The 55,903-nt window shown below is 72.3% G+C and carries 53 protein-coding genes (2 of these 53 running past the window's edge); 20 read left to right on the forward strand and 33 right to left on the reverse strand.

Translation table 11 applies throughout. The features are described from left to right. The 3 genes from ACWCO8_RS23310 to ACWCO8_RS23320 all read right to left on the reverse strand — a co-directional run. Window positions 1-977 carry the 5' portion of an acyltransferase family protein gene (locus tag ACWCO8_RS23310; RefSeq protein WP_451033852.1) on the reverse strand. It extends 196 nt beyond the left edge of the window, so 977 of the gene's 1,173 nt are visible here — the first part of the coding sequence; it begins with the start codon at window positions 975-977; its stop codon lies off the left edge, out of view. Further along, a complete protein-coding gene (locus ACWCO8_RS23315; RefSeq protein WP_451033853.1) occupies window positions 970-1,923 on the reverse strand; it encodes an alpha/beta hydrolase in 954 nt (317 codons plus the stop codon). Before ACWCO8_RS23315 ends, ACWCO8_RS23310 begins: the two co-directional genes overlap by 8 nt. A gap of 126 nt (window positions 1,924-2,049) precedes the next feature. Continuing rightward, window positions 2,050-3,360 (reverse strand): MFS transporter, encoded by a 1,311-nt coding sequence (locus tag ACWCO8_RS23320; RefSeq protein WP_451033854.1) that lies wholly within the window; start codon window positions 3,358-3,360, stop codon window positions 2,050-2,052. 65 nt (window positions 3,361-3,425) lie between these two features. On the opposite strand from ACWCO8_RS23320, the gene ACWCO8_RS23325 reads away from it, so the two are divergent. Next, window positions 3,426-3,812, forward strand: coding sequence for a MerR family transcriptional regulator (locus tag ACWCO8_RS23325; protein ID WP_362014281.1), 387 nt, complete (start codon window positions 3,426-3,428; stop codon window positions 3,810-3,812). Window positions 3,813-3,836: 24 nt separating this feature from the next. Here the strand turns inward: ACWCO8_RS23325 and ACWCO8_RS23330 are convergent, their stop codons facing one another. The 5 genes from ACWCO8_RS23330 to ACWCO8_RS23350 form a co-directional block, all read right to left on the reverse strand. Then, entirely contained in the window at window positions 3,837-5,123 is a 1,287-nt protein-coding gene (locus tag ACWCO8_RS23330) for a YncE family protein (RefSeq protein WP_451033855.1), read from the reverse strand. A 115-nt stretch (window positions 5,124-5,238) separates the two neighbouring features. Next, window positions 5,239-6,057, reverse strand: a complete 819-nt coding sequence (locus ACWCO8_RS23335) for a hypothetical protein (protein ID WP_451033856.1) — start codon at window positions 6,055-6,057, stop codon at window positions 5,239-5,241. Window positions 6,058-6,205: 148 nt separating this feature from the next. Further along, window positions 6,206-6,898: an alpha/beta hydrolase gene (locus ACWCO8_RS23340; RefSeq protein ID WP_451033857.1), complete on the reverse strand. Its 693-nt coding sequence runs from the start codon at window positions 6,896-6,898 to the stop codon at window positions 6,206-6,208. Between the two features lie 116 nt (window positions 6,899-7,014). Then, entirely contained in the window at window positions 7,015-7,494 is a 480-nt protein-coding gene (locus tag ACWCO8_RS23345; RefSeq protein ID WP_451033858.1) for a (2Fe-2S)-binding protein, read from the reverse strand. Window positions 7,495-7,509: 15 nt separating this feature from the next. Next, window positions 7,510-9,879 (reverse strand): molybdopterin cofactor-binding domain-containing protein, encoded by a 2,370-nt coding sequence (locus ACWCO8_RS23350; RefSeq protein ID WP_451033859.1) that lies wholly within the window; start codon window positions 9,877-9,879, stop codon window positions 7,510-7,512. A 244-nt stretch (window positions 9,880-10,123) separates the two neighbouring features. On the opposite strand from ACWCO8_RS23350, the gene ACWCO8_RS23355 reads away from it, so the two are divergent. Continuing rightward, window positions 10,124-10,810 (forward strand): NADPH-dependent F420 reductase, encoded by a 687-nt coding sequence (locus ACWCO8_RS23355; RefSeq protein WP_451033976.1) that lies wholly within the window; start codon window positions 10,124-10,126, stop codon window positions 10,808-10,810. 58 nt (window positions 10,811-10,868) lie between these two features. On the opposite strand, the gene ACWCO8_RS23360 is transcribed toward ACWCO8_RS23355, so the two are convergent. Together ACWCO8_RS23360 and ACWCO8_RS23365 are read right to left on the reverse strand one after the other, a co-directional pair. Next, window positions 10,869-11,861 (reverse strand): glutamate ABC transporter substrate-binding protein, encoded by a 993-nt coding sequence (locus tag ACWCO8_RS23360; RefSeq protein ID WP_451033860.1) that lies wholly within the window; start codon window positions 11,859-11,861, stop codon window positions 10,869-10,871. A 102-nt stretch (window positions 11,862-11,963) separates the two neighbouring features. Further along, a complete protein-coding gene (locus ACWCO8_RS23365; RefSeq protein WP_451033861.1) occupies window positions 11,964-12,254 on the reverse strand; it encodes a hypothetical protein in 291 nt (96 codons plus the stop codon). A gap of 233 nt (window positions 12,255-12,487) precedes the next feature. Here ACWCO8_RS23365 and ACWCO8_RS23370 point away from each other — a divergent pair, with 233 nt between their 5' ends. Beyond that, complete coding sequence (locus ACWCO8_RS23370; protein WP_362014268.1) at window positions 12,488-12,928, forward strand: OsmC family protein; 441 nt, start codon at window positions 12,488-12,490, stop codon at window positions 12,926-12,928. A gap of 75 nt (window positions 12,929-13,003) precedes the next feature. Next, window positions 13,004-13,603 (forward strand): DJ-1/PfpI/YhbO family deglycase/protease, encoded by a 600-nt coding sequence (locus ACWCO8_RS23375; protein WP_451033862.1) that lies wholly within the window; start codon window positions 13,004-13,006, stop codon window positions 13,601-13,603. Window positions 13,604-13,639: 36 nt separating this feature from the next. Here ACWCO8_RS23375 and ACWCO8_RS23380 read toward each other — a convergent pair whose 3' ends face one another. After that, complete coding sequence (locus tag ACWCO8_RS23380; protein ID WP_451033863.1) at window positions 13,640-15,085, reverse strand: carboxylesterase/lipase family protein; 1,446 nt, start codon at window positions 15,083-15,085, stop codon at window positions 13,640-13,642. Between the two features lie 152 nt (window positions 15,086-15,237). Here ACWCO8_RS23380 and ACWCO8_RS23385 point away from each other — a divergent pair, with 152 nt between their 5' ends. Further along, complete coding sequence (locus ACWCO8_RS23385; RefSeq protein WP_451033864.1) at window positions 15,238-15,606, forward strand: hypothetical protein; 369 nt, start codon at window positions 15,238-15,240, stop codon at window positions 15,604-15,606. Between the two features lie 326 nt (window positions 15,607-15,932). Then, the gene (locus tag ACWCO8_RS23390) at window positions 15,933-16,406 is read left to right on the forward strand and encodes a PH domain-containing protein (RefSeq protein ID WP_451033865.1); all 474 of its coding nucleotides are present in this window, start codon (window positions 15,933-15,935) and stop codon (window positions 16,404-16,406) included. Between the two features lie 220 nt (window positions 16,407-16,626). On the opposite strand, the gene ACWCO8_RS23395 is transcribed toward ACWCO8_RS23390, so the two are convergent. Beyond that, entirely contained in the window at window positions 16,627-17,175 is a 549-nt protein-coding gene (locus tag ACWCO8_RS23395) for a DUF4262 domain-containing protein (RefSeq protein WP_451033866.1), read from the reverse strand. Between the two features lie 102 nt (window positions 17,176-17,277). Here ACWCO8_RS23395 and ACWCO8_RS23400 point away from each other — a divergent pair, with 102 nt between their 5' ends. After that, window positions 17,278-17,853 carry a hypothetical protein gene (locus ACWCO8_RS23400; protein WP_451033867.1) on the forward strand — a complete coding sequence of 192 codons (576 nt, stop codon included), beginning with the start codon at window positions 17,278-17,280 and terminating at the stop codon, window positions 17,851-17,853. Window positions 17,854-17,879: 26 nt separating this feature from the next. Here ACWCO8_RS23400 and ACWCO8_RS23405 read toward each other — a convergent pair whose 3' ends face one another. From ACWCO8_RS23405 to ACWCO8_RS23420, 4 genes are all read right to left on the reverse strand, one after another. Then, window positions 17,880-18,329 carry a nuclear transport factor 2 family protein gene (locus ACWCO8_RS23405; RefSeq protein WP_451033868.1) on the reverse strand — a complete coding sequence of 150 codons (450 nt, stop codon included), beginning with the start codon at window positions 18,327-18,329 and terminating at the stop codon, window positions 17,880-17,882. Then, window positions 18,326-18,856 (reverse strand): GNAT family N-acetyltransferase, encoded by a 531-nt coding sequence (locus tag ACWCO8_RS23410; RefSeq protein ID WP_451033869.1) that lies wholly within the window; start codon window positions 18,854-18,856, stop codon window positions 18,326-18,328. Before ACWCO8_RS23410 ends, ACWCO8_RS23405 begins: the two co-directional genes overlap by 4 nt. A gap of 90 nt (window positions 18,857-18,946) precedes the next feature. Then, window positions 18,947-19,462 (reverse strand): DinB family protein, encoded by a 516-nt coding sequence (locus ACWCO8_RS23415; RefSeq protein ID WP_451033870.1) that lies wholly within the window; start codon window positions 19,460-19,462, stop codon window positions 18,947-18,949. A 95-nt stretch (window positions 19,463-19,557) separates the two neighbouring features. Continuing rightward, window positions 19,558-19,929, reverse strand: a complete 372-nt coding sequence (locus ACWCO8_RS23420) for a cupin domain-containing protein (RefSeq protein ID WP_362014256.1) — start codon at window positions 19,927-19,929, stop codon at window positions 19,558-19,560. 330 nt (window positions 19,930-20,259) lie between these two features. Here ACWCO8_RS23420 and ACWCO8_RS23425 point away from each other — a divergent pair, with 330 nt between their 5' ends. From ACWCO8_RS23425 to ACWCO8_RS23445, 5 genes are all read left to right on the forward strand, one after another. Further along, window positions 20,260-20,640, forward strand: a complete 381-nt coding sequence (locus tag ACWCO8_RS23425) for a VOC family protein (protein ID WP_451033871.1) — start codon at window positions 20,260-20,262, stop codon at window positions 20,638-20,640. A gap of 244 nt (window positions 20,641-20,884) precedes the next feature. Then, window positions 20,885-21,271, forward strand: a complete 387-nt coding sequence (locus ACWCO8_RS23430; protein ID WP_362014252.1) for an SPW repeat protein — start codon at window positions 20,885-20,887, stop codon at window positions 21,269-21,271. A gap of 237 nt (window positions 21,272-21,508) precedes the next feature. Beyond that, a complete protein-coding gene (locus tag ACWCO8_RS23435; protein WP_451033872.1) occupies window positions 21,509-21,865 on the forward strand; it encodes a DUF805 domain-containing protein in 357 nt (118 codons plus the stop codon). A 224-nt stretch (window positions 21,866-22,089) separates the two neighbouring features. Further along, window positions 22,090-23,382 carry an ATP-binding protein gene (locus ACWCO8_RS23440; RefSeq protein WP_362014249.1) on the forward strand — a complete coding sequence of 431 codons (1,293 nt, stop codon included), beginning with the start codon at window positions 22,090-22,092 and terminating at the stop codon, window positions 23,380-23,382. Window positions 23,383-23,475: 93 nt separating this feature from the next. Further along, on the forward strand, window positions 23,476-24,054 hold the full coding sequence (locus ACWCO8_RS23445; RefSeq protein WP_451033873.1) for a YdeI/OmpD-associated family protein: 579 nt from the start codon (window positions 23,476-23,478) through the stop codon (window positions 24,052-24,054). On the opposite strand, the gene ACWCO8_RS23450 is transcribed toward ACWCO8_RS23445, so the two are convergent. The 3 genes from ACWCO8_RS23450 to ACWCO8_RS23460 all read right to left on the reverse strand — a co-directional run bounded on the left by ACWCO8_RS23450 (window position 24,047) and on the right by ACWCO8_RS23460 (window position 26,941). Further along, entirely contained in the window at window positions 24,047-24,586 is a 540-nt protein-coding gene (locus ACWCO8_RS23450; RefSeq protein WP_451033874.1) for a GNAT family N-acetyltransferase, read from the reverse strand. The two genes, ACWCO8_RS23445 and ACWCO8_RS23450, sit on opposite strands and share 8 nt — an antisense overlap. Window positions 24,587-24,722: 136 nt before the next feature. Then, window positions 24,723-26,342, reverse strand: coding sequence for a sodium/solute symporter (locus ACWCO8_RS23455; RefSeq protein ID WP_451033875.1), 1,620 nt, complete (start codon window positions 26,340-26,342; stop codon window positions 24,723-24,725). Next, window positions 26,339-26,941: a DUF485 domain-containing protein gene (locus ACWCO8_RS23460; RefSeq protein ID WP_451033876.1), complete on the reverse strand. Its 603-nt coding sequence runs from the start codon at window positions 26,939-26,941 to the stop codon at window positions 26,339-26,341. Before ACWCO8_RS23460 ends, ACWCO8_RS23455 begins: the two co-directional genes overlap by 4 nt. Window positions 26,942-27,262: 321 nt before the next feature. Here ACWCO8_RS23460 and ACWCO8_RS23465 point away from each other — a divergent pair, with 321 nt between their 5' ends. Together ACWCO8_RS23465 and ACWCO8_RS23470 are read left to right on the forward strand one after the other, a co-directional pair. After that, on the forward strand, window positions 27,263-28,090 hold the full coding sequence (locus tag ACWCO8_RS23465; protein ID WP_451033877.1) for a helix-turn-helix transcriptional regulator: 828 nt from the start codon (window positions 27,263-27,265) through the stop codon (window positions 28,088-28,090). Window positions 28,091-28,179: 89 nt separating this feature from the next. After that, the gene (locus ACWCO8_RS23470) at window positions 28,180-29,244 is read left to right on the forward strand and encodes a methyltransferase (RefSeq protein ID WP_451033878.1); all 1,065 of its coding nucleotides are present in this window, start codon (window positions 28,180-28,182) and stop codon (window positions 29,242-29,244) included. A 55-nt stretch (window positions 29,245-29,299) separates the two neighbouring features. Here the strand turns inward: ACWCO8_RS23470 and ACWCO8_RS23475 are convergent, their stop codons facing one another. Together ACWCO8_RS23475 and ACWCO8_RS23480 are read right to left on the reverse strand one after the other, a co-directional pair. Next, a complete protein-coding gene (locus tag ACWCO8_RS23475; RefSeq protein WP_451033879.1) occupies window positions 29,300-31,273 on the reverse strand; it encodes a bifunctional serine/threonine protein kinase/MFS transporter in 1,974 nt (657 codons plus the stop codon). Window positions 31,274-31,395: 122 nt separating this feature from the next. Next, window positions 31,396-31,938 carry a phosphoribosyltransferase family protein gene (locus ACWCO8_RS23480; protein WP_451033880.1) on the reverse strand — a complete coding sequence of 181 codons (543 nt, stop codon included), beginning with the start codon at window positions 31,936-31,938 and terminating at the stop codon, window positions 31,396-31,398. 175 nt (window positions 31,939-32,113) lie between these two features. On the opposite strand from ACWCO8_RS23480, the gene ACWCO8_RS23485 reads away from it, so the two are divergent. Next, complete coding sequence (locus ACWCO8_RS23485) at window positions 32,114-32,764, forward strand: NADPH-dependent F420 reductase (protein ID WP_451033881.1); 651 nt, start codon at window positions 32,114-32,116, stop codon at window positions 32,762-32,764. A gap of 4 nt (window positions 32,765-32,768) precedes the next feature. On the opposite strand, the gene ACWCO8_RS23490 is transcribed toward ACWCO8_RS23485, so the two are convergent. Continuing rightward, the gene (locus ACWCO8_RS23490; RefSeq protein WP_451033977.1) at window positions 32,769-33,980 is read right to left on the reverse strand and encodes a hypothetical protein; all 1,212 of its coding nucleotides are present in this window, start codon (window positions 33,978-33,980) and stop codon (window positions 32,769-32,771) included. Window positions 33,981-34,253: 273 nt separating this feature from the next. Here ACWCO8_RS23490 and ACWCO8_RS23495 point away from each other — a divergent pair, with 273 nt between their 5' ends. Beyond that, window positions 34,254-35,735 carry a PP2C family protein-serine/threonine phosphatase gene (locus tag ACWCO8_RS23495; protein ID WP_451033882.1) on the forward strand — a complete coding sequence of 494 codons (1,482 nt, stop codon included), beginning with the start codon at window positions 34,254-34,256 and terminating at the stop codon, window positions 35,733-35,735. A 112-nt stretch (window positions 35,736-35,847) separates the two neighbouring features. Here ACWCO8_RS23495 and ACWCO8_RS23500 read toward each other — a convergent pair whose 3' ends face one another. Next, window positions 35,848-37,341: a DNA-binding protein NsdB gene (locus ACWCO8_RS23500; RefSeq protein ID WP_451033883.1), complete on the reverse strand. Its 1,494-nt coding sequence runs from the start codon at window positions 37,339-37,341 to the stop codon at window positions 35,848-35,850. Window positions 37,342-37,574: 233 nt separating this feature from the next. On the opposite strand from ACWCO8_RS23500, the gene ACWCO8_RS23505 reads away from it, so the two are divergent. The 3 genes from ACWCO8_RS23505 to ACWCO8_RS23515 all read left to right on the forward strand — a co-directional run bounded on the left by ACWCO8_RS23505 (window position 37,575) and on the right by ACWCO8_RS23515 (window position 43,327). Then, complete coding sequence (locus ACWCO8_RS23505) at window positions 37,575-38,699, forward strand: aminoglycoside phosphotransferase family protein (protein ID WP_362014229.1); 1,125 nt, start codon at window positions 37,575-37,577, stop codon at window positions 38,697-38,699. 360 nt (window positions 38,700-39,059) lie between these two features. After that, window positions 39,060-40,982: an N-acetylmuramoyl-L-alanine amidase gene (locus ACWCO8_RS23510; RefSeq protein ID WP_451033978.1), complete on the forward strand. Its 1,923-nt coding sequence runs from the start codon at window positions 39,060-39,062 to the stop codon at window positions 40,980-40,982. 158 nt (window positions 40,983-41,140) lie between these two features. Further along, window positions 41,141-43,327 (forward strand): terpene synthase family protein, encoded by a 2,187-nt coding sequence (locus ACWCO8_RS23515; RefSeq protein ID WP_451033884.1) that lies wholly within the window; start codon window positions 41,141-41,143, stop codon window positions 43,325-43,327. A 30-nt stretch (window positions 43,328-43,357) separates the two neighbouring features. Here the strand turns inward: ACWCO8_RS23515 and ACWCO8_RS23520 are convergent, their stop codons facing one another. The 9 genes from ACWCO8_RS23520 to ACWCO8_RS23560 all read right to left on the reverse strand — a co-directional run bounded on the left by ACWCO8_RS23520 (window position 43,358) and on the right by ACWCO8_RS23560 (window position 52,607). Next, a complete protein-coding gene (locus tag ACWCO8_RS23520; protein WP_362014225.1) occupies window positions 43,358-43,723 on the reverse strand; it encodes an RNA-binding S4 domain-containing protein in 366 nt (121 codons plus the stop codon). A gap of 22 nt (window positions 43,724-43,745) precedes the next feature. Next, window positions 43,746-44,246, reverse strand: coding sequence for a hypothetical protein (locus ACWCO8_RS23525; RefSeq protein ID WP_362014223.1), 501 nt, complete (start codon window positions 44,244-44,246; stop codon window positions 43,746-43,748). Between the two features lie 150 nt (window positions 44,247-44,396). Then, window positions 44,397-47,507, reverse strand: coding sequence for an ATP-binding protein (locus ACWCO8_RS23530; RefSeq protein ID WP_451033979.1), 3,111 nt, complete (start codon window positions 47,505-47,507; stop codon window positions 44,397-44,399). A gap of 110 nt (window positions 47,508-47,617) precedes the next feature. Then, window positions 47,618-48,028: an ACT domain-containing protein gene (locus ACWCO8_RS23535; RefSeq protein ID WP_451033885.1), complete on the reverse strand. Its 411-nt coding sequence runs from the start codon at window positions 48,026-48,028 to the stop codon at window positions 47,618-47,620. 95 nt (window positions 48,029-48,123) lie between these two features. After that, window positions 48,124-48,366, reverse strand: coding sequence for a DUF397 domain-containing protein (locus ACWCO8_RS23540; protein WP_362014219.1), 243 nt, complete (start codon window positions 48,364-48,366; stop codon window positions 48,124-48,126). Window positions 48,367-48,465: 99 nt separating this feature from the next. Further along, window positions 48,466-49,632 carry a thiolase domain-containing protein gene (locus ACWCO8_RS23545; RefSeq protein WP_451033886.1) on the reverse strand — a complete coding sequence of 389 codons (1,167 nt, stop codon included), beginning with the start codon at window positions 49,630-49,632 and terminating at the stop codon, window positions 48,466-48,468. Beyond that, on the reverse strand, window positions 49,625-50,692 hold the full coding sequence (locus tag ACWCO8_RS23550; RefSeq protein ID WP_362014216.1) for a thiolase domain-containing protein: 1,068 nt from the start codon (window positions 50,690-50,692) through the stop codon (window positions 49,625-49,627). The genes ACWCO8_RS23545 and ACWCO8_RS23550 overlap by 8 nt, the downstream gene beginning before the upstream one ends. After that, window positions 50,689-51,642: a Zn-ribbon domain-containing OB-fold protein gene (locus ACWCO8_RS23555; protein ID WP_451033887.1), complete on the reverse strand. Its 954-nt coding sequence runs from the start codon at window positions 51,640-51,642 to the stop codon at window positions 50,689-50,691. The genes ACWCO8_RS23550 and ACWCO8_RS23555 overlap by 4 nt, the downstream gene beginning before the upstream one ends. 164 nt (window positions 51,643-51,806) lie before the next feature. Then, a complete protein-coding gene (locus tag ACWCO8_RS23560; RefSeq protein WP_451033888.1) occupies window positions 51,807-52,607 on the reverse strand; it encodes a crotonase/enoyl-CoA hydratase family protein in 801 nt (266 codons plus the stop codon). A 177-nt stretch (window positions 52,608-52,784) separates the two neighbouring features. Between ACWCO8_RS23560 and ACWCO8_RS23565 the strand changes: the two genes are divergently transcribed. Next, a complete protein-coding gene (locus ACWCO8_RS23565; RefSeq protein ID WP_451033889.1) occupies window positions 52,785-54,422 on the forward strand; it encodes an acyl-CoA synthetase in 1,638 nt (545 codons plus the stop codon). Here the strand turns inward: ACWCO8_RS23565 and ACWCO8_RS23570 are convergent. Continuing rightward, window positions 54,419-55,903: the 3' portion of an alpha/beta fold hydrolase gene (locus ACWCO8_RS23570; RefSeq protein WP_451033890.1), read on the reverse strand. The gene runs 36 nt beyond the window's last position; the window shows 1,485 of its 1,521 coding nt (coding positions 37-1,521); its start codon lies off the right edge, out of view — the gene reads right to left on this strand; it ends in the stop codon at window positions 54,419-54,421. The genes ACWCO8_RS23565 and ACWCO8_RS23570 overlap by 4 nt on opposite strands.

Below are 55,903 nucleotides of genomic sequence, written 5' to 3' on the forward strand. Positions count from 1 at the left end.
TGGCCCAGGAGTTCGCCCGCGAGCAGTCCGGTGGCGGTGACGGCGATCATCGCGGTCTGGTGCCAGAGGAAGACGGTCATCGCGCTGAGGTTGAGCAGCGCCACCGCCGCCCAGGCGACGGGCCTGCGCAGGGCCCGCCGCAGCGGATCGAGCAGCAGCAGGGCGGCCCCGCACTGGGCGACGCCGAAGGTGACGACGGCGAGCGTGGGCGGGTTGAGGTTGGAGACCGGGGCGCCGGGGACGCCGACCATGGCGGCGGGGTAGCCGGCGAACAGGACGAGGAGGGCGGTGGTGGCGGCCCCGCCGAGCAGCAGGACCCAGCCGGTGCGGCGGTCCTTCAGCCCGTCGCGGGACCAGGCCGCGCCGAGGCAGTACGGGACGAGCCAGCCGGCGGCCACGTTGATCCAGCCGAGCCGGTCGGGCCCGTCGAGACCGAAGCGGATCAGGTCGACGTGGAGGACGACGGCGAGCGGCCAGAGCGGGTGGACGCGGGCGACGAACGGGGTCGCGGCGGTGAGCGCGGCGAAAACAAGCAGGAACCAGAGCGGGGAGAGCACGAGCTTGCCGAGGGCGTGCACGGTCTGCCAGGGCACCCCGCCGACGAGCATCGCGAGCGCGACCGCCGTCCACACCGCGAGCACGGCGGCGACGGGCCGGAAGAGGCGGCCGAGGCGGGCGCCGAGCCAGTGGCGGTAGCTCTCGTGCCGGGCACGGGAGGCGGCGTGGCCCCGGGCTGCCACGACCCCGCCGACCAGAAAGAAGACGGCCAGGGTCTGGAACACCCAGGAGACCGGGGTGAATTCGGGCAGGTGGGTGAGGGGGCTGGCGCCGCGCACCGTACCGCTGTCGGCTATCAGGGCGGTCACGAGCCAGTGGCCGAGGACGACGCCGAGGATGGCGAGGGCGCGCAGCGCGTCGAGGGCACGGTCCCGGCCGGGTGGCGTGGCGGACTCGATACGGCGGACAAGGTCACGCACGGGTGGGCTCCCTTCCCTCCACGATGCGGGCGAAGTTGGCGAGCGGTACGGAGCCGGGCACGAGGTAGTCGCTGTGCCCGCCGGCCCCGGCGTCGAAGACCCGGGCGCCGAACTCCGGGTCGACGGGGTCGGTGCCGAAGCCGAGTTCGCCGGAGGGCAGCGGAAGCCGCAGGTGCGGTACGTGAGCGATCCAGTCGGCGGCGCCCCGGCCCGCCCAGACGGTGGCCCCAGTGCGCAGATCGGCGGCGCTGTCGGCGCCGGTGCCCGGGCTGCCGTAGAGGACGAGCGCGTCGGCGGAGAGGCCGTGGGCGGCCCTGGCGCAGACGACGGAGCCGTACGAGTGGCAGAGGAGCGTGATCCGGGCGGCGGGCTTGGCCACCCGTAACTCGGCGGTGAACGCGCGCAGTTCGGGGGCGGACTCGTCGGCGCGCCCGGGGGTGACGGCGGCGGCGCTCGCGGTGGCGGGGGTGCTGTACCCGAGCCAGGCGAGGACGGTGGACCGCTCCCCCAGCTCCCGCTGGAGGGCGACGGCGCCGGACCGGAACCGCTCGCTGCCGAGCGCGGTGTCGGAGCCGGGGACCAGGACGGCGACGCGTTCGGCGCGGGCGAGGTCGCCGACGACCTCGACGCTGCGGCCGCCGTCGCGGCCGTCGAAGGAGAGGAAGTGCCGGTCCCGGCCCGCCATCGCGCGCAGGACCGCGGCCCGCTTCCGGTCGCCGTAATCGGCGGCGGTCCGCGCAGCGGCGAGCACGGCGTCCCGGTTGGCGGCGTACCGGGCGCCGAGGGTTGCCGCCGTGGCCGGGGCCAGCGGTCCCAGCGCGGGCGGCACGGGCGCGGGGACGGCGGCGGGGCGGGCGGCGCCCGCGGTCGGCACCGCCACGGAGGCGATGACGAGCGCGGTGAGCAGCGTGCGGCGCAGCCGACGGCTGCGCGGGCGGGACGCCATGGCGTGTCCTTCCGTACCGGAGTGGTTCGTCGTTCCGGTACGGAAGGTATGGATCACGCGGTGTGGTCGGCGTCCCGCCAGAGGGGACAGTCGGCGCGTAGCTCCGAAGTATGACGAGTAGGGGCTTCACCCGTCGGCGCGGCCTCGCCGGGCGGGGAATCCGTGGGTGCGGGCCGCCGCGACGACGGCGAGGACCAGGATCAGGAGCGCCAGGACGCTCCAGGCCAGGGCACCCGCGCCGAGGCGGTCGAGCAGCAGGCCGCCGACGATGCCGCCGCCCGCCATGGCCGCGTTCCAGAGGCTGACGAGCATGGTCTGGGCGGTGTCGGCGGCCTCGCCGCCGGCGTCCCCGACGGCCGTCTGCAGCAGGGTCGGCGCGCCACCCCAGCCGAGCCCCCACAGGGTCGCGGCCGCGTAGACGAGGGCCGGGCTGTCCGCCGCCACGGCGAGCACGCCCGCAGCGACGGCGAACAGGGCGGTGCCCGCGAGGGTGAGGGCCCGTACGCCCCGGTCGATGCGCAGGCCGGTGAACCAGATGCTTAGGAGCGAGGCCGCGCCGAAGACGAGGAGGACGGTGCCGGTGAAGCCGCCCATGCCCAGGTGGTCGAGGAAGGCCGCGACGTAGGTGTACAGGAGGGTGTGGGCGAGCACGAGGACGAGGGTGACCAGGAGGACCGGGGCGACGCCCGGGACGGCCAGCGTCCGCCGGATCGGCGCCCGGCCGCCCCGCGGCTGCCCGGGGAAGTCCGGGACGGTGAGGCCGATCCAGCCGGTCAGGACGGCGGCGAGCGCGGTCATGAGAAGGAACGTCACCTGCCAGCCGAGGGCGGCGCCCAGGAAGGTCCCGGCGGGCACGCCCAGGGAGAGCGCGACCGGAATGCCGGTCATGACCACGGCGATCGCCCGCCCCTGGAGGTGGACGGCCACCATCCGCCGGGCGTAGCCGGCGAGCAGGGCCCAGGCGAGCCCGGCGGCGACGCCCGCGAGAAACCGGGCGGCCATGGTGAGCGGGTAGTGGGTGGAGAGCGCGGTGACGGTGTTGGCGACGGCGAAGCCGACGACCGCCGCGAGCAGCAGCCGCTTGCGGCGCCAGGACGCCGTGGCGGCGGTCAGCGGGATGGCGGTGAGCGCCGTCCCGATGGCGTAGATGGTGACCGACTGGCCCATGGCGGGTTCGCCGACGCCGAGGTCGGCGCTCATCGCGGGGAGGACGCCGGCGGGCAGCGTCTCGGTGAGGCTGGTGACGAAGACGGCCGTGGCCAGGGCGAGGAGCGCGGGCCAGGGCAGCCGGTCGGAGGGGAGCCGGTCCTCGCGGCGGACTCCTCCCCGGTCCCGGCGACGGTTCTCTCGCCGGCCCTCGCGGCGGTCCCGACGCCGGTTCTCGCGCCGGTCCTCACTCGTGGGCGAACCGGCCTTCTGTGCGGTGTGGTTGCTCATGCCACGTATGCTGAAACCCTCACATTGATGTGAAGGTCAAAGCGAGTTGCTGTGAGGTGGGCCACATGCGCATCGGAGAACTGGCGGACCGCACCGACACCCCGCGCCGAATGCTGCGGTACTACGAGGAGCAGGGCCTCATCGTCGCCGATCGCCTGCCGAACGGCTACCGCGTCTACGACGCGTCGAACGTGGACCGGGTCCTGCAGATCCGCGGCCTGCTGGACGCGGGGCTGCCGACGCGGATCATCAAGCAGATCCTGCCCTGCCTCGACAAGCCCCGCGTCATCCACTTCCCCGACGCCACACCGGAGATGCTCGCCACGCTGGAGGGCGAGCGGGACCGGATGACCGAGCGCATCCGGTTCCTGACCCGCAACCGGGACGCGGTGGCCGAGTATCTCGACGCCGTACGGGAGAAGTTGGCGACGGGGTCGGCCGCCACGACCTGAGCCCCGTCGCTCGCCGAGACGCCGTCAGCGGGCGGCCGGGCCCGTCCAGTCGGCGGGGATGCGGGCCAGCCGGACGCGCTGGGGGTGGTCGCCGACGGCGACCGAGGCGACGGCCCGCCCGGTGGCGAAGTCGATCGCGGTCACCCGGTCCGCGCCGCTCTCCGAGACGACACAGGAGCGGCCGTCGCCGCTGACGGTGGCCCAGTACGGCTTCGCGGCCGGCACGAGCGGGCCCTCCCGGAGGCTCGTACGGTCCACGACGGTGGCGTAGTCGTCCATGGTGGCGGCGACGCAGAGCTTGGAGCCGTCGGGGCTCATGGACATGCCGTGGTGGCGCGAGTCGTTGACCCAGGTGGTGCGGTCCGGGTTGGTCGCCGGGTTCTCGGGGAGGGTCTTCAGCCGGGTGATGCGGTCGCCGGCGACGTCGTACTCCAGGAAGCCGTTGAGGAACGAGACCTGGAAGTAGAGCGTGGACTCGTCCGGCGTGAAGGCCACGGGACGGACCGCGTCGGAGAGGTCCTTGCGGCCGAAGGCGTCGAGCCGGGCGCGCATGTCGATCACCCGGACCTGCTCGAAGGTGCGGGTGTCGACCACGGTGATGCGCCGGTCGCCCTTGGTCCAGTCCCAGCCGGGGGCGTCGAGGGCGGTGGTGACCTCGCCGATGGCCATGTTCCACAGGTACCGGCCGTCGGCGGTGAAGACGTTCTCGTGGGGCTTGTCGCCGGTGGCGAAGGAGCCGACCTCCCGGCCCGTGGTGATGTCGAGGACGTGCACCCGGTTGGAGGTGGAGGCCGAGACGGCGACGCGGGTGCCGTCGGGCGAGACGGCCATGTGGTCGGAGCGGAAACCGGACACGGGGAAGCGCCAGTTGATCCCGCCGGTGCGCAGGTCGATGGAGACGACGTCGGCGAAGCTCGGCCGGGAGACCACCATCGCCGAGCCGTCGGGCGTGGCGTACATGTCGTCGACGAACTGGTCGTGGCCCTCGCCGGGACCCATCCTGACACCGAGGAAGAAGGCGAGCTTCACGGGGTTGAGCCCGATCTCCCACATCCGGGCCTCGCGGTCCGGGATGACGTTGATCCGGCCGATGCGGGAGAAGTCCCCGGTGGCCTCGATGACGTCGGCGGTGCCGTCCCAGTTGTTCCCCACGAACATCACCTGCCGGAGGCCCGCGGGCGCCTCCGACGCGGCGGGCGCGGCCGACGGGGCGGCGACGGTGACGCCGCCGCCCCCGACGGTCAGCGCGAGGGCGGCGGCGAGCGAACCGAGCAGGAGGCGGTGGGCGCCCCGCGTCCGGACAGCAGACATCGATGTTCCTTCCGGGAGACCGTGCGGCATCAACTGCCCTGTCCGTCAGGGCGACTTACCCGACAGTAAGGAGTTGCCGCGAGGCCCACAAGGGGTCGGAACGCGTCGGCCCGGATCAGCCGTTGGGGTAGGCGCGCGCGATCAGCTTCTGGCGCAGGACCGTCCACTGGGCCGTCATGTCGTGCACCAGGTAGAGATCGCGGCGGCGCGTCCAGGCCTGGCCTGACTCGGAGTCGTACGTCCCCGGAAGCTCGATCCCGCGCGGCGCGAACGCCCGCATGCCCCGGTCGCGGGTGGTCTGCACGCACCGCTTCACGTGGTCGCGGAAGCCGATGACGCCCGCCGTGCCGATGCCGCCGGGGAGGCCCTTCCTGGCCTCGGCGACCTGGGCGGCGACGCCGTCGGTGGAGAGGTAGGTGATGGTCCCGTCCGGGGCGATGACCGGCTCGATCGAGGTCACGTCCGTCATGTGGTGCTTCGACTCGAGGAAGCGGGCGATCTCCCACTGCGCGTAGACGGGCACGTTCCGGCGCTTGCGGAGCGCGGCGACGGTGTCGGCCAGCGCCTCGTTGACCGGGCCGGGCTCGTAGCGCACCTTCGACGGGTCGCCGCCGCCGGCCGGGGGCCGGTTGCCGAAGCCGTACGCGACGACGAAGTCGATCTCGCCGAGTGCGGTCGTCTCGGGGCGCCAGTCGAAGCCGACGTCGTACAGGTGCGGGACGAGGGCGCGGGCGGCGACCTTGTCGTCCAGTTCGGCGGCGAGCACCGCGAGCATGTGGTGCGGCAGCCCCTCGCCGCCCCGGCCCTCGCTCCCGCGGCGCTCGTCGGCACGGCGGTCGTCCGCACGGTCCGAGGCCTGCGCCGGAGGCGCGGCCAGGACGGCCGGGGCGGCGATGGCGGCGGTGACGGCTGCTGCGAACTCACGTCGTTGCACGGGAGGGGCCTCTCTCTGTGTCGTACCCAGGAGGATCCTGGGCACGACACGGGAAGCCATGACGAACACAACCGGAAGGGATGGCGCCGCTCTCGTGACAACTGGGCGGCAGGCGGAACGGCGGACAGGCAGAGAGACCCGATGGTCCTCAGGCGCCCGCGCCGGCCGCCTCCTCGATGAGGTCGGTCACCGGGCCGGGCTGAGAGGCCAGGGAGGCGTGGCCGGCGTCCAGTTCGACGGTCTTGCGCGGGTTCATCCGCGCGGCCATGCGGCGCTCGTTGTCCGGATGGATCATGCGGTCCTCGGTGGAGACCTGGTACCAGGTCGGCTTCGCGCGCCAGGCCGGGGCCGTGACGTTGTCGCCGAAGGTCGATCCGAGCGGCGCCTTCTGCGTCACGGCCATGACCAGCGCCTCGTCCGGCGACACGTCCTGGGCGAAGCTCTCGTGGAACTTGTCCTGCTTGATCCAGAGGTAGCCGTCGGAGTCGGGCGCGATGTTCTCGAACGCGGCGGGAGGCTTCTCCTGGGTGATCCCGCCCGGGCTCTCCCCCGCGTCCGGCGCGAACGCGGCGATGTAGACCAGTCCGGTGACGTTGGGCAGATCGCCCGCCTCGGTGATCACCGCACCGCCGTACGAGTGGCCGACGAGCACCACCGGGCCGTCGATCTGCCGCACCATCTTGCGGGTGCGTTCGGCGTCGTCGGCGAGCGAGGTCAGCGGGTTCTCCACCGCGTGCAGCGACCCGAAGCCGCGCCGGCGGAGCTCGACGATGACCTTGGCCCAGTGCGCGGCACCGCCCCAGAAGCCGTGGACCAGGACGATTGCGGGCTTGTCAGCCATGGGATCTGCCTTTCGGGGAATGCCGGGGACAGGCGGCGCCCGGCGGGGGTGGCCGAGGGCCGTCCCGTCCAGCACAGCGCAACCCCGCCGCCCCCGCACACCGAGCACCGCCCTGGTCAGGGCATCCGGCGGGCTCCCGCCACGATCGCCTCGCGGATCCGGTTGTAGGTTCCGCAGCGGCAGATGTTGCGGATCTCGTCGAGGTCGGCCTCGTCGATCTCCCGCCCGGCCTCGCGCGCCGCGCGGACCTTGGCGACGGCCGTCATGATCTGCCCGGGCTGGCAGTAGCCGCACTGGACCACGTCGAGATCCAGCCACGCCTCCTGCATGGGGTGCAGCTCCTTGCCGACGGTCGCCGGGAGGCCCTCGATCGTGGTGATCTCGTCGGTCGGGGCGATCTCCTTGACCGGAACGGAGCAGGGGTTGAACGCCTTGCCGTTGATGTGGCTGGTGCACGCCTGGCAGACGCCGAGCCCGCAGCCGTACTTGGGCCCGGTGACGCCGAGGACGTCACGGAGCACCCACAGCAGCCGGACGTCGTCCTCGACCTCGGCCGTGACGGCCTTGCCGTTGAGGATGAAGGTGTGGTGCGGCACGGTGGCTCCTGGGTCCTAGAAGGCGCGGTCGAGGCCGTCGACCGGCGAGGCGGGGATCGGCGGGGTGGCCGGCAGCGGCTCGAAGGCGAGCGGCTCGGCGTGGTTGACGGGGAAGGTCGTCGGCATGGTGCCGGTGGCCCGGCCGTACGCGCAGGCGACCGCGGCCATCGCGGCGCCGACGGCCAGCTCGCCCGCGCCGCCCGGCCGGTCCGAGGTCGGCGGCATGACGACGATCTCCAGCTCGGGCGGGGTGTTCCACTGCCGGGTGTAGAAGTAGTTGTCCCAGCTCCCCTCCTGGAAGCGGCCGTCCTCGAGGTGGAGGCCGGAGGTGAGGGCGACGGCGATGCCGTCCATGATGCCGCCCATCATCTGGGCCTCCAGGCCGCGCGGGTTGACGGCGAGGCCGACGTCGACCGCGCAGACGACCTTGGTGACGCGGGGGCCGGTGTACGCGTCGTGGATCTTCCGGCCGGTGGTCTCCGGCCGGCAGTCGATCTCGGCGAGTACGGCGACGAAGGCGTGGTACTCGGGGTGCAGCGCGATGCCCTGGGCCGTGCCGGCGGGCATCGACCGGCCCCAGTCGCCCACCTCGGCGACCTTGTCCAGGACCGCGCGGGCGCGCTCCTCCTTCAGGTGCTTGCGGCGGAACGCGTACGCGTCCTTGCCCATGCGCTTGGCGAGCTCGTCCACGACCAGCTCCTGCGCGCACCGGACGTTGGGCGAATAGATGCCGCGCATGGAGCCGGTGTTGAAGCCCTTGTCGGTCTCGCTGAGCAGCTGGGTGGTGACCCCGAAGTGGTACGGGCTCTGCTGGGTGAGCGCGAAGATCGTCTCGGAGAACGCGAGGTCACCCACGGGCAGTTGGGCGGCCGTCGAGGTGATGATCTCGCCGAGTCCGTGGCCGAAGTCGGTGGCGACGGAGGTGTGGCGCTGCTCGTACGTGAGCACCTCACCGAGCGTGTACGTGGCCCGGACCCGGGACGTCGACATGGGGTGCGTACGGCCCTGGCGGAAGTCGTCGGTCCGGTGCCACATCAGCTTCACGGGCTTGCCCATGGCCTTCGAGATCTCGGCGGCCTCGCCCGCCGCGTCGTGGAAGAGCTTGCGGCCGAACGAGCCCCCGCCCTCGGTGACATGGACCTTCACGGCGGTGATCGGGAGGCCGAGCTGGAGGGCGATCTGCTCCTGGGCGACGATCGGCGTCTTCAGGCTCGCCCAGATCTCGGCCGAGTCCGAACGGACGTCCGCGATCGCGCAGTTGGTCTCCAGGGCGCTGTTGCTGGAGAAGTGGAAGGTGAAGCGGGCGTCGACCGCCTTGGTCAGCAGGGGCAACGGCGGTACGACAAGCGGGAGTTCCGCCGCCCGCAGCTTCCGCTGGACGGTCGCGTCCGAGGCGCCTTCGGCGGTTCCGGGTCCCCAGGTGACCTTGAGGGCGCGGACGGCGTCGATGCACTGGCCGAACGTACGGCCACGGACGGCGACGCCGGTGGAGACCCGTACGACGTCGGTGATGCCCGGCATGGCGCGTACCGCGGCCAGGTTGTCGACCGAGCGCACGGTGCCGTTGATCGTCGGCGGCCGGCAGACCATCGTCGGCAGGGCGTCGGGCACCTGCACGTCCATGGCGAACTTCTTGCGGCCCGTCACGGCCTCCAGGGCGTCGATCCGCCGCTGGGAGGTGCCGATCACCTTGAACTCGGACGGCTTCTTCAGGGCGACCGACACCGCCGTGTCGCTCACCGCGGCCGCCTTCGCGGCGAGTTCGCCGTAGCCGATGCTGCGGCCGGTCGCCGAGGAGACGATCGCCCCGGCCTTGGCGGTGAGCGAGCCCAGCAGCTCGCCGAGCTCGAGCGCGGCGGCGCGCAGCAGCCGGCCCCGGGCGACGGCGGCGGCGACGCGGATGGGGGTGAAGGTGGCGATGGTGGTGTTGGAGCCACCGGTCATCTGGTTGAACAGCAGCTCCGGGCGGGCGTCCGCGAGGGTGACGCGCACCTTGTCGAGCGGCAGGTCGAGCTCCTCGGCGATCAGCATGGCGGAGGAGGTCGTGATGCCCTGGCCGACCTCGGCACGCGGCAGGGCGAAGGACACGGAGCCGTCGGCCTCGACGCGGAGGGTGATCAGGTTCGCCGTGGGCAGGGCGGCATGCGTGAGCATGTCGTTGAGATCGTAGATCTCGGAAGGCCCGGGCAGGGACGGCACCAGCGCGGGCGCGGCGGCGACCGCCGGGGTGGGGGCGAGGACCGCCTCGCCGAGCTGCGCGGCGACGGTGAGGGTCGGTGCCGCGAGGACGTACCCGAGGAATCGGCGCCGGTCGGGTCCCGACTCCGGCCGCTCCTGGTCCTGCTGCTGTCGGCCCTGCTGATGCGCGTCTTCTCGCACGGTCATCGACTGCCCTCTCCACGGACCGCCACGTCGTCGGACGGATCTCGGATGGGATTGTGGATCGATCCTGGATGGGATCTTGGATGGGATCTTGGATGGATCATCGCTCATCAGCGGGCTTCCGTATCCCGGAACGTCGCAGGATTCACAGCGGCCGCCACAAGCCCTCACGACACGGTGGGACGAACCGGGAATACCTGGCCCGGGGAGGGAGGTTCAGAGCGTGCGTGACACCCCGTCGCACCCGCTGCACGCTCGGAAGGAACGAACGTCCATGAAGATCGGCATCATCGGCGCAGGCAACATCGGCGGCAACCTCACCCGTCGCCTCACCGCACTCGGTCACGACGTGTCCGTCGCGAACTCCCGTGGCCCGCACACCCTCACGGCGCTCGCCGACGAGACCGGCGCGACGCCCGTCACCGTCGGTGAGGCGGCGCGCGGCGCGGAGATCGTGGTCGTCACCGTACCGCTGAAGGCGGTTCCCGACCTGCCCTCGGGCCTCTTCGCGGACGCGGCGGAGGGCTTCGCCCTCATCGACACCAACAACTACTACCCGCAGCGCGACGGCCGGATCGCCGCCATCGAGGACGACGGCCTGACCGAGAGCCGCTGGACCGAGGGGCACCTCGGCCACCCCGTGATCAAGGCCTTCAACGGCACCTACGCCTCGGACATCCTGGACCGGCCGCTGCCGGCCGGCGACCCCGAGCGGCTGGCGTTGCCGGTGGCCGGTGACGACGAGGTCGCGAAGAAGACCGTCCGCGCCCTCATCGACCAGCTGGGCTTCGACACGGTCGACGCGGGCGGGATCGACGACTCCTGGCGCCAGCAGCCCGACACCCCGGTCTACGGTCTGCGGGCCGGCGTCGAGGCCGTCACCAAGGCCCTCGCGGAGGCGTCTCCCGAGCGGCCGGCCACGTTCCGGGCCTGAAGGCGACGTTCCGGGGCTGAAGGCCACGTTCCGAGCCTGAGGCAACGTTCGCCCGGACTCAGTCCGCGTAAGCGGCCACCGGCGGGCCCTGTGGGTTGGCGCCCAGTGTCGGGGCGAGCCACTTGTTGTACGAGACCATCCAGGGGCTGGCGGCGCCGCCCGCGCGGTAGTCCTCCAGGACGGCGTTGACCCGCCGGACCAGGTCCGTGTCGTCCTTGTTCATGGCGACGCCGTACAGCGAGGTGTCGAGGAGCGGCCCGACCATCCGGAGCGTGGGGTCCTGCGCGGCAAGACCGGCGGCGAGCGTGGCGTGGGTGAGGACGGCGTCCACGTTCCGCTGCTGGAGTTCGACGAGGCAGTCGAGATGGCTCGCGGTCTCCACGGCGACGGCGCCGGTGCCGGAGTTCTTCAGGAGGTCGGAGGCCGAACTGCCCTTGCTCAGGCAGACGCGCCGGCCGCGCAGCTTCGAGTCGAAGCCGGTGAGCTCGGAGTCCTGGGGCACGAGGAGCCGGTGCCCGGTCTCGAAGTAGACGCTGGAGAACGCGACGTCGGCCAGCCGCTCGCAGGTGATGCTCATCGTGCGCACGATGACGTCGACCTGGCGGTTCTGCAGCCGCGGAATCCGCTGGGCGGGCGGCATGCTGACGAAGCGGACCGTGGCCTTCGGGCCGAGGATGTCGCGGGCGATCGCCCGGACGATGTCGATGTCGAAGCCGGACGGCTCCTGGGCGTCCTGGTCGAGCGAAGCCCAGAGGTAGCTGTTGAGGTCGACGCCCGCGACGAGATGCCCGCGCTCCCGGATGCGCCGCACCGCCTCCCCGTCCACCCGGTCGGGGCGGGGACTGGCGCGCCGGGGGTCGCAGGCCGGCGCCCGGGCGACCGGCGCTGCCGGGGGCCGAGCGCCACGTACCCGGGCCTCGGCGGACGGGCCCACCGTGACGGCGGCGGCCGGGGCCGCGGCGAACACGGCCGCCATCAGCATCAGCCAGAGCGCGAGGCGGCCGCCCAGCGGCCCTCTCCCCCGCCGTTCCGACCCGGATCCAGCAGTCACAAGCCCCACCCCCGCGCAGCCGACTCCCCACCTCCAAGGCTACGCACAGGAGCATCAACACCGGCCCCAATCCCGAGAGTTGGGTGGACGTTGGGGGAAGCTTCACCGGCCCCGGAGAACGGAGAGGGCGGGAAGTGCGGGGAAGGAGGGCAGCGAGGGCAGGGCCTTGAGCGTGGGGAGCGTCGGCCGTCGTACGGCGCGCAGTTGGCAGCGGGAGAGCCGGGCGCGCTGGCCGCCACTGGTGATCAGGGCGTTCACGGAGGTCATCGGGTCGGCGCCCACGCTCCGCGCGAGCATCATGCCGACGACGAGCGGGAGCAGCGCGACCGCCACGGCCGAGCCGGTGGCCGTGACGTGCTGGATACGGCTGGTGCGCCGGGCGTCCGTGGTCATGACCCCATTCCATCGTCGGCGGCCCGGGCCGGGCATCCGGCGACGTACTCACCCGGGCTGCCCGGGATACTCAGACCGGCCCACGGCCGTCGCGGCGCGTCCCCTTGGCGGCCCGGGTCCCGGTGGGGTTGCGTGAACGATCGACGCACCGGCAACACTCACCCCAACGGCACACGTACACGTACACGTACACGTACACGCACACGCACACGCACCGAGGAGCAGACGCCGCCATGGCCGACTACCGCATCGAGACCGTCCGTACCGCCTACCGGCAGTGGACCGCCCGCAACGACCGGGGCGCGGAGGTACGCATGGGGGCGGCGGACGACCCGGACGCCCAGCCCTCGTTCACGCCGGTCGAGTTGCTGCTCGCGGCCATGGGCGGCTGCGGCGGCATGGTGGTGGACCGGACGGCGCGCGCCGTGGACCACGACGACCTGCGGATCGTCGTGGAGTCGGTCTCCACGCCGGAGGACGACGGCCGGGTGGGCCGGATCAGGGTCAGTTACGAGTTCGACCTGCCCGACAACAACCCGAAGGCCGCCGAGGTCTTCGCGCGCGGCGTACGGCTCACGCACGAGAAGTTCTGCACGGTGAGCCGCACCGTCGAGCACGGCGCGACGGTCGAGGCCGTGCTGCCCGACGGGACCATCGGATTCCGGGCGGGCTGACCCGTCCCGTTTGACCGCGCTGTGGGTGGTGAGTCGCGTGGGTGGAGGCGTACGGATCGACAGGAGGTACGCGTCGTGTCGAGCAACCCGACCCACCCGACCCACCCGATCAACGGAAAGCACGTGCTCGTCCTCACCACCAACTACGGAACCGAGCAGGACGAGCTGAGGAAGCCGGTCGCGGCCCTGCGGGAGGCGGGCGCCCAGGTGACCGTGGCCGCGCGCGAGGACGCACCCGTCGTGACCCTTGTGTCCGACCGGCGGCCCGGTGACACGGTCCGGCCCGACACGACGTACGGCGCGGTGTCGGCGGACGCGTACGACGCGGTGGTCGTACCGGGCGGGACCGTCAACGCCGACCGGCTGCGGACGGACCAGGCGGCCCAGCGACTCCTCATGGCGTTCGCGACGCACGGCAAGATCGTCGCGGCGATCTGTCACGGACCGTGGCTGCTCATCGAGAGCGGACTCGTCGCGGGCAAGGAGCTCACCTCCTACCCCTCGATCAGCACCGACCTCGTCAACGCGGGCGGGACCTGGCGGAACCGCGAGGTCGTCGTCGACACCTCCGGCGGCTTCCCGCTCATCACCTCGCGCAGGCCCGCGGACGTCCGGCCGTTCTCGGCGGCGATCATCGAGGCCCTCGCCCGGGCGGGGCACCCCGCGCCGGCGTGACCGCTCCGGCGAGGGGCACCCCGTGGGCTCATCCGCTCAGTCGTGCCAGATCTCGCGGACCTGGGCCAGCGGGTCGTGTTCCACGCGCGACTCGGTGTCCCAGAGCATCGTGGCGCGGTCACCGGTCGTGTAGCGCGGCCAGGAGGGGCCCGGGTCCTGGTCCCGTACGAAGGCGACCCAGGCGCCGTGCATCGCGTCGGCCAGGGCGCGGGGCGGCGCCTCGCCTGCGACGGCGGTGACGCCTTCGGCGGCCAGGAGGTCGAAGGCGTACGGCAGGTCCAGGCAGTGGAAGGCGCTGCCGTTGACGGGCGATTCCCACCGGAACTCGTAGAGCCAGGTGGGTCGTTCGCTCGCCGCGCGGGCGTCGGCGACGGCCAGGGAGGGCGCGCGGAAGGTGACGTCGGTGAGCGCCTGACCGAAGAGGGTGTCGGCGCCGTCCGCCGCGTACGCCTTCGTGAAGGCGGCCACCTTCTCCTCGGCGAGGCCCAGCGCGCCGAGCAGGACCGGCACGGGCGGGCCGTCGGGGCCGGGGGCGGGCATGGCGTTGAACTCGTGGGCCGTGAAGCCCAGCATGAGCGGCACGTCGGCGCCCGCGTCCCCGGTCGTCACCGCGTCGAGGACGGGCTCCGGGATCAGCTCGCCGTCGGCGAAGGGGGCCAGGGACAGCAGGGGCGGCAGGCCCTCGCGGTCCGGGCCGGGCGCGCCGAGGCGGTCCTGGAGGTCGAGGAGTTCGTCGTCGCCCAGGTCGCGGAGCGCGGCGGCCGTGGCGGGCACTCCGGTACGGGCCGTGAACAGGCGGGACGCGGCGCGGGCGCCCTCGGGGCCGTCGGGGCGCATGACGGCCCCGGAGACGGAGAGCGCGCCCCGGAACAGGCCCCGGGCGGCGGGGACGGCGAGCAGGGTCTGGACGGCGCCGCCGCCCGCCGACTGGCCGGCGACGGTGACCTTGGCAGGGTCGCCGCCGAAGCGGGCGATGTTGTCGCGGACCCATTCGAGGGCCGCGATCCAGTCGCGGACGCCCCGGTTGTCGGGGGCGTCGTCGAGGTGCAGGAAGCCCTCGATGCCGAGCCGGTAGCCGAGGGAGACCAGGACGACACCGTCCCGGTTGAAGGCCGATCCGTCGTACCAGGGGCTGGCCGCCGACCCCGCCACGTAACCGCCGCCGTGGATCCAGACCAGGACCGGCAGCCCGGCCTCGGGGTCCGTGTCCGGCGTGAAGACGTTGAGGTTGAGGACCCCGGCGCCCGGGATGGAGGGCTCGGGGATGGTGGTGACGTCGGCGAAGGGGCGCCGCTGGGCGGTCGGCCCGTACGCCGTGGCGTCGAGGGGCTCGGTCCACGGCTCCGGCGGCACGGGCGCCGCGAAGCGGAGGTCGCCGACGGGCGGCTGCGCGTACGGGATGCCGAGGAAGCGCAGGCTCCCGTCGGCCCGGCGTTCGCCGCGCACGGGGCCGCGGGTGGTGGTGACGGAGGTGACGGTCATGGGAGCAGCGTCCGGCCGATGATCAGCCGAGTCAACGCCTGGAGCGAGAAGGTGACACGTGTCACTTGCGCGTGTCAGTGAGGTCCTCGCCTCGCGCCGACTGGAGTCCGGTCGAGCGGGGTACCACTGACTCGACGGCAGGGAGGTCGCGCATGGCGGGGCTGCAGGCGGGGACGGCGGTCGGGATCCTGGCGGTCGCCGCCGGGATCGGTCTCATGGCACTCGGCGCCGCCCGCCAGGGCCGCTCGGCCCGGCCACTGGCCCCCGCGCGGGCCTGGGCCGCCATGGAGCGCGAGCACTGGCGCGTCCTGCGACGGGCGGCCGGTATGGCGATCGCCTCCGCACGCGGGGCGGCGGGTGCCGGCGAACCGGCGATCATCACGGTCTCGGACGTCCTGCGCCTGGCCGACGAACACTTCGACCGCCCGAACGCCGACCCCCACCTCGCGGCAGCCGCCCTCCGCCACGAGTACGAACGGGGCGCGTGCGCGCGCGACTGCATGACGGACGCGTTCGGCTGACGGCGCGGGGCGGGGCGGGCGCGCAGACGGTCGCGATCGGGCTACGGGCCGCTGCGCCGGCCGGGCCACCAGTCCGCACCTGCACATATTGCGAAGCCCCGACGATGACGACTACGTGGTCGAGTGGCACCACCAGGCGTCTCGCCGGCATCTTGGCTATCCGGAGACAGCTCGCCAGCTGGAGATCCGACCCTGCGACTCCGGTGACAGGCCATGAGGGCGCCGTCCTTGTTGGCCAGGGGCGAGAGCGTCCTGTCGCTCTGTCGCTGATCTTGCGACGGTGAATCGCCTGCTCGGCGTACGAACTACGGCTTACAGTCAGGGCCATGGAGTCCGCTACACCACCCCCGATACCGACCCAGACTCTCCACAGACCGTGGCAGCGCACGGCCCTGATCATGGTGGGGAGTACCTTCGCGCTGCTGGGCGCGTTGACGCTCATCGGCGGGGCGGGTGCCTCCGGTCTCGCAGGCACGGTCTTCAACACCGTGACCGTCGCATTCGGCATCTGGTTTGCCTTCCGCGGCTGTGCCATGGGAGTTCGGATCGACTCCGCGGGTCTCACCGAACGTGGCCTGGGACGCACGAAAGTCGTTCCATGGTGCTCGATCAGTACGGTCGAGACCGGTGACGGCCCTGGCTTGGCCCCGGCTGAGGCTCCGGGCTTGATCCTCAAGAATGGGGAGCACACGGGGCTCGGCACCCTCGCGTCGTACTCCAGTCGCGCAGTCGAGGCCGACTTCGCCCTGATCAAGTCCCTGCACACCACTCACATCACCGGCTGCCCCAACTGCGCGTGACAGCCACACTGGCGTCCCCGGCTCTCAGGGCCCCTGCCGCAGTCGCGTGCACGGAGATTCCCGGCAGGGCTCGCACGCCGTCCGCGAACCGGTCCGGTGGCAGCAAGGGGACGGAAGTCGACCAACCGCCTTCGACCAGGTCCACAGGGTCAACGGCTGCCGAGTACCGGACCGATCAGCTGGTCCACCGGCCGGTCGGCCGAGCTTCGGCATTTCGAGGTCAGAGTTCGGTCGTCCAGATCCCGACAGGGTGCTCACTCGGTGGCAGCCACAGCTGAGGCTGTGACTCCCGATGCCTCTCCTGAGCCTGTTCTTCCCAGTGAAAGCGGTCATCCGGACCGGTCCACGCAACTTGCAGCACGGGGAAAGGAAGCCGCCGGTAGAACCTGATGGCCCGCCCGAAGAAGGTCCGGTACCAGCGGAGATCCACTTGCCTGAGCGCGACGTGGTGGCCGTCGGCAACGTCAGGATGTCTCTGACCGTCAGCCAGGACAGCACCCGCCGCGGCCTGCTCTCCGAGCCTGTTGAGCATGCGGTGCATGGCGTGGATATCGGCCCCGAACATGGCGAGTTCAGGTGCAGCGTGCGTGTGGGTGAGGCCGATCGTGTAGGCGAAGCCAGGGCCGATCTCGTCCTCGGGAACCATGACGACGTGCCATCCGTGCTGCCGCACATCCCCGATGATCGTCAGATCCGCGCGGTCCGCTTCGTCTCGGTCACCGTAGTCATGGCAGAGGACGCAGCGGCACTGGAACGGACCATCAGTCATGCGCGGAGGCTACGCGGTGAACGTTCGAATCAGACAGCCGGGGCTGGTGACCCCTCTCAATCGAACAGCATCGTCTCCCTTCGCGCCGCGTACGGTCGGCGTATGGGCGATGAGCACGACCAGGATCCGGGCCATGGCGAGCCCGAGCCCCCGCCGAGGCCGGCCGCCGCGCATGCCGACGTCACCGATGGAGCCGCGGCGTCCGATGCGGTGCATTTCGTGTGCGCGAGGTGTGAGGTGCCCTTGACGGAACCCCTCACCCGGCTGCCCGAGGTTCCCGAGCCTCCGTTCTTCGCATGGTGGGACGCGGACGAGCCGGGCCCGTCGCCGGCCACCGTGCCGTCAGGCCGCTACGCCATCGAGACGAAGCCCTACGGTGCCCCCTTGGTCGCCACCGACATCCCCGGCCCTGCGATGCCCCGCCGCGGGACGATGGGCAACGGGCGCGGGCAATGGCTGGTGTCGCAAGGTCCGCGAGGCAACATCGTCATCAATCCGGACGACGCGCGCGGCCTGACACTGCAGCACACCTCCTCCGCCTGCTGCGGAGCAACCCCGGACGGCGGAATGAACCAGATGTGTGCCTGCGGAACCCTCGTCGCGACCCTCTGCTCCGACTGCTGCCTGCCGTACGAACTCCACCTCTCAGCCGACCACGTCCGCGCCGTCCGCCCCTAGAACAGGTCTGGCCTGCTGCTCCTTCCTTACTGCGCCTCGGACCGATCCGGCGGCTGCGGGGCCGGGGTCGCCTGGTGGTAGTACATGCGCCAGGTGCCGTCGGTGTGGCGGCGCCAGAGGGAGCTGCGGAGGGCGTGCCGGCCGTCGATGTGCGTCGCGTACGTCAGGTGGACCAAGCCGGGGGCGAGGCGTGTGCCGGCCATCCCGGACGGTTCGTAGCGCGGTCCGTCGTCCACAGCGCCCTGCATCTCGGGCAGCGCTGCGACCATCTCCTCGTACGTCCATCGGCGGCCGGACGCTCCGACCTCCACGAAGTCGGGGTCGAGAAGGCTCCCGGCGAGCGAACGCGAGGAGCGTACGGAGGGGTCCAACAGCCGCAGCTCCGCGGCGATCGCCTCGGCGACCTCGGACTCCGCGGTGGAGTCCGAGGTGTCCCACTCCCCTGCGCTCCCCCACCGCCCGTCTCCGGCGTTCACAGGGCGATCCAGTAGCGACGCTTGCGGCCGATCTCGGTCATGCGGATGTCCTCCAGGACGCCTCCGTTGCGCTCGATCGCGCGGGCGGAGGCGATGTTGTCGTCGTCGCAGGTCACCAGGACGCGGTCGAGGCCGAGGGCGCGGGCCTCGGGGAGGATCGCGCCAAGCGCCCAGGTGGCGAGGCCCCGGCGGCGGGCGGACGGGCGGATGCTGTAGCCGACGTGTCCGGCCGCGCGCAACAGGAAGTCGTTGAGCCGGTGGCGCAGGTCGATCGCGCCGACGTACACCCCGTCCTCGACGATCCACCAGTGGGTGGCGTGCACCCGCCCCTCGCCCAAGGTTCGCGTCCGGTCGGACTGTTCGCACAGGCGGCCGACCCATGAGGCGAAGACCTCGGGGATCGCGAGCGCCTGCTCCTCCGCCAGCCCTATCCCGGCGCCCGCCTGACGGGTGCCGGGGTTCCACTCGGCGTGTGCTTCGAGCCAGGAGCGGTGCAGTTGGGCGGTGGGGGCGACCAGTTCGGGCATGCGGGCGACGATAACAGGCCAACGCACCCTTTGATCAGGCATTTTCGGCGATCCACAGGATCGCCGCACCCGCCTCCCCCAACTCCGGGCCTACTCGCCCGTGACGCCGTCGAGGCTTTCGCGCAGCAGGTCCGCGTGGCCGTTGTGGCGGGCGTACTCCTCGATCATGTGGGCGAGGACATAGCGCAGGGAGTAGGCCTCGTCGCCCTGATGTCCGCACACGTCCAGGGAGTCCGCCGCGTCCACGACGGCGCGCGCTCGGGCGCACTCCTGGCGCCAGATGGTGAACGCCTCGGCGACTCCGGCCTCGTCGAGGTCGTCCACGTCGAAGTCGGCCCAGTCCGTGGAACCGGCGGGGGTCCACGGACTACGGCTCTTCTCACCGTTGATCACATTGCGGAACCAGCCGCGCTCCACCTCCGCCGCGTGCCGTACGAGCCCTACGAGGGAGAGCCCCGACGGCGGCGCGGCCCGGTTCTTGAGCTGCTCGGGGGTGAGCCCGGCGCACTTCAACTCCAGGGTGTCGCGCTGGAACTGGAGCATGGCGGTGAGCGTGGTCCGCTCGTCGGCGGTACGGGGCGGCTGGACGCGGTGGTCTTCGGTCATCCGGTCATCGTGCCGAGGCGGTGCGCCCGGCGACCACCGGATTTCGCCGCCGTCCGGGCGGCCGCGCACCCGGACAGCCGAGCGTCAGAGCGGCCTCAAGTACCTGGGCGGACGGCGTAGTCGCCGAAGCCGACCCAGTCCAGGGCCACGCACGGCTCGTCGCCGACGACCCAGGCGTCGTGGCCCGGCTTGACGGTGAACAGGTCGCCGGGGCCCACTTCCAGGGACTCGCCGTCGTCCATGACGATCTTCATCCGGCCGCCTACGACGTAGCCGAGGTGAGCGGCCTGGCAGCTGTCCGTACCGGCGATGGGCTTGATGTGTTTGCTCCACTGCCAGCCGGGTTCGAAGACCGCGCGGCCGACCGGGCCGCGGTCCGTGGTGATCAGGTCGAGCCGGCCCTTGGCGTCCTCGAACGGACGGGTCTCATCCGCCGAGTCGAAGCTTCTGGAGACGATTCCGGTCATGGTTCTCCGCCTCCCGGCGGTGTGACGTGAACTCCCCGAGTCCACTTCCAGGCTACGCCGGACACCCCTCCCCGGCCGCTCCGTTGCCCCGCGCCAGCCCGCGCTTGCCCCCGCGCCAGCCTGCGCTTGCCCCGTTCCTGCTCCCCGCCTCCCCGCGCCTGCCCGCATGCCTGCCCGCGCCAGCCCCTGCCTGCCCCCTCACCTGCTCCCGTGCCGACCCGGCCCCCCGGGCGGCAGGCGCGTACGTCACGCGCCCCTCCCGCCACCCCCGGTGACGGACTAGCGTCGGAGGAGGAAGACCGTCGTTCACCTCACCCATCGGGAGGGCCAGTGACCGCCGAGCTCAACCACACCATCGTGCACGCCACCGACAAGAAGCGTTCCGCCGAGTTCCTCGCCGCGATCCTGGGTCTGGAGGTCGGTGCGCCCTTCGGGCCCTTCCTCCCCGTGGCCGCCGACAACAGCGTGACGCTGGACTTCTACGAGAACGCCGACGCGCCGGTCGTCTCGCAGCACTACGCGTTCCTGGTGCCGGACGAGGAGTTCGACGTGATGATCGCGCGCCTGGAGGAGGCCGGCGTGACGTACTACTCCGACCCGAGCCATACGGATCCGGGGAGCGTGAACGACCTCTTCAACGGCCGGGGCGCCTACTTCGACGATCCCGACGGCCACAACATGGAGATCATCACGCACCCGTACACCACATGACGGCTTATTGAACATTCACAGAATGCTCTCCCCCTTGGCGGATCCGCGCTAATCCACCCCTTGATTTCTGTACGGATACGATATCGGACAGATCTACACATAAAGGCCAGATAAGAGCACAATGAAACCGCGGTACGACGCCGCAAGCGCGATCAGACGTGCAGGACGCCAGAAGGAGGCGAGTCGTATGTCTGACGTCTCTCACCGTCCCGGTGATATCACGGCACACCCCGACGCTCCGGAAATGCGAGAACGGTACTCGCAAATACTCCAGACCCGAGGTGTCGCCGCGGTCGAGGAGCTCGTGATCCTCGCCGGTATCTACGCCGCGGTCTCCGGGTGGGTGGTTCACTTCTCGGCCGCCAGGCCCGAACTCGCCCTCAGCAACCTGGTCACGGGCATCGCCCTCGCGATCCTCGGCCTCTGCATGTCGATGGCGCCCGAGCGGTCTCAGGACCTGAACTTCGTCGTCCTGGCGCTCGGCGTATGGCTGATCCTCTCCCCCTGGGTCGTCGCCACCACCGACGCCGGAACCGGCGCGATCCTGAGCAACGTCATCACGGGCGCATGCGTCTGCCTCTTCGCGCTCACAGCGGGCGGACTGCTCATGAGCAAGACCAGAAAGACGTGACGAAGCTCTGATCCTCTCCAAGAACGGCGCCCTATCCCTGGCCGGGACGGGGCGCCGTCGCCGTGCGTAAGCAAACCGCTACCGCCGTGCCACATACGCAAATCCAGACACACCGACCCCCAACACCCCATCCCAGGTAACGAATTGACCGTCGGCGTTTCGGCCACATAAGTTCTGCGTAAGCTTGCTCCACAGGGACAGGCTCCCGCTCGCATTCCCAGTCCTTGGGGGGACTAAGTGAACTGGTACCTCGACGTTCTCAAGAAGTACGCGGTATTCACCGGCCGTGCGCGCCGCCAGGAATTCTGGATGTTCGTGCTGTTCAACTTCCTCGCGGTCATCGTGCTGGCCATCGTCGATGCCGTGATCGGCACGACCGGGATCCTCGTCGGCATCTACGCGCTCGGCGTGTTCCTGCCGAACCTGGGCGTGACCGTCCGCCGTCTGCACGACACGGGCCGCTCCGGCTGGTGGATCCTGATCGGCGCGATCCCGCTGGTCGGTCCCATCATCCTCATCGTGTTCTACGCGACCGAGGGCAACCAGACGGACAACGCCTACGGCCCGAACCCGAAGCTCACGCCCACGTACTGAGCTGCACGGTGACGTAGCCCCCGGAAGATTCCTTCCGGGGGCTACGCGCATTTCGGGAGCCGTACGCCCAGTGACGGTTCGTAGCAATCGCCGCTCGCGCCTTGTGCACGATGGCGCACGACCCGCCTTCACCCCCGCCCCTAGCCTCGCCGCAACGGCGCGACACGAGCGATCGCACGGACGAACGCACGGACGCGCGAGCGAACGAACGAGGGGCGGCATCGGTGAACTGGCTCATCCACGACTACCGCGAGAGCGATCTCGCCGCAGTGGTCCACCTGATCGACACCACGGCCGAACTCGGCCAGGAGTCCGTCTTCTCCTTGGCGGAGTGCATCAGCGCCCTGACCTCCCGCCAGCCGGCCGTCGTCGCCGTCCACCAGGGCGTTCCCATCGGGGCCGCGCTCGCCTCCGTCTCCGGGGAGCGGGCCTGGGTGATGCGGATCGCGATCTCCTCCGCCTGGCGTGGCCGGGGCCTCGCCAGCGCGCTCCTGGTGGAGCTGGAGCGGCGGCTGGTCGCGGCGCGGGTCGGCCGGATCGCGTACGTGCTGCCCGAGGAGGACCTCCTCGGCGAGGGCCTCCTGAACGCCGGATACACCCGGCAGCCGGCGGTCGCCTACTTCGAGAAGGTGGAGCCGCTGCACGGCCCCGCCGCCAATCTCCTGGACGACCTCGGCGGCCGGCTGCTGCCGGGCGACCTGTGGGCCAAGGTCGCCGGCATGGAGCGGGAGAAGGACCTGATCGAACGGCGTGTGGTCCTGCCGCTCGCCGAGCCGGAGCGCGCGGCGCGGCACGGTGTGCGGCCGCCGCGCGCGGTGGGCCTGTTCGGTCCGCCGGGGACCGGCAAGACGACGTTCGCGCGGGGCATCGCCTCCCGGCTCGGCTGGCCGTTCGTGGAGATCCTGCCGTCCCGGCTGGCCGACGAGGGCAATCTGGCGGCGGCGCTGCGCTCCGCGTTCGCCCGGATCGCGGAGCTGGAGCGGGTCCTGGTCTTCATCGACGAGGTCGAGGAGATCGCCCCGGTCCGCCAGGAGCCCGCGCAGCCCGGCGGGATGCACGGCGTGACGAACGAACTCCTCAAGCTCATCCCGGGCTTCCGCGAGCGGGACGAGCGGCTGCTCGTCTGCGCCACGAACTCGATCCGCTCCCTCGACCCGGCCTTCCTGCGCCCGGGGCGCTTCGACTACCTCATCCCGATCGGTACGCCGGACAAGGCGGCCCGCGCCGCGATCTGGGGGCGCTACACCGAGGGCCGCTCCGATGTCGACATCGACGAACTGGTCGCGGCGAGCGACCTGTTCACGCCCGCGGACATCGAACACGCCGCCCGGATCGCCGCCCAGAACTCCTTCGAGCGCGACCTGGTCGCCGTCGGCCCCCGCTCCACCGCCGACGAGCGCCTGCCCGGCGCGACGACGGCGGACTACCTGGAGGCCATCGGTCAGTGCCGGCCGACCGTGACACCGGAGATGATCACCCAGTTCGAATCGGACATCACCACCCACGCCCGCTTCTGACGAGGCGCCACTGTCAGTGCCTCTCCCTATCGTGGTCATGAGCGTTCCCGGCGACTCCGGGGACGACGTCGACCATGACAGGGGAGCCGGGCGGTGGAGCGGTACGAAGGGCTCGACATCATGACCGTCACGGAGGTGGCGGAGTTGGAGGCGTGGCTGGAGGTCCATCACGCCGACAGCCCCGGGGTGTGGCTGAGGATCGCCAAAAAGGGGAAGGGCGGCTCGTCGCTCACCAATCCGGAGATCCTCGACTGCATGCTCTGCTTCGGCTGGATCGACGGTCAGCGCAGAGGCGGGGACGAGACGTACTACCACCAGAAGTACACCCCGCGCCGGTCCCGCAGCCTCTGGTCGCAGGTGAACGTCCGGAAGGTCGAGGCGCTCACGGCGGCGGGGCGGATGCGGGAGCCGGGGCTCACCGAGGTGCGGGCCGCGCAGGCGGACGGCCGGTGGGCCTCCGCGTACCCGTCGCAGGCGGAGGCGACCGTACCGGACGACCTGGCGGCCGCCCTGGCCGCCGACGAGCGGGCCCGGGAGTTCTACGCGGGGCTCGGGAAGACCGACCAGTATCTGGTGATCATGCGGCTGTGGCAGGCGCGCACGCCCAAGGGGCGGGCGCAGCGTCTGGAGCGGATGGTGGCGAAGCTGGCGGCGGGCGAGAAGGTCAGCTGACGGGCGGAGCCGGGGGACGTCCGCCGCCGCGTCGGTAGAGGACCTGGTGGGCCTCGTGTTCGACGAAGGAGGAGACGTGGGTCATGCCGACGGCTTCGAGGAGCCGTCGGGAGCGGTGGTTCGCCTCCTGGGTGAGCGCGACCACGCTCGGCGTGTCCCGGAGCGTGGCGTCGAGGACGGCGGCGACGGCCTCGCGTGCGTAGCCGTGCCCCCAGTGCTCGGGCAGGAACTGGTACGAGACCTCCGTCTCCCCGTCGCGCGCGCCGGGCTCCACGGTCACGATCCCGAGCAGGACCCCGTCGGCCGCCCGCACTACCGCGTGCACCCCGGGCGCGCCGACCACCCGCCGCTGCCGGATCCGCACGACCTGCTCGCTGACGGGCCCGCCCAGGTGGTGCCGGACCTCGGGGTCGGTCCACAGCCGGGTGACGGCCGGCAGGTCGGCCGTCCGCACGGGCCGCAGCAGGAGCCGCTCGGTGGCGAGGTCGCCGCGCGACGCGGCGGAGGGTGAGGCGTGCATACGTACGATCATCTCAGCTCCGTTCGCCGGGGTCGGCGGGCTAGACGAGCTCGACGAGCTCGGTGCCGGACCCTGGGCACCTCAGGACAGCCGAAAGGGCGCCCGGCCTGGAACCTCAGGCCGGGCGCCCTTCGTCGAGGTGTGCGCGTCAGGACGCCGGGGCGCTGTTCGGCGCGGGTGTGCCGGCCAGGATCGTCTCCTCCACCGCTTCGTACCGCATGCGCTGGTCGGCCGGGTCACGTTCGCGAAGCACAGTGCCGAGCCAGCCCGCGAGGAAGCCCAGCGGGGCCGAGAGGATGCCCGACGTGGTGAACGGGAACCAGTTGAAGTCCTGGTCCGGGAAAATCGCCTGGGGCGATCCGGACACCAGGTTGCTGCCGGTCATGAGGACGAACGCGGAGACGCTGCCCACGATGAGGGTGCTGAGCAGTCCCGTACGGGAGTAGCGGCGCCAGAAGAGGCTGTAGATCAGGGCCGGTGCGACCGCGGACGCGCCGATGCAGAACGACAGGGTGACCAGTGCCTGAAGGTTCAGATGCCGTGCGCCGGCGGCGATCGCGATCGCCACGAGCCCGACGCCCGCCGCGGCGGTCCGGGCGATGGCCATCTCGGTGGAGGCCTTTAGTTGCGCCTTGCGGCGCAGCCCGTGCGTGATGAGGTCGTGCGCCAGGGTGTTGGCGCAGGCGAGGGTGATCCCGGCGACCGAGGCCAGCAGGGTGAGGAAGATGGCCGTCGCCACGGCCGTGAAGAGCAGTGTCTCGACGGTCGTCTGTTCCGTGCCCATGACGGCCTGGCTGACCATGAGGAACGCCGTCTTGCCCTGCGGGTCGCCGGCGACGATCCCCTGGTGGCCGACGATCGCCGCCGCGCCGAAGCCGATGACGGCGATCAGCAGACAGGTCACGACGACGGTCGACACGGCCCAGGACATCGAGCGCCGCACGGCTGCCGCGCTGCGCGCGGTGAACATGCGCATGGTGATCTGCGGCAGCACCGCGGCCCCGAGCACGACCGTCAACTGAGTGCTGATCATGTCGAGTTCGCTGCCGCCGAACTGCAGACCGGAGGCGAGATAGGCGTCTCCCGCCCCGCTGCCGCGCTTGGCGGCGTCCAGAAGGGAGGGCAGGCTGAAGTCGAAGCGGTTGAGGATGAGCGCGGCGATCGCGAGGGACGCGCCGAGCAGGGCGACGGTCTTGACGATCTGGATGAAGGCGGTGCCCTTCATGCCGCCGATCGCCGCGTACGCGATCATCAGCAGGCCCAGGAACACGATCGCCCCGGTCTTGAAGCCGTCGGCGTCGAAGCCGAGGACGACGGAGAGGAGATCACCGGCGCCCGCGAGCTGGAAGATCACCAGCGGCAGCAGGGCGATCAGGGTGACCGCGGCCGTGGTGATCCGCACGGCGGGGCCGGGGAGACGCCGGGTGAAGACGTCGCCGATGGTGAACCGGCCGGCGTTGCGCAGCGGTTCGGCGAGCAGGAACATCATCAGGACCAGCGAGAGCACGGTGCTCAGGGCGAGCGTGACGCCGTCGTAGCCGACGAGCGCGATGATGCCGATAGTGCCGAGCACGGTGCCGGCGGAGATGTAGTCGCCGGCGATCGCGAGGCCGCTCTGGACCGGGGAGAGCGAGCGGTAGCCGGTGTAGAAATCGCCCAGGTCGTCACGGTCGGGGCCGGTCATCACGCACAGCAGCAGCGTGACGGTGATGACCGCGATGAACGCCATCAGCGACATGGTCTGGGCCTCGGAGCTGAAGCTGGTCATGCGCGCGCACCTCCGGTGGGCCGCTGCCACACGGGACGTCCGGAGCGGCTCTGGCGTTCCGGCCGGGGCGCGGCTGCCGCGGCCGCCTGCTCGGCGCGTTCGCGGATCGCCGCGGCGAGCGGGTCGACGCGCTTGCGCGCGATCCGCTCGTACAGCGCGATCGCGGCCAGGGCCACGGGCAGCTGGAGGAGCCCCAGGACCAGACCGGTGGTGAGACCACCGGTGAGGGAGCTGGTCATCATCGAGGGGGCGTAGCCGGACAGGAAAAGGAAGACGACGAAGTAGCCGAGCGCGGTGAACGTGGCGACGCGGCGGAGCCTGCGGTAGGCCGATCCGAGCCGATGCAGCTCATCACGATCGTCCGTGGCGGCGGGCTGTTGCGGCTGCTGGGACGCGTCCCAGGGCTGCTGAGCGGAGTCCCAGCCCTGTGGCGAGGAGTCCCACGCGCGCGGGGACGAGTCCCAGGCTGCCTGGGGATCGGCGTCCCAGGACTGCGATCCACCGTCCCAGGACTGCGACGCCGCCTCTTGGCGGTGCCGCCCGGCATTCCGGTGCGGGGGTACGGGCGGTGGGCCGGGGAAAGGCTGGTGGTACGACATCGATCTCGCTCCTTGCCGCCCCGGGGAACGGGCGGGTGGCGCTGGTGGGTCCGCGTACGTTACTCATGGGTATAGCCCCTGCGTAAGGGGTTTCCGACCGCTCGGTATGTCGGTTCGGTGACGATCCTGTGCGCGTGGCGACCGAACCCCCGGTAACCCCCCTGGTGGATCTTTCCGCAGGTCACGGGTGAGTCTCGAGCCACCCCTGCGGCCGGGCAGGCCGCTGGGCACGACGGGACCGGCGAAGCGGTCCGTTGCCTGGGGCGAACCCACGGAACATTCGTACAAGACAGGGCCACTGAAGTCGGCGACGGTAGAGGCATGCGCAGACACGAAGTGGGGGCCACCCCCATGGATCGCGATGCCGAGAACGGCTGGGAGGTCGCCCATCCCCTCGGCGGCACGTCCCTCGACGGCGTCCGGATCACCGGATTCCGTGACCGCGTCGCCGCCGGGCTGGACGACTGGGTGCTCCCGCAGCCCACGGTGACCGTCGTCATCGAGCTCGGGGGCAACCCGGTCACGGTGGAGAGTGCCACGGGGCACCGGCCCATGAGGAGCCTCGTCGCCTCGTTGTCGCCCGGCCCGGCCCGCGTCCGTGGCGAGGGCGTCGAGTGCGTCGAAGTGGGCTTGTCACCCCAGGCCGCTTATCCCCTGCTGGGCGTCTCCCCGCGCGATCTGGACGGGTGCGTCACCTCTCTCGAGGACCTGTGGGGACGGCACGAGCGGCGCCTCCGCGAGCGGTTGGCCGACGCCACGACGTGGCAGGAACGCCTCGCGCTGACGGACGAGTTCCTCACGAGACGGGCCGCGGGGGCACCGTCGATGTCGCCCGAGGTCGCCGCCGCCTGGGACACCATCGTGGCCCGCCGAGGCCGGATACGGGTCGGTGACCTCGCGGCGTCCTCCGGATGGAGCCGCAAGCGGCTGTGGTCCAGGTTCAGTGCCCAGATCGGCCTCACCCCCAAGCGTGCCGCCATGCTGGTCCGCTTCGACCACGCCGCCCGAGCGCTCAGCGCCGGCGAGAGCCCCGGCGACGTCGCCCTGGCGTGCGGATACGCCGATCAGCCCCATCTCCATCGCGATGTGCTGGCCCTCGCCGGGTGCACGCCGGGCGCGCTGGCCGGCAGGACCAGGTCCGCCGACTGACCCGTGCCCACACCAAGGAGACCGGCCACACGCACGCGTGCCCACGCCGGCTCATGCACGTACCACCACACGAAGGAAGGAAGGCACCTGTGCCGAACACCGATGTCCGAGCAGCAGGCATGGCCGACCGCGATCTGATCGTCCGGCTCGCGTTCGGGAGTATGGCCGCGCAAACCCTGCGCGCCGCGATCCGGTTGAGGGTGGTCGAGCTGGTGGGCGATACACCACGCCGGGCCGCCGACGTGGCCGCCGACGCCGGAACCGAACCCCAGCCCATGACGCGGCTGCTGCGCGCCCTGACCGGGCTCGGCCTGCTGCGGGAACACGCCCCCGATGCCTTCACGGTGACCCCCGCGGGCGCACTCCTCGACCCCGGCCGCCCCGACTCGCTCACGTCGTTCGTCGGAATGTTCACCGAGCCGGCGATCGTACGCGCCTGGGAGCACCTGGACGACAGTGTCCGCACCGGCGATGTCGCGTTCGACACCGTCTTCGGCACGGACTTCTTCAGCCACCTCGCCCAACACCCCGAGTTGTCGGCGGGGTTCAACGCGGCGATGAGCCAAGCCGTCGCGGAGACCGCCGCCGTGCTGCCGTACGCCTTCGACTTCGGGCGGTTCACCACCGTCACGGACGTCGGTGGCGGCGACGGAACCCTTCTGGCCGGTGTACTCGCCGCGCATCCGGGCCTCAACGGTGTGGTCTTCGACACGGCGCGGGGTCTGGCCGAGGCGCCGACGACGATGGCGCGGCACGGGGTGAGTGACCGATGCTCTCTGATCGCCGGGGACTTCTTCCGTTCGGTCCCCGGGGGCTCGGATCTCTATCTGATGAAGAGCGTCCTGCACGACTGGACGGACGACCAGGCGGTCACGATCCTGAGCCACTGCCGCGAGGTGCTGCCACCCGGCGGCCTCGTCCTGATCGTCGAGCCCGTGCTTCCCGAAGTCGTCGACACCACCGCGGATGCCGACGTACTCGACGGCGGAATCACCTACTTGAGCGACCTCAACATGATGGTGAACGTGGGCGGCCGAGAGCGTACCCGCAAGGACTTCGAGGAACTGTGCCACCGCGCGGGCCTGTCCCTCACCTCTGTCACCCCGCTCGCGGAGGCCGCACCGTTCTCGCTCATCGAGGTCGTGGCCGGCTGACGGCAGTCTGCGTGCCGCGGGATCCCGTCACGTCCTCAGGTCCGCCGGACAGGCCCTACTCGTACCAGGGGAGCCCCATGGCCATGAGGAGGGCGACGACGCCGACGTTGGCCAGGGCCAATGCGGCGAAGTAGGCGACCGGTGCTTGGGCTTTGATGCCGGAGGGCGCGGCGAGGGCGCCGGCCGTCCTGGTCTGCCACCACACGAACGCCACGATCAGGATGCCGGCGCCGGGAAGCAGGATGACCGACTGGCCCGTGAAGTGGGGAACGGCCCCACTGATGCCGGCGATCCCGACGGAGCCGAGCAGCACGCCGAGCCCGTCGAAGCGGGCGCCGATGCGGCCCGGGCGGTCGTGCACCTGGGTCGCCGCTCCGATCAGGGCGACCACGGCGAAGGGGATCGCGGCGAACAGGCACCACCGCCAGGACAGAACCGGGAGCACCCAGCCTGCCAACAAGCCGAGCGCCGGGCCGCTGCCGGCGATCGCGACGTAGATCCCGAAGGCTTTACGGCGTTCCCGCGGGTCGGTGAAGGAGGTGGACACCAGGAGCGGCGCGGACGACGAGACCAGCGCGGCGAACGCGCCCTGCAGGGCGCGGGCCACGCCCAACGTGCCGGGGCTGGGTGCCATGCCGCCGATCGCGGCGGCCACCGCGAACCCGACCAGGCCGATCATCAGCATCCTCTTGCGGCCCACGAGGTCCGCGAGGCGGGCGCCGAACAGGAGCAGCCCGACGAAGGCCAGCGCATAGACGGTGGGCATCACGTCCAGGTAGACGGTGGACGACACCCGCAGGCCGTCGTGAGGGAGCCCCAGGTCCCTGGAAGCCTCCCGCCCCACCGCCGTCCTGGCGAACGTCGCGTCGATCAGCACGACCAGCTGCGCCAGAGCGAGCACCACCAGGCCCCACCAGCGCCTGGGTAGGGGAACCGCCAGATCGGCCGGGTGAGCCGGGGACGTAGGCGCGTACGAGAGACCGGGAGGCGGTCCCGGCGGCGCACCGAACGCGGGCGGTGCCCCGGGGTGCGCGGGGGCCGTCGGAACGTACGCGGGCGGTGGGGGCGTCGGCTGGGCGGCGGCCTGGACGCGCGGGTCCGGCCGCTCGGCGGGTGCGCCGGCGGGCGAGGCGGGGGCGTAGTCCAGCAGATGAGCGGCACGGCGGCCGAGCTGGGCCAGTACCGCCCCTGGCAGCCACTCACCAGCCTCGTCGGTCTCCGTGCGCGTGGCCACCTCACGCGGGGTGGGCCGCTTGGCCGGATCCTTGTGCAGACATGCGCGTACGAGATCGACGAGCGCATCCGGTACGCCGGTCAGGTCCGCCTCCTCCTCGGCGATCCGGAAGAGGTGGGCGTTCAGGCCGGTGTCCGTGGCGCCGAAGAGCAGGCGCCCGGTGGCGGCGTAGACGAGGAGCGCCCCGAGGCAGAACACGTCGGACGCCGGGGTGAGTTCGAGTCCGCGCACCTGCTCCGGTGACATGAAGCCGGGCGAGCCGATGAGCATGCCGGTGCGGGTGTGCAGGCTGTCGCCGGCCAGGCTGTCCATCGCCCGCGCGATGCCGAAGTCGATGACGCGGGGGCCGTCGACGGTGACCAGGACGTTGGACGGCTTGAGGTCACGGTGGATCAGACCCGCCTCGTGCACGGCCTGCAGGGCGAGGGCGAGGCGGTTGGCCAGGGTGCGGACCGACTGTTCGGGCAGCGGACCGAAGTCCTGGGCCACGACGGTGGTCAGGTCGGGCCCCGGGATGTACTGGGTCGCCACCCACGGCACGGCGGCATCGGTGTCGGCGTCCAGGACGTCGGCCGTCCAAGCTCCACCCACCCGCCGCGCCGCGGCCACCTCGCGGGCGAACCGCCTGCGGAACTCGACGTGTTGGGCGTGCTCGGCCTGGACCACCTTGACGGCGACCGTACGCCCCAGGTCGGAGCGGCCCAGATAGACCAGACCCATCCCGCCCGCACCGAGACGGGCGATCAGGCGATACGGGCCTATGTGCGCGGGGTCCTCCCCCGTCAGCTGTTCCACGGCGGTGATCCCCCTGGATGGGTGCGGAGAGACCCTAAGATAGACCAACTATCCAAGGTTCCGGCATGGATTGCCGCGCGCGGGTCCAAGTTATTGAAGGCCACTCGACGTCCGTAAGAGCCCTAGGTTCTGTCACCCTCCCAATCCGGAAGTTCGGCCGCCGTGACGATGCTGCGGACGTCCAGGCCCGCCCGCCGGGCCGGGGCCGCCTGATCGACGACGACGGAGCAGCCGGCCCACCGCCCGCCGCACTCCTCGACCATCGACCGCACAGCCGACGCCTGACTGCCGGTCTCGATCCAGTCGTCGACCAGCAGCACCCGATCCCCCGGACCCACCGCCGCCCGCTGCAGACGCAGCTCCTGACGCGTGCCCCGGTAGTCGGGGGCGCTGCGCCGGGTGACCTTCTCCCCGGGGAAGATCCCCTCGCCCTTGCGGACCGCGACGAAGCCGACGCCGAGCTCGACGGCCACTGCCGCGCCGAGCAGGAACCCCCGCGACTCGATGCCGCAGACGGCCGTGACGCCGTCCTCCCTGAACGGCCCGGCCAGTCCGCGGACCACCGCGGCCAGCGCCCCGGGGTCACGGAAGATCTGCCAGACGTCGGCATGGCCGCCGATCCAGCGGAAGCGTTCGAGGACCGGGCCGCGCGCGTCAGACATCATGATCGCGAGCCTGCGGACGGGCTTGCAGCCCGGGCAACCGAATTCTCCGTTCGGGGAATCCCCGACACCGACCAAAGACGGCGGGCCCTAGGCCGCCCGCCCTAGACCGTTCGCGGGTCACGCCCCGACCTTCGTCCGATGACGCCCGGGGTAGGGCGCGCCTAGCGTCGTGGTCATGCGAATCGGACTTCTGGGTACGGGACATGTGGCACGGGCGCTCGCGGCGGGGTGGAGCCGCGCGGGCCACGACATCGTCCTCGGGTCGCGGCGACCCGAGGACACGGAGCTTCTGGGGGAGTTGAAGGAACTGCTCGACACGGGCGTCCGCGTCGGGGATCCGTCGGCCGCCGCCGCGCACGCGGAGGTGCTGGCGAACGCGACACCAGGGGCGGCGTCGGTGCCCCTCCTGGAGTCGATCGGCGCACCGGCCCTGGCCGGGAAGGTACTGCTGGACGTCGCCGTCGGCTACCAGGAGGACGACACCCTCACGCACCCGACGGTCAGTCTCGGGGAGGAGATCCAGCAGGCCTTCCCCCGTACGCCGGTGGTGAAGACGCTCTGCACGGTCGACAGCGTCGTCATGACCGCCCCCGGGTCCCTGGAGGGGCCGAGCACGATCTTCCTGTCCGGAGACGACGCGGACGCCAAGCGGACGGTGAGCGGGCTATTGCTCGACCTGGGCTGGACCCGGGAGTCCCAGCTCGACCTCGGGGGCATCGTCAGCGCGCGCGGACAGGAGCACTTCGCCCTGCTGTTCATCGGCATCGCCAGGGCGACCGAATCGTTCGGCTTCGGGATCCGTGTCGTGCCGCCGGCGGCTCTGTAGACGATCAAGCCATTCGGCGCTGGAGGGCGGCGAGCGCGCCGGCCCTGCGGCCGGGGACGCGGCGCCGGAGCGCGACGAGGGCGTTGCCCAACTCGCGCGCCCGGACCGGGTCCTCGATCCGCTCCCACTGATGGTGGGCCCGGTCCACCGCGCCTTCGACCTCGGGGTCCTGCGGGCCCTGGCTCAGGCCGAGTCGCGCCCGGGCCACGGCGATCCACAACTCACAGCTGCGGGCGGGCTCTTCGGCGAGCCGCGCGAGGTCGGCGCGTACCTCCATCCAGTGCACGGCCTCCGGCGACCGCGCCCCGTACCGCCGCAGAGCCACCTGCTCCCAGGCAACGGCGACGGCCACCGCCTCCCCGTGCCGCCCGGCGCGCGCCGCGGCGAGGATGGCGGGGTGCGGATCGGACTCGGACGCCTTGGGCTCCTGCGCCGCGGTCGCGGGCGGGCGAACGTCCACCGGAGCCGCGACAGCCACCGCCCGCCCGTGCTCCGGCTGCGGCTCGGGCACGGGCGCGGGTACGTGCGCAGGAGCGGTTACGGGTACGGGTACGGACGCAGGCACCGGTGCGGGCACGACGCTCGCCACCTCCCCGAGCACCTGTACGGGCTGCGAACTCGGCTGCGAAAGACCGTAGTTCACCTCCTGCGTCAGAAACACGGCCTCCCCCGAACCCCCCGCACCCGCCGCCTCCGCGTGCAGCTGCGCGAGCGGCGGTCGGGCGCCCGTGCGCCAGGCCGTGGCGAAGTGGCGCAGGTACTCCGGTGTCGCGAGGGTGCCGCTTCGGCGCGGGGCCGGGGCGACTCGGCCGTAGAGGCGGACGCCGGGGCCGAGGGAGAGCAGGCCCGGGGCGGCGCCGAGGCGCTCCCAGAGCTCCGCGTCGGCGACCAGGTCCGCCACCACCGTCGTCGTGCCCGCACGCCGCACCGCCAGCTCAGCCGCGAGCCAGTGCCACGGCAGCCCGGTGTACCGCAGGGTCGTCGGGGTGCTGCGCGCGAGCGCCAGGTGGGGCAGGTGCTGACGGCGGTCCATCTGGAGCTGGCCCGCGAGGAAGAGCGCCAGCGGTCCCGGCGCGGCGGCCGCGGAGCGCAGGCGCGTCAGGACGGTCTGCGGGTCGAGCGGGTCGGCCAGTTCGACCACCGTCGCCACCGCCGTGCCCGTCAGCGCCCCCGGCGGAACCGCCGCGAAAGCGGGCAGAACGGCCGCCGCGTCCATCGCTCGTCCGCGTCCCGCCGGGGCCGCCGCGAGCAGGACCGCCGTCCCCACCGTGTCCAGGTCGTCGTTCAGCACACGAGCACCGTAACCTTCTCTACGCCCCCTCCCGTTACCACCCCGATGGCCGATAATCGGCGGGCCGTTGGCATATGCCAGAAGCACCACCGTATCGAGTGTTGCCAAATCCCTTACGGGCTGTCTCAGCCTGTGCAACAGTCATATCCGGGCCTTGTTACACCGCTCGCCCGCGCCGCGCCTGTATCGGAGTACGACATGCCGTCCCCTCTCTACGCGGACCGTCCAGCCCAGCCGCCGGAGCCCGGCACCGTGGACGCGCTGATCTCCCAGACCCGCCGTCTGCGCGTTGACGTGGACGCCGTGCGCCGGGACGCCGTTCTGGACGAGGACGACCCGAAGAACCGCTGGCAGCGTGCCCTCTGCGATCTCGCCGTGCACCAACTCGACGACCTGGGCGCCCACTTGGGCCAGCTGAAGGCCGGCATCCCCGACGAGACCACACTCGCGGCGGGCGTCGAGCTCATCGAGGCCGCCGCGGACACCGTCGAAGCCGCCTCCGACCCGGGCGCCGCGTACGGCGGCCCCGCGCCCGCCCGCACCGGCTCGCTCCTCAGCCGCGTCGGCAGCGCGGAGTGGAACCTCCTGAACGACGAGGTGAGTTGGTCCGAGGAGCTGTACCAGATCTTCGGCCGGAACCCCGAGAGCGGCCCGATGTCGCTGGACGAACTGCCGTCCATGGTCTTCGCCGAGGACCAGCCCGTGCTGCAGGCGATGGTGACGGACTGTCTGATCGACGGGAAGCCGATCGACGGCGAGTTCCGCGTCGTCCGCACCGACGGGCGGGTCCGCACGCTCCACATGATGGGCGAGCCGGTCCTCGACTCCGACGGCTGCACGGCCTCCATGTGGGCCGTCCTGCGCGACGTCAGCGAGCTGCGGCGCAGCGAGCGCGCGGTCCGCGAGTCCCGGGACAGCCTCCAGCGCACCCGCCACATCGAGCGCACCGAACGCCGCGTCGCCGTCGAGCTCCAGGAGGCCGTGCTGCCTCCGTGGCGCGGCTCCCTGAGCTTCGCCCACGGCGGCCCGGGCGCCCCGCTCGACGTGGCCGGCCACTATCTGCCGGCCGCCACCACCGGCCTCATCGGCGGCGACTGGTACGACGCGCTGGCCCTGCCCGACGGCGACGCGCTCCTGACCGTCGGCGACCTCACCGGCCACGGCGTCTCCGCGACCTCCTCGATGGCCATGCTCCTGGGCGCGCTGCGCGGCATGGCCGTGGCCGGAATTCGCCCAGGAGCCCTGATGGGCCATCTCAATCAGCTGCTCGAGACCTCGGTGCAGCCGGCGCTCGGCAGCGCGATGTGCTGCCGCTACGAACCGGTCAGCCAGACCCTCACCTGGGCGCAGGCGGGCCACCCCGCCCCGCTGCTCTTCCGCGACGGAACGGGGCGCGCCCTGAAGCGGCCGGACGGTGTGCTCCTGGGAGCGACGACCGGGGCCGCGTACGAGGAGGCGTCCATCCGGCTGCTCCCCGGCGATCTGCTGGTGCTGCACACGGACGGACTGACCCGCCGCGGCGGCCTGGACGACACGGGTACGCAACGACTGCTCGCACTGGCCCCCCGGCTGACCGGGGCGCGGGACGCGCAGGACTGCGTACGGTCGGTGGTGGAGGAGTTCGGTGAGGCACCCCGCGAGGACGACGCCTGCGTGATGGTGGTGCGGGTCGGCGACTAGGAGGGCATACCGGCAACGGCCGGTGTGCCCCTTTTTCTCGTGCGCCCTTTTCTCGTACGTACGTACCGAGGCCGATTCCCGCCCTCGAATCTCCTTCGAACTCGGACCCCGCTCAGATCCCGCTGCTCCGCGGCCGCTTGGCCGCAGGCTTGGGCAGGGCGAGCGCGATCTCCTCGCGCAGGTCCTCGATCTTGGCGTAGCCGGCGTACTGCCCGGTCAGCCGGTACATCTCGCGCAGCCGGTCCCAGGTGCGGTGCGAGGAGGTCTCGCCCATGGACACCAGGGCGAGCCGGGCGTACCGGTCGGCCTGCTCCGGGTCGTCGGCGATGAAGCAGGCCGAGGCGAGCGAGATGTAGTCGAAGAGCTTCGAGCGGTTGTGGCCGTGGCGACGGAGGTCCAGGGCCAACTTGGCGTGGCGCTGGGCCGGGACCGCCGCGGCGGGGTCGTGCTCGGCGAGCGTGCGGTACGCGAGGGCCTGCATGCCGTGCATGTCGGCGTCGTCGAAGTTCTGCATCCAGCTCGGCGGCGGGACGTCGGAACGGTCGGAGACGAACAGCTCCTCGGCCTCGCCGAGCGTACGGCGCATGGCCTGGCCCTTGCCCATCGAGGCCTGTGCCCAGGCCTCGATGGTGTGCAGCATCGCCTGGGTGCGGGGCAACACCTCTTCGCCCGAGCCCGACTTGGCGAGCTTCATCAGGTCGAGGGCGTCGTCGGGCCGGCCCAGGTGGACCATCTGACGGGCCGCGCGGGACAGGGCCTCCCCGGCGCGCGGCCGGTCGCCGCCCTCGCGCGCCGCGTGCGCGGCGATGACGAAGTACTTCTGGGCGGTGGGTTCCAGGCCCACGTCGTGGGACATCCAGCCGGCCAGCACGGCCAGGTTGGCGGCGACGCCCCACAGGCGCCGCTGGAGGTGGTCGGGGTGGTGGTAGGCGAGCATGCCGCCCACCTCGTTGAGCTGGCCCACCACCGCCTTGCGCTGGAGGCCGCCGCCGCGGGAGGCGTCCCAGGCGCGGAACACCTCCACGGAGCGCTCCAGCGCCTCGATCTCCTCCGACCCGATGGGGGCGGCCTCGTAGCGGTCGAACCCAGCGGGGTCGGCGTGGAGGGGATCGTTGGCGCGTGGCGCGGTGGCGGCGCGCGCGGGGTCGGTGTGGAGCCAGTCGTGCATGGCGCTGGTGAGGGCGGAGCCGGCGGCGAGCACGGCGCCCGCGCCCATCAGGCCGCGTCGGTTGAGCATGAGGTCCATTCCCGTGAATTCGGTGAGGACCGCTGCCGTACGCTCGGGCGCCCAGGGCAGCCCGTCAGGGTTGTCGGTGTTCCTGACGTTCTGCCGTCTCCCGGCACGCCCGTGTCGTACGAACCCGAGGTCCTCGATGGTCACGACACGACCGAGTCGCTCGGTGAACAGTGCAGCCAGCACCCGGGGTACGGGGTCGCGCGGGGTCTCCCCCATGTCGATCCATCGCCTCACCCGTGAGGTGTCGGTCGACAGTTGCGGGTGGCCCATGGCCGCCGCCTGCCTGTTGACGAGCCTCGCGAGCTCTCCCTTGGACCAGCCGGCGAGGCCGAAGAGGTCTGCCAGGCGGGTGTTGGTCTGTCCAGTCACGTCTAAGCCCCCAGGTTCTCGGCTGAGTTGACAGTAACCCCCTGTCATAGGGCTGGCGACTATTCGCCAGGGTTCGCCAGGGTGCGCTCAATGTTCCGCCACCCGCGCCGGGGTGTCAGGTAGGAACGCGCCACCCCGCCCCGGCAACCGGCCCTCATTCCCCAGGGTGCGGCCCGGAGGTCGGGCGGGGCGACGCACGCAACTCGTCGGCACACGAAGGGATCTGTCTCCCCATGTACACAGCATCGTCCTCCGTGTCCGCCCCGCCCCGGCCCCAGCACCGTTCCGTACCGGCCGGGAGCGGACCGTACCTCGCGCCCGTCGTTCCGGCGGTCCGGTCGAGGCGATGGGCGGGCAGTGCCGCTCAGCCGCTCAGCGGAAGAATCGACCTGTCGGGCCCCCAGGGGGCCCAGGTGCGGATGGCGATCGCGTCCGTCCACCGGATCTGCCCGGAGTTCAACCCGGTGCAGGTCCTGCGGCGCAGCGGCCGTTCCGTCCTGATCGTCGGAACGACCGGGCGGGCCACGGCGGTCGCGAAGTGTTTACTGGACCACTCCCCCGCGTGGGTCGAGCGGTTCCAGCACGAAATAGCTGCCTACCGCTCGTTCGTCCGGCACCGTCCTCCGGTACGCGCGCCGCGGCTGATCGCCGCGGACCCGGAGAACTGCACGCTGGTGATCGAGCGGATGCCGGGGCGGGCGGCGGCGCTGACGCGCCACCCCGTGGAGGCACCGCCCCGCACGGATCTGCGCGCGGCGCTCGGCGCGATCGCCCGGCTCAACGCCTGGCGTCCGCCCGCCGGGACCTTCGACGCCCCGCTGGACTACCCGGCGCGGATCGCGCGCTATCACGAGCTGGGTCTGTTCACCGACCGTGACCGGGACGACCTGCAGAAGCTGCTGCACGGCCTGGCGCACGCCGGTGGCCGTCAGGGCATGGGCCAGTTCTGCCACGGCGACGCCCTGCTCTCCAACATCCTCCTCTCCCCCACCGGACCGGTCCTCGTCGACTGGGAGCACGCGGGCTGGTACCTGCCGGGCTACGACCTGGCGACGATGTGGTCGGTGCTCGGTGACGCACCGATGGCCCGGCGCCAGATCAGCCAGCTCGCCCAGCAGGCGGGGCCGGCGTCCCGGGACGCCTTCCTGGTGAACCTGATGATCGTGCTGACCCGGGAGATCCGTACGTACGAGACGGCGGTGCAGCGCACCATCAAGGAGGCTCCGCCCGCGGGTTCGGTCCCCGTCCCGTCCGGTGCGGTCTCGCCCGGTGAGGAGCAGCGCCGGCTTCTGCGGCGGCTGCACGACGACTGCGCCATGGCACGGCGGGCCGTGCGCGCGGCGGTCGGTACGCGCTGAGGAAGCGCCGACCGTCCCGACGGGGGTGACACGCCGTGTGCCCGGTGCCGACACACCGGGCGCACGGCGTTCGGCGTTTTCCGCCGCGCCCGCCGCCCCCGTCCCCGCCGCCCCCAACACCGGACCATTGGTCCACTCCACTGACGCGCCGCAGGCCCGCGCGCCGCCGTCGCGAAACTCCGCGACACCTCCATGACACCGCCCCTGACGTGGGAATTCCCTTGTCAGCGCGGGTGATTGACGGATCGCCGGGAAGCCGCTACCCCTGTACGGGTCCGGCCCCGCACGCCCCCTCATCACCCCTGGTACCTGGAGGCCGCCTTGCACCGTTCCGCGTCCCGCACACGGGTCCCCCGAGCGGTGGGCGCCGTGGCGTCCGCAGCTCTGCTCCTCCCTCTCCTCTCGGCCGCCCCGCCGGCCGCGGCCGGACCGCCGGCGCCCGGCTCGCTCCAGCGTCAGTTCGCGGCGGCCGCCGAACGGCAGGGCGTGCCGCCGAGCGTGCTGCTCGCGGTGTCGTACCTGCAGTCGCGCTGGGACGGGCACGGCGGCGCGCCGAGCGTGACCGGGGGCTACGGCCCGATGCACCTCACAGACGCGGTGACGGCGCTGGCCGAGGCCCCGCACCACTCGCACGGCGAGGAGGACGCACGGGGCGACGACGCGCGCGGACCGCGCCACGGCTCGGCGAGCGCGACGCCGCTGCCGACGCGGGACCAGCTGCCGGACCGGCTCAAGACCCTGTCCCGGGCGGCGGCGCTGACCGGGATCCCGGCGGAGGAGCTGCGCACCGGTACGGCGGCGAACATCGAGGGCGGCGCGGCGCTGCTCGCCGCCGCCCAGCGCGCGTCGGGCCGGCCGCTCAGCGCCGATCCGGCCGACTGGTTCGGCGCGGTGGCGCGGTACTCCGGCGCGGACGACACGGCGACCGCGACGGCGTACGCGAACGACGTGTTCGACGTGATTCGCGCCGGTGAGTCCCGTACGACCGACAGCGGGCAGGTGGTGACGCTCGCGGCCGACCCGGACGTCGCGCCCGCGCGGGGGCAGGTGGGGTCGCTGGGGCTGCGGAGTCCGAGCACCGGGCCGACGGAGTGCCCGCGCACGGTGGCGTGCGAGTGGATCCCCGCGCCGTACGAGGAGTTCGGCGACGGGGACTACGGCAACCACGACAAGGCGAACCGGCCCGCGTCCCAGTCGATCGAGTACATCGTCGTGCACGACACGGAGGCGACCTGGGACGTCACGCTCAAGCTGGTGCAGGACCCGACGTACGTGTCCTGGCAGTACTCGCTGCGCTCGTCCGACGGCCATGTCGCGCAGCACGTGCCGCTCAAGGACGTCGGCTGGCACGCCGGCAACTGGTTCGTGAACGCCAAGTCGGTGGGCCTGGAGCACGAGGGCTTTCTGACGGCGCCGGACTCCTGGTACACGGAGGCGATGTACCGGAGCTCGGCGCGGCTCGTGAAGTACCTCGCCCAGCGCTACGACATCCCGCTGGACCGGCAGCACGTCCTCGGCCACGACAACGTGCCCGGCACGGTCACCTCGACCATCCGCGGGATGCACACCGACCCGGGTCCGTACTGGGACTGGGCGCACTACTTCCGTCTCCTCGACCGCCCGTTCACGGCGAGCGGGGGTCCGCACGCGCGCGTGGTGACCATCCGGCCCGAGTACACCACCCACCAGCCGCCGTACACGGGGTGCGTGAAGGCGGGAGAGGCGTGCGCCCCGCACGGCAGTGGCGCGGTCAGGCTGCACACGGCGCCCGCGGCCGACGCGCCGCTGGTGAAGGACGTCGGGCTGCGGCCGGGCGGCGAGGACTCGACGACCGGGGTCAACGACACCGGTGCGCGTGCCTCGACCGGGCAGCAGTACGCGGTGGCCGAGCGGAGGGGCGACTGGACGGCGATCTGGTACCTCGGCCAGAAGGCCTGGTTCCACGACCCGAAGGGCGAGCGGACGGCGGTGAACGCCCGGGGGCTGCTGCTGACCCCGAGGGAGGGGCTGGCGGAGGTACCGGTGTACGGGCGTGCCTATCCGGAGGCCTCGGCGTATCCGGCGGGTGTCCCGGTCCAGGCGGTCTCGCCGCTGCCGTACAAGCTGCTCGCGGGTCAGTCGTACGTCGTGGGCGGGCGCACCCCGGGCGAGTACTACTTCGCTCCTACGTTCGACCCCGCCGGGCATCGGGTCGTCCGGGGCCAGGAGGAGTACTACCAGATCCAATTCGGCCATCGCGTCACCTTCGTGAAGGCGGCTGACGTGCGGGTTTCGCGGGGCTGAGGCGAATCCGGCCAGAGCGTGCGGGGTGTCGGCGGGCAGAGGTCCCGGCGACACCCCGCATCCGTTCATATGACTATTTCCGGTGTCGCGTGGGCCGTACGGGCGAGGGGTAATGCTCGGCCGATCACTGCCCACGCTCATCGAAAGGCCTCACTCGCATGGCTCAGCCCTTCGTCCTGCCGGATTTCTATGTCCCGTATCCGGCGCGGCTCAACCCCCATGTGGAGACCGCCCGCACGCACACGCGCGAGTGGGCACGGTCCATGGGGATGCTGGAGGGCTCCGGCGTCTGGGAAGAGCACGACCTCGAGTCCCACGACTACGCGCTGCTCTGCTCGTACACCCACCCCGACTGCGACGCCGAGGCGCTGTCGCTGGTGACCGACTGGTACACGTGGGTCTTCTTCTTCGACGACCACTTCCTGGAGGTCTTCAAGCGCACCCAGGACCGGCCGGGCAGCAAGGCGTACCTCGACCGGCTGCCGCTCTTCATGCCGATGAACCCGTCGGCCGCGATGCCCGTGCCGACCAACCCCGTCGAGGCGGGGCTCGCCGACCTCTGGACACGCACGGTGCCGTCCATGTCCACCGGCTGGCGGGAACGGTTCTCCGCGGCGACCGAGGCGCTCTTGAACGAGTCGCTGTGGGAGCTCGACAACATCAACGAGGGCCGGATCGCCAACCCCGTCGAGTACATCGAGATGCGCCGCAAGGTGGGCGGCGCGCCCTGGTCGGCGGGGCTCGTCGAGTACGCGGCGGGTGCGGAGGTCCCGCGCCAGGTGGCCCACTCCCGGCCGCTGCTCGTGCTGCGCGACACGTTCTCCGACGCGGTGCACCTGCGCAACGACCTGTTCTCGTACCAGCGGGAGGTCGAGGACGAGGGCGAGAACAGCAACGGGGTCCTCGTCCTGGAGAAGTTCCTCGGGTGCACGACACAGGAGGCGGCCGAGGCCGTCAACGACCTGCTGACCTCCCGGCTCCACCAGTTCGAGAACACGGCCCTCACCGAAGTCCCGGGCCTCTGCCTGGAGAAGGGGCTGAACGCGGAGGAGTGCGCGGCCGTCGCGGCGTACGCGAAGGGGCTGCAGGACTGGCAGTCCGGGGGCCACGAGTGGCACATGCGCTCCAGCCGGTACATGAACGAGGGCCTGGACACCGGGCCTTCGCGGCTCGACGGGGTCCTCGGCACATCTGCCCTCGACATCCGTACGCTCTTCGGCAGGCCGGCCGCCTCCCGGCTGCGCGCGCTGACGCACGTCCCGTACCAGCGCGTCGGGCCCTCGCTGCTGCCCGAGTTCGACCTCCCCTACCCGCTGTCCCTCAGCCCGCACCGCCACGAGGCGCAGCGGCTCTCCATGGACTGGGCGGAGCGGATGGGGCTCCTGGAGGACATCTGGGACCGGGAGCGGGCCGAGGGCTTCGACTTCGCGCTCTGCGCGGCGGGGCTGGATCCGGACGCCACCCTGGAGGAGCTCCGGCTCAGCGCGGAGTGGCTGGTCTGGGGCACCTACGCCGACGACTACTACCCGGTCGTTTTCGGCCGGTCGCGGAACCTGATCGGCGCGAAGGAGTGCACGGAGCGGCTCAAGTCCGTCATGTCGCTGGAGGATCCGACGGCCGGGCGGGCGCTCGCCGTGAGCCCGTTGGAGTGCTCGCTCGCCGACCTGTGGGCCCGTTCGGTCGCGCCGATGGTGCCGGAGACCCGCGCACAACTGCGGGTGGCCGTCGACACGATGCTCGACAGCTGGCTCTGGGAGCTGCACAACCAGGCACAGCACCGGGTGCCCGACCCGGTGGACTACATCGAGATGCGGCGCACGACCTTCGGCTCCGAGCTCACGATGCTGCTGTGCAAGCTGCGGCGCACGGAGTCGCTGCCGCCGGCGATCTTCCGCTCCGGCACCGTACGGGCGCTCGAGAACTCGGCGGCGGACTACGCGACCCTCCTCAACGACCTCTTCTCCTACCAGAAGGAGATCGAGGTGGAGGGCGAGGTGCACAACGGCGTCCTGGTGCTGCAGAAGTTCTTCGACTGCGACTACCCGACGGCGGTGGCGATGGTCGACGACCTGATGCGCGGGCGACTGCGCCAGTTCGAGCACCTGAAGAGCCACGAACTGCCGCTGCTGTACGAGGACTTCGCGCTGGACAAGGCGGGCAGGGCCGCCTTCGGGGCGTACGTACGGGAGTTGGAGGACTGGCTGGCCGGAATCCTCAACTGGCATCGGAGCGTGCGCCGTTACGGCCCCAAGGACGTGCACGCGGGCGGTGGGCTGAGCCGGGTGGTGGGCCCGACCGGGATCGGCACGGCGGCGGCGCGTCTCGCGGAGGCGTTCGTGCCGTAAGGACCGCGCGTGGCGCGGTCGCTCCCGGAGTCAGTCGGAGCGGCCGCGCAGCTGGTCGAGTTCGCGGCGCTCGCGCTTGGTGGGACGGCCGGCGCCGCGGTCGCGGACGGCGGCCAGGGCAACGTGCTCGCGCGGGGGCGGCGGCGGGCTGTTGTCGACGTACGCCTCGGCGGCGACGGGCGGGCCGACGCGCTTGGTGAGGAGCTGCTTGACCTCGACGATCCGCTCCCGGCCGCCGTGGAAGAGGCGCACCTCGTCGCCGGGCTTCACCGGCTGGGCCGGCTTGGCGCGGTCGCCGTTGACCTTGACGTGTCCGGCCCGGCAGGCGGCGGCCGCCTGCGAGCGGGTCTTGGTGAGGCGGACCGCCCAGATCCAGCTGTCGACGCGTGCGCTCATCGGCCCCCGTCCTCGTCTCCGGTCAGCCCTGCTGGAACAGCTCGGCCGGCAGCGGCTTGAGCAGAGCGTACAGGTCGTCGGTGATGGGACGGTCCCAACTGGCGATCGTCACCAGGACGTTGTCGCTGCGGTCGAACTGCACGCAGGCGATACGGCTCTCGGAGAGCTTGAGCCGACGCACGATCAGCAGGTTGTCGCCCTGCATCACCGGCATGTCCTCGGTGTCGAGGACCTCGACCGGCTCGTCGTTCTCCAGGGCCGCGAGGAGCTGGGCGACCTCGAAGGGGATCTGGCCGTCGGCGAGCTCGCGGGCCGGGGAGCCCTCCGGCAGATTGCCGATGATCATCGCCGGGCCGCGTCCGCCGAACAGGTCGTAGCGGAGGAAGACACCCTGGCAGCTGCCGTCGGGCGCGGGCAGCAGACCGGCGCCGAGATTGCCGGGCCAGTCCCCCGGGTCCATGGCCAGGACATCGAAGTCCGGGCCCGCGGGTGTGGCGGCGCTGCGGCGGCGGAGGAAGGACATACGGCCATGGTACGTGTCCCGGCCCCTACCGCGACGCGCCGGGGCGGCTACGGCGCGGGCGCCCCGCGGCGCCGCGCGACACGCCGTCGGACCGGCCGTCCGACCCGCCTTCCGACCCGCCGTGGGACCGGCCGTCCGGCGGGTCCGCGGTCAGGCCGTGCTCGGGTCGGCGTCGGCGCGGCGGAGGGCCTGGGCGAGGCCCGAGCGGTCGGTGCCGAGCTTGCGGTAGACGGAGGACAGCAGCAGGGTCACGGCGGCCCGGTCGGTGTTCATCCCGACGGCCGGGTCCTCGCCGCGGACCGTGAGGTCGGCGGCGAGCCGCTCCCGGGCGGTGAGCGCGTCCGTGCCGGCCGGATGGAGGGCGCGCGGCCGCAGGCCGGAGGCGGCCAGCTCGGCCCTGGCCTCCTCGCCGAGGCCGTCGGCTCCGCAGGTCTGGGCGGCCTCCAGCCCCCGGTAGAGCCGGTCGGCGGCCTCCCCGGTGCGGCCGACACGCCGCAGCGCGGACCCGAGGGCCACCAGGGAGCGCGCGAGCTCGTACGCGGCCGGTGAGCGCTCCAGCCAGTCCACGGACTCCTCCAGCAGCTTGACCCGCTCGTCGCCGCCCGAGATCTCGGCGGTCACGCGCAGCGCCTGGCCGATCGCGGACGGCGCACCGTACTGGCGGGCCCTGGCGACCGCCTCCCGGGCGGTCTCGCGGGCCCGCTCGGGGGTCTCCCGGGCCTCGGCGAGCGCGAGGTGGAGCTGCCAGGGGCACCACGCGGGGTTGCGCATCCCGCGCGGGTCGAGGCGGCGGCCGACGGCGGCCAGCTCGGCGGCGGCCTCCTCGACGTGGCCCCTGGCCAGGAGCAGTTCCGCGTGGACGGTCTGGGAGTCGGGGAAGGTGACGGCCGCGGGGAACGGCTCGCCGAAGTCGTGGGTACGGGCGATCCGGTCGGCCTCCTCGACCCGACCGCGGGCGAGCAGCACCTCGATGGAGACGCCGACGGCGTACCAGAGGGCGGGGGTGCGGGCGCCGACGCGCTCGGCGAGGCGCAGCCCCGCGCGGACGAAGTCCTCCGCCTCGACGAGCCGGCCGCGGCGCAGCCGGATGTAGCCCAGGAGGGTGTACGCGAAGGAGAGGTGGGCGCCGTGCCAGCCCTGGCGCTCGAACTCGGCGGTGCCGGCCGCGAAGAGCTCCTCGGCGCGGCCGGGGCGGTCGGCGTAGAGGAAGGTGAGGGCGACCAGGACCGGGACTTCGAAGCCGCGGCTCTCGTCGGCCCAGCTCAGGCCGCCCTCCAGGGCGCGTTCGGCGTGGTCGACGGCGACGGTCGAGGGTTCGGCGCGCAGAGTGGCGTCCCACGCGCGCAGGCCGATGACGTACCGCTCGGTGAGGTCGCGGCCGGTGAGCCGGTCGGCGAGCCGGGCGAGGCGGCGGGAGCGGGCGGGCGAGTCGGGTTCGTCGGCGCGGAAGGCGTCCCACATGAACTTCTCGGACTGCATACGGAGCCGGCTGCGGGCGTCGGTGGTGAGCCGGGACTCGCGGCCGAGGAGTTCGGAGGCCTCGACGAGCCGGTCGCTGTGGGCGAGGACCTGGGAGAGGCGGTAGACGATGCCATGGCGCAGCGCCGGGTCGGCGACGGGCTCCTCCAGGGCGGCGCGCAGGTGGTTGACGGTGGTGGCGGGCTCGGTGAGCAGGGAGGCGCTGCCGAGTTCGAAGAGGACGGCGGCGCGCTCGTCGTCGGCGGGAGGTTCGCGCAGGGCGCGGGCGAGGAAGCGGCGGGCGGCGTCGGGGGCGCCGGCCCGCAGGGTCTCGCGGGCGGCCTCGCGCAGCTGGCTGACCACCCAGGGGTCCTGCTCGGGGTGGGTCTCCAGGAGGTGGCGCGCGGCGGCGGTGGCGCCGAGTCCGGCGTCGGTCACGCACCAGGCGGCCTGGCCGTGCAGGGCGACCCGGGTGGCGGGCGGGATGGCCTGGTAGACGGCGGTGGCGATGAGCGGGTGGACGAACTCGAGGGTCTCGGTGCCGGCGAGGACGCGGGCGTCGCGCAGCCGTCCGGCGCACTCGGCGACGGCTTCGGTGCCGAGGCCCGCGACGGCGCCGGCGAGCTGGGGCGAGATCTCGGTGCCGAGGACGGCGCAGGCCCAGGCGAGCCGGACGGTGGAGGTGCCGAGCCGTTCGAGGGTGGCGGCGAGGCCGTGGCCCTTGACGGCGGCGGCGAGGTCGCGGAGCTCGTGGGCGGCCTCGGCCCGGGGCTCGAGGCCCCGGTCGCGGACCTTGGCGGCCAGCTCGACGGCCTCGAAGGGGTTGCCGGAGGTGACGGCCCAGCACTCGCGGCAGAAGGTGTCGTCGGCGTGGGCGCCGACGCGGTCGCGGACGAGGCGGGCGATGGCGGAGGAGGTGAGCGGCTCGAGGCCGAGGGGCCGCCGCCCGGACCGCCGCCCGGTGAACTCATCTCCTGTGTCCGGCAGTTCGTCCGGCCGATAGGCGACGACGAGCAGCATGGGCAGCTCCTCGGCGCGGGGCGCGAAGGCGGAGAGCCAGCCGAGGGACTCGGGGTCGGCCCAGTGCGCGTCGTCGACCACGACGACGAGCGGGGCGCGCCGGACGGCGAGGTGGGTCAGGACCCAGTCGAGCCCGTCGCGCAGCCCTTGCGGGTCGGGCGGCCCGCCGACGGCGGGCGCGCACAGACCGAGGGCGGGGCCGACGATGTCGTACCAACTGCCGAGGCGGGCGCGGAGTTCGGTGTCGGAGGCGACGGCGAGCTGCGGCTGAAGGAGCTGCCGGGCCACGTGAAAGGCGACCCGCTGCTCCTGGTCACCACCGCGCGCCGCGAGCACGGTGCACCCCTTGGCGGCGGCGCGCCGCCGGATCTCGGCGAGCAGGGTGGTCTTCCCGAGCCCGGCGGGCGCGGCGAAGGCGAGGACGCCACCACGGGGGGCGCGGCTTTCCGCCTTCGCGGGCCTGCCGCCCTGGACGACCACGCGTACGGGCCCGTCGGCACCGGCCGGCTGAGGCGGGGCGCCTACGCGCGCCGGCGCTTCGGCACCGGAACGCTGAGACGGGACGTCGCCAGGGGTCCCCACCCCCGAGCCGTCCTCACCACCCGCGCGCCACTCTTCGTCGCCGATGCCCGTCCACCGGGCACCGTCGTCGCCCGTCCCGGGCCAGGGGCCGTCCTCGCCGAGGCCGGCCAACTGGTTCAACGCTTCTTCCGCCGCCGCGAGTTCCGCCTCGCGCTCGAACAGGCCGAAGCCCCGGCGGTCCCGACCGCCGCTGCGTACCACCACGTTCCACCCCCACGCCGGGGGCGCACACCCGGCGCGCGGATGAGTGCGGCCGGGCCGGAGAGCCCCGCGAAGAACTCAGCGTACGCCCGGACGCGCGCCTCGCGAGGTCAGACGGCGGAGCCGGACGCGCGCTCCGCGATTCCGCGCAACACGGCCAACGCCTCCGCCGCCCGGGCGTGTTCGACGAAGAGGTGGTCGTGGTGGAAGCCGGCCACGACGTTGCAGCTCAGCCCCGCCTCGGCCAGCCCCTGCGCGACCACCGCCGTCAGCCCGACGGCGTCGAGCGCGGAGTGGACCCGCAGGGTGATCCAGCCGGCCACGTAGTCGTACGCGAGGCCGGCCGCGTCGGCCTCCTCCTGGCGCACGACCAGCGTGAGCCCCTCGGGCTCGGCGACGGTGACGACCGGGACGACACCCGCCGGAGCGGGCCCGTCCACGGTGGTGAAGACGTAGCGGCCGGAGTTGAGTTCCGGCCGCATCCCGGCGACGAGCCGGTCCAGATTCCGTTCCGCGGTCATGATCGACAGCCTAGGGCGTGCGGACGGATCGACAGGCCGCCCGGCCGCCAGGCCCCCTGCCAAAGCGGCCCCCGACCCCCTCGCTTGCGCCCCCGTCACGTCAAGTCGAACTCGCCCTCCCGGGCGTTGACCACGAAGGCGCGCCACTCCGCCGGGGTGAAGATCAGGGACGGTGCCTCCGGGCGGCCGCCGTTTCGCATGGCGATGAAGCCTTCTACGAAGGCGATCTGGACGTCTCCCGCGCCCTGGCTGCCCGATCGCCAGTCGGCTCCGGTAAGGTCGAGGTCCGGCTTGTTCCAGCCCATGAAGGCGTGCTGGGTGGTGGTGCTCTCCGCCACGTCCGTGCTCCTCCCGCATAGCGCAACGTCGTCGTCCGGGGCTCAGGGTAGCGAGCGGCACCGGGTGCCGACAGACCTCCGGCGGGCGGCCCGGGCGGCTCAGGCGGCCGGTGGACGGTCGCCGACGAGCCACATCGCGAAGAACTGCGCGCCCCCTCCGTACGCGTGTCCGAGCGCCCTGCGCGCCCCCTCCACCTGGTGCTCGCCCGCCTGCCCCCGTACCTGCAGCGCCGCCTCCGCGAAGCGGATCATCCCGGACGCGCCGATCGGGTTGGTGGACAGGACGCCGCCCGAGGGGTTCACGGGCAGGTCGCCGTCGAGTTCGGTGACCCCGGCCTCGGTGAGCTTCCAGCCCTCGCCCTCCTCGGCGAAGCCCAGGTTCTCCAGCCACATCGGCTCGTACCAGGAGAACGGGACGTACATCTCGACCGCGTCGATCTCCCGGCGCGGGTCCGTGATGCCGGCCTGGCGGTAGACGTCGGCGGCGCAGTCCTTCCCGGCCTGCGGCGACACGAAGTCCTTGCCCGCGAAGAGCGTGGGCTCGCTGCGCATCGCGCCGCCGTGCACCCAGGCGGGCGGCCGGGGCGAACGTGCCGCGCCCGCACGGTCGGTGAGGACCATCGCGCACGCGCCGTCGGAGGACGGGCAGGTCTCGGAGTAGCGGATCGGGTCCCAGAGCATCGGCGAGGCCTGGACCTTCTCCAGGGTGATGCCGTGCTCGTGGAGGTGGGCGTACGGGTTCTTCAGCGCGTTGCGCCGGTCCTTGTACGCGACGAGGGAGCCGACGGAGTCCGGTGCGCCGGTGCGCCGCATGTAGGCGCGGACGTGTGGGGCGAAGAAGCCTCCCGCCCCGGCGAGCAGCGGCTGCTGGAAGGGGACGGGCAGCGAGAGGCCCCACATGGCGTTGGACTCGGACTGCTTCTCGAAGGCGAGGGTCAGGACGGTGCCGTGGACCCGGGCGGCGACGAGGTTCGCGGCGACGAGCGCCGTCGAGCCGCCGACCGAGCCCGCGGTGTGCACGCGCAGCATCGGCTTGCCGACCGCGCCGAGGGCGTCGGCGAGGTACAGCTCCGGCATCATCACGCCCTCGAAGAAGTCGGGGGCCTTGCCGATGACGACGGCGTCGATGTCCGCCCAGGTCAGCTCGGCGTCTTCCAGGGCGCGCACGGCGGCCTCGCGGACGAGTCCGGCGATCGACACGTCCCCGCGGGCGGCGACGTGCTTGGTCTGGCCGATTCCGACGACGGCGACGGGCTCTTTAGGCACGGGCTTCCCCTTCCAGGACGGCGACCAGGTTCTGTTGCAGACAGGGGCCGGAGGTGGCGTGGGCGAGGGCGCGGTCGGAGGCGCCCCGGTGGATGCGGGCGGCGGCCTCGCCGAGGCGGATGAGGCCGGCGGCCATCATCGGGTTGGCGGCGAGCGCTCCGCCGGACGGGTTGACCCTCACCCTGTCGTCGAGGTCGAGGGCTCGGCGGAGCACGACCTCCTGGGAGGTGAAGGGCGCGTGCAGTTCGGCGGTGTCGACCGGCCGCTCGAAGGCCCCGGCGCGCTCGGCGGCGAGCCGGGTGGACGGCGAGTCGGTGAGGTCGCGTACGCCGAGGGAGTGCGCCTCGATCCGGTGGTCGATGCCGCGGATCCAGGCTGGACGGTCGCACAGCTCGCGGGCCCGGTCGCCGACGGCGAGGATCACGGCGGCGGCGCCGTCGCCGATGGGCGGGCAGTCGCCGGTGCGCAGCGGCCCGACGAGGTACTCGCCCTGCTCGCGGGCGCCCGGCAGTTGGGCGTGCGGGTTGGCGGTGGCGTCCTGACGGCTGCGCGTGGCGATGGCGGCGAGCGCGGGCTCGTCGGTGTGTCCGGCGTCGATGAGCGCCTGCGCCTGGAGGGCGGCGAGGGCCACCGTGTCGGGCCAGAGCGGGGCGAGGTAGTAGGGGTCGAGCTGCCGGGTGAGGACATCGCGTACGGAGCCGGGTGAGGACTTCCCGTACGAGTACACCAGCGCGGTGTCGGCCTCGCCGGTCAGCAGCTTCACCCAGGCCTCGTAGAGCGCCCAGGCGCCGTCCATCTCGACATGGGACTCGGATATCGGCGGCCAGGCGCCGACGCCGTCGAGGGCCATGGTGAAGGAGAAGGCGCGTCCGGCGAGGTAGTCGGAGGAGCCGGAGCAGGTGAAGCCGATGTCGGCGGTCTTCAGTCCGGTCTGCCGCAGCACGTCGTGGAGGACGGGCATGACCATCTCGACCTCGGACAGTTCGTCCGTGCGGCGCCGGTGGTCGGTCTGGGCGAAGGCGACGATCGCGACTTCGCGGTCCTGTCGGTCCGGCGTCACAGGAGCTCCTTGTACGTGTCGTAGTCGGCGTCGGGTTCGCCGGTCGGCCGGTAGTGGTCGGGGTAGCGGCCGTCCTCGCTCCACACGGGTTCGACGCGGAGCCCCATCCGCACCTGGTCGTAGGGGATGCCGCCGATCCGGCCGTGGAGCGCGAGCCCGGCGCCGTCGAGGGCGATGTGGGCGTAGACGTACGGGACCTCGATGTCGAGGTTCTTGGCCTTGATGTTGACGATGCAGTACGTGGTGACCGTGCCGCGCGGGCCGACCTCGACGTGCTCGGTGGTGGCGACTCCGCAGGTGGGGCAGGCGCCTCGGGGCGGGACGTACACCTTGGTGCAGGACGGGCAGCGTTCGCCGACGGTCCTGCGCTCGGAGAGCGCCTGCAGGTAGCCGGTCTGGGCGCGGCCGGGGCTGTAGGTGTAGTCGAGCCGGGCGTGGGCGACGATGCCGGTGACGGGGGTGTCGAAGGTGCCGTCGTGGGCGCGCGTTTCGTGGTCCTCTGCGCTCTCGTACGGCTCGAAGCAGGCGATGTCCGTGATGGCGCCGGTCCGCTCTTCGGCCCAGCGGAGCCGGACCCGCATGCCGGTGCGGACGGCCTCGGGGCCTGGCGCGTCGAGGGCGTGGAGGAGGGCGGTGTCGGCGCCGTCGAGGCGGACCAGGACCCAGGCGAAGGGCGTCGACAGGGGCTGTCCGGTGCGGGGCTCGGGGTTCCAGGCCCAGGTGGTGACGGTACCGGTGGTGCCGAGCTCGACGAGTTCGCGGAGTTCGGCGGCGGTCACCGGGTCGTACTCGACGGGCGGGACGAGCACGCGGCCGTCGTCGGCCCTTACCCCGAGGACGGTCCGCTCGCGGAGGCCGGTCAGGAAGGCGGACTGGACGGGGCCGAGGGAGCGGGTGAAGGGGAACTCGACGACGAGGGGGGCGCGGAGGGTTTCCGGGGCGGGGGGCATGGGGCTCCTTGGTCGGGGTGGTGACGTGGGTGCGGGCGGGTCGACCGCTGCGCGGGGCGTTCACCCCACCCCGCCCCTTCCCGAACTGGGGCTCCGCCCCAGACCCCGCGCCTCAAACGCCGGCGGGGCTGGATCGTGCGCGAAAGGGGCGGGGTGGGGAAAGGTCACTGCCTGCGGTACACCGGGGCCCTCTTCTCCGCGAAAGCGCGCGCCCCCTCCTTCGCGTCCGACGTGTCGAAGATCGGCCAGCCGCGGGCGAGTTCCGCCGCGAGGCCCTCCGTCTCCGTCAGTTCGGCCGTCTCGTAGACCGAGGCCTTGACGGCCTCGACGGCGAGCGGGCCGCAGGCGTTGATCTGTTCCGCGACCGAGAGCGCCGCCTCCAGCGCCGTACCCGCGGGGACGACGCGGCCGACGAGTCCGATCCGGGCCGCCTCCTCCGCTCCGTACGGCCGCCCGGTCAGCAGCATTTCGAGCGCGTGCGTGCGGGCGATCTGCCGCGGCAGCCGGACGGTCGAGCCGCCGATCGGGAAGAGGCCGCGCTTCACCTCGAAGAGGCCGAACGTGGCGGAGGAGCCCGCGATGCGGATGTCCGTGCCCTGCAGGATCTCCGTGCCACCGGCGACGCAGTAGCCCTCGACGGCCGCGATGACCGGCTTGCGCGGGCGGTGGTGGCGCAGCATCGCCTTCCAGTGCAGGTCGGGGTCGGCCTTGAGCCGGTCCCGGTACTGCTCGCCCTCCATCCCCTTGCCCGCCAGCGCCTTGAGGTCCATCCCGGCGCAGAAGGAGCCGCCGGCGCCGGTGAGGACGACGGAGCGGATCGTGTCGTCGGCGTCTGCCTCCAGCCAGCCGTCGTAAAGACCGACCAGCATGGGCAGTGAGAGGGCGTTCTTGGCTTCAGGCCGGTTGAGCGTGAGCACGAGCGTGGCGCCTTCGCGCTGCACGGTGAGGTGTTCGGTCCCACCCATGGGCGTTCTCCCGTCTCGAGACCTAGAACAGGTTGCAGGAGGGGCGGTTCCAGTTCAATAGTTTTCTGACACTCAGTCAGATTGTTCTGCGCGACCCCTTCCCACCTCCGCCGCTCGGCGCTCTAATGACCGCCGAGTCAGTTCGGGCCTGGACGACCAGCGGGGTCAGGAGGAACGGTGGAGTACAACCTTGCCGACCTGTTCGAGTCGGTCGTCGACGTGGTCCCGGAGCGCGAGGCGCTCGTCTACGTCGACCACCCGGGCACGGGCGCGGAGCGCCGGCTCACGTACGCGCAGCTGGACGCCGCCGCCAACCGGCTCGCCCACCATCTGGTCGACTCCGGCATCCGGCCGGGCGAACACCTGGGCATCCACATGTACAACGGCATCGAGTACCTCCAGACCGTCCTGGCCTGTCTGAAGGCACGGATCGTCCCGGTCAACGTGAACTACCGGTACGTGGAGGAGGAGCTGGTCTACCTCTACCGGGACGCCGACCTCGCCGCGCTCGTCTTCGACGCCGAGTTCACGGAGCGGGTCGCGGCGGCGCGGCCGCAGACGGAGAAGCTGCGGCACCTCGTGCGGGTGGGGACCCCGCCCGAGGGCTCCCCGGCGCTCGCGTGCACCGCCTTCACCGACGCCGAAGCCGCCGGTTCGCCCGAGCGCGGTTTCGCGCCGCGCTCCGCCGACGACCTCTTCATCATCTACACCGGCGGTACGACGGGGATGCCGAAGGGCGTCATGTGGCGCCAAGAAGACCTCTTCTTCGCCGGCCTCTTCGGCGGCGACCCGGCGGGCGAGCCGGTCAAGAGGCCCGAGGAGCTGGCCGAGCGGGTCGCCGCGGGCGGCTCGGGGATCACGTTCTTCCCCGCTCCCCCGCTGATGCACGGCACCTCGACCCTGACGTCGTTCATCGCCTTCAACTACGGCCAGCGGGTGGTCATCCACCGCAAGTACGCGCCGGAGGAGGTGCTCCGGACGATCGAGAAGGAGAAGGTCTCCAGCGTGTCGCTGGTGGGCGACGCGATGCTCAGGCCGCTCATCGACGCGCTCCACGGCCCGCTCAAGGGGACGGACCTCTCCTCGCTCTTCAGCGTCTCCTCCTCCGGGGCGATCATGTCGGAGACGGTACGGGCCCAGTTCCAGGCGCTCGTGCCGAACGTACTGCTGCTGAACAACTTCGGCTCCTCGGAGTCCGGTTCCAACGGCAAGGCGACGGACGACTCGGGCCCGGAGAAGGGCTTCCGCCTCGAGGTCAACGAGCGGACGCGGGTCGTGGACCCGGCGACGTACGAAGAGGTCGCGATCGGCGAGGTGGGACGCCTCGCCCAGCGCGGCCACGTCCCGCTGGGCTACTACAACGACGCGGCGAAGACGGCCGAGACCTTCTTCCAGAAGGGCGACGAGCGGTGGGTCCTGCTCGGCGACATGGCGACCGTCGACGAGGCAGGCATCGTCACGGTCCTCGGCCGGGGCTCGCAGTGCATCAACACCGGCGGGGAGAAGGTCTATCCGGAGGAGGTCGAGCAGGCGCTGAAGTCCCACCCGGACGTGTACGACGCGCTGGTCGCCGGTGTGCCGGACGCGAAGTGGGGCAACCATGTGGCGGCCGTCGTCCAGCTGCGCGCCGGGGCCCCCGCGCTCGACCTGGAGACCGTGCAGACCCACTGCCGCACCCGGCTCGCCGGATACAAGATCCCCCGCCAGCTGGTGATCGCCGACGCCATCCAGCGCTCGCCCAGCGGCAAGGCCGACTACCGCTGGGCCCGCTCCCTCGCCGCCGCCGAGGACCCGGGGGCGCAGGGCGCGCGCTAGATACCGAAATCCCGGAGCGCGGCCAGGAAGGCGTCCGGCTGCAACCGGTGGATCTCGTGGCCCGCGGCGATCCTGACGAGGCGCGCCGCGGGCAGTTCGTCCGCAAGCCACGAAAGCCGGTCCTGCGCGAAGTGGCTGGTCTCGCCGCCCGCCAGGATCAGGGTGGGGGCTGTGATCGTCGCCAGGCCCTCGCGCCAGGCGGGATCGGGCGCGTTCAGCTGGGCGTCGGTCGCGTGCACCACGGCCCAGTCGAGCGGGAGCGGCCCCTCGGGGCGCTCCGCGTGGCCGCGCGGCGGGTCGAGCGGGATGAAGACGGGCGCCTCCTCCAGGACGAGCCTGCCGATCAGGCCGGGCTCCTCCAGGGCGAGGAGGTAGGCCGCCGCGCCGCCCATCGAGTGGGCGACGACATCGGCGCCGGTGAGGTCGAGCTCCTTCAGGAAGCCGCGCAACTCGTCGCGGAACACGTCGAATCCGTACGGCCCTGTCCAGTCGCTCAGGCCGTGGCCGCGCAGGTCGACGGCGTACACCCGGCGGTCCGCGGCCAGTTCCCCGGCGATCCGCGCCCACTCGGCGCTGTTCCCACCGCGCCCGTGGACCAGGACGACGGGCGGGGCGGCCTCCTCGCCCCACACCCGGTAGGCGAGGCGGACGCCGTCGACGGTGACCGTGCGGACCTCCGGGTCGAGGAAGGCCGCGATCGGGCGGGCGAAGGCGCCCGCGTCGTCGACCCAGGGGAAATGGCCCGCGCCGCGCTGGACGACCAGCTCGGCGTGCGGGAAGCACTCCGCCAGCTCGGCGGCCCGTGCCGGGCTCGGACCGCCGTCGTACTCGCCCGCCAGGATCAGTACGGGCGCGGTGAGGCCGGCCAGCGCGGCCCGGGTGGCCTCCGGGTCGAAGGCGCCGGGTGCATGGAAGGCGGCCGCCGCGTCCCAGTGCGCCTCGTCGGTGATCGCGGCAGCGTGGGCGCGGGCCTCCTCGTCCCATCGGCCGTACTTGAAGGGGGCGGTGATCTCCATGACCCGCGGCGCGGGCGTGTCGGGCCCGATGGTCGCCAGGCCGGCCCAAGCCTCCGCGTACCAGGGCTGATCCGCGAAGACCTCCCCCGCCTTGTCCCACTCCTCGTCGGTGATCTCGATGCCCACGGCCAGCGTGCCCGGGGTGACGAGGACGAGGGAGCGCACCCGCTCGGGGTGGGCCGCCGCGTACAGCGTGGCGAGGTTCCCGGAGGCCGAGTGGCCGAGCAGGTCGATCCGCTCCAGGCCGAGGTGGCGGCGGAGCGCCTCGACGTCGGCCACCTGACGGTCGCAGCGGTACGAGGCGGGGTCCGCGGGCTCGGCGGAGGCGCCCGTGCCCCGGAGGTCGAGCACGATCAGGCGGCGGTACGCGGCCAGGCCGCCGAACTCGCCGAGGTACGCGGCGTCGCGCATCGGGCCGCCCGGCAGACAGACCAGCGGCTCCCCCTCCCCTCGTACGTCATAGGC

This window comes from Streptomyces sp. NPDC001927 (genome assembly GCF_053594455.1).

Bases quoted from the DNA above. Each gene is read 5' to 3' on its own strand.
- ACWCO8_RS23495 (WP_451033882.1), top strand. From the start codon at position 34,254: ATGCCGTCCCCTCTCTACGCGGACCGTCCAGCCCAGCCGCCGGAGCCC.
- ACWCO8_RS23480 (WP_451033880.1), bottom strand. From the start codon at position 31,938: ATGATGTCTGACGCGCGCGGCCCGGTCCTCGAACGCTTCCGCTGGATC.
- ACWCO8_RS23505 (WP_362014229.1), top strand. From the start codon at position 37,575: ATGTACACAGCATCGTCCTCCGTGTCCGCCCCGCCCCGGCCCCAGCAC.
- ACWCO8_RS23390 (WP_451033865.1), top strand. From the start codon at position 15,933: ATGGAGTCCGCTACACCACCCCCGATACCGACCCAGACTCTCCACAGA.
- ACWCO8_RS23315 (WP_451033853.1), bottom strand. From the start codon at position 1,923: ATGGCGTCCCGCCCGCGCAGCCGTCGGCTGCGCCGCACGCTGCTCACC.
- ACWCO8_RS23560 (WP_451033888.1), bottom strand. From the start codon at position 52,607: ATGGGTGGGACCGAACACCTCACCGTGCAGCGCGAAGGCGCCACGCTC.
- ACWCO8_RS23485 (WP_451033881.1), top strand. From the start codon at position 32,114: ATGCGAATCGGACTTCTGGGTACGGGACATGTGGCACGGGCGCTCGCG.
- ACWCO8_RS23450 (WP_451033874.1), bottom strand. From the start codon at position 24,586: ATGATCGTACGTATGCACGCCTCACCCTCCGCCGCGTCGCGCGGCGAC.
- ACWCO8_RS23395 (WP_451033866.1), bottom strand. From the start codon at position 17,175: ATGACTGATGGTCCGTTCCAGTGCCGCTGCGTCCTCTGCCATGACTAC.
- ACWCO8_RS23535 (WP_451033885.1), bottom strand. From the start codon at position 48,028: ATGACCGCGGAACGGAATCTGGACCGGCTCGTCGCCGGGATGCGGCCG.
- ACWCO8_RS23420 (WP_362014256.1), bottom strand. From the start codon at position 19,929: ATGACCGGAATCGTCTCCAGAAGCTTCGACTCGGCGGATGAGACCCGT.
- ACWCO8_RS23350 (WP_451033859.1), bottom strand. From the start codon at position 9,879: ATGACCGTGCGAGAAGACGCGCATCAGCAGGGCCGACAGCAGCAGGAC.
- ACWCO8_RS23320 (WP_451033854.1), bottom strand. From the start codon at position 3,360: ATGAGCAACCACACCGCACAGAAGGCCGGTTCGCCCACGAGTGAGGAC.
- ACWCO8_RS23410 (WP_451033869.1), bottom strand. From the start codon at position 18,856: ATGCCCGAACTGGTCGCCCCCACCGCCCAACTGCACCGCTCCTGGCTC.
- ACWCO8_RS23555 (WP_451033887.1), bottom strand. From the start codon at position 51,642: ATGCCCCCCGCCCCGGAAACCCTCCGCGCCCCCCTCGTCGTCGAGTTC.
- ACWCO8_RS23490 (WP_451033977.1), bottom strand. From the start codon at position 33,980: ATGGACGCGGCGGCCGTTCTGCCCGCTTTCGCGGCGGTTCCGCCGGGG.
- ACWCO8_RS23370 (WP_362014268.1), top strand. From the start codon at position 12,488: ATGGCCGACTACCGCATCGAGACCGTCCGTACCGCCTACCGGCAGTGG.
- ACWCO8_RS23330 (WP_451033855.1), bottom strand. From the start codon at position 5,123: ATGTCTGCTGTCCGGACGCGGGGCGCCCACCGCCTCCTGCTCGGTTCG.
- ACWCO8_RS23455 (WP_451033875.1), bottom strand. From the start codon at position 26,342: ATGACCAGCTTCAGCTCCGAGGCCCAGACCATGTCGCTGATGGCGTTC.
- ACWCO8_RS23325 (WP_362014281.1), top strand. From the start codon at position 3,426: ATGCGCATCGGAGAACTGGCGGACCGCACCGACACCCCGCGCCGAATG.
- ACWCO8_RS23400 (WP_451033867.1), top strand. From the start codon at position 17,278: ATGGGCGATGAGCACGACCAGGATCCGGGCCATGGCGAGCCCGAGCCC.
- ACWCO8_RS23415 (WP_451033870.1), bottom strand. From the start codon at position 19,462: ATGACCGAAGACCACCGCGTCCAGCCGCCCCGTACCGCCGACGAGCGG.
- ACWCO8_RS23465 (WP_451033877.1), top strand. From the start codon at position 27,263: ATGCGCAGACACGAAGTGGGGGCCACCCCCATGGATCGCGATGCCGAG.
- ACWCO8_RS23430 (WP_362014252.1), top strand. From the start codon at position 20,885: ATGCGAGAACGGTACTCGCAAATACTCCAGACCCGAGGTGTCGCCGCG.
- ACWCO8_RS23460 (WP_451033876.1), bottom strand. From the start codon at position 26,941: ATGTCGTACCACCAGCCTTTCCCCGGCCCACCGCCCGTACCCCCGCAC.
- ACWCO8_RS23385 (WP_451033864.1), top strand. From the start codon at position 15,238: ATGGCGGGGCTGCAGGCGGGGACGGCGGTCGGGATCCTGGCGGTCGCC.
- ACWCO8_RS23520 (WP_362014225.1), bottom strand. From the start codon at position 43,723: ATGAGCGCACGCGTCGACAGCTGGATCTGGGCGGTCCGCCTCACCAAG.
- ACWCO8_RS23525 (WP_362014223.1), bottom strand. From the start codon at position 44,246: ATGTCCTTCCTCCGCCGCCGCAGCGCCGCCACACCCGCGGGCCCGGAC.
- ACWCO8_RS23380 (WP_451033863.1), bottom strand. From the start codon at position 15,085: ATGACCGTCACCTCCGTCACCACCACCCGCGGCCCCGTGCGCGGCGAA.
- ACWCO8_RS23365 (WP_451033861.1), bottom strand. From the start codon at position 12,254: ATGACCACGGACGCCCGGCGCACCAGCCGTATCCAGCACGTCACGGCC.
- ACWCO8_RS23340 (WP_451033857.1), bottom strand. From the start codon at position 6,898: ATGGCTGACAAGCCCGCAATCGTCCTGGTCCACGGCTTCTGGGGCGGT.
- ACWCO8_RS23515 (WP_451033884.1), top strand. From the start codon at position 41,141: ATGGCTCAGCCCTTCGTCCTGCCGGATTTCTATGTCCCGTATCCGGCG.